The sequence below is a fragment of the Limnoglobus sp. genome (genome assembly GCF_059499385.1).
Window position 1 is genome coordinate 1 of the sequence record NZ_JCABYM010000037.1, and the last position, 57,671, is coordinate 57,671.

Sequence of the window (57,671 nt, forward strand, 5' to 3'; positions counted from 1 at the left end):
CGAACTCGCCATGGCCTTCATCACACTCAATAAGCTGTTATGAAACAGCCTCTACGCAAACCGTCTTTCTAGTCTGATTCTTCATTATCTTTGCAGCTCTGGGGACGTTTCGCCGCCCCTCCGGGGCGGTTGATGCGGCAACCTCGTTCCACGGGTTTCACCCGTGGCTACAGTCCGCGGCCCCATCCGGGGCCGAAAACCAAGACCGCCCCATCCGGGGCGAGGAACCACGTCCCCGCCGTGTCGTGAACGCCGTCCCGCCCGTTCGCGCGGCCCGTCTCCGCAGTCGCTTCCCGCACGCAACTCTTGGCCCCGGATGGGGCCGCGGGGTGCAGCCACGGGTGGAGCGGAGGCCGCGCAGCCGGCCGCAGCGCAACCCGTGGAACCCGTCGCCCCCACGCGACCGCCCCGGAGGGGCGGCGGAACGTCCCGCCCGCGGACGCCCTCAATCGAACACGTACCGCTCGTCGTACTCGACCTCGTGCTTCTTCAACAGCCACAACAACTCCGAGCGGAAGTCCTCCTTCTTGTGGTGCTCGTGCTGCCCGGCGATGTACGCCTTCACCGCCGCCTCCTGCGACTTGCTGACCGTGAACGCCGCGTACCCCTCCTGCCACGCGAACCGGCGGAGCCGCGGGAACGTCTCGTGGACCCACGCCGACGACCGCGATTTCACCACCCGCATCAGTCGTGTAGGGTGGGTCGAGGCTTTGCGAGGCCCACCGGGGCTTGTCCCCTCTGCCCCGGCTTTGCGGGGGAGAGGGGGATTTGGCGAACGGCACGGCGTAAGCGTGCCGGTGTGCGCCGCGCCCCGCACCGGCACGCTTACGCCGTGCCGTTCGCCTGGCGACGCCCTTCCTTAGCCGGGTCCTCTTCCCGCAAAGCCGGGTGAGAGGGAGGAGGATCGGTGGGCCTCGAAGACTCGACCCACCCTACGAAGACAATCCCGCCCCTTGAGTCTGGTCCCCGCGGCCGGGACGGTCGGCGGGCGGGACGCCCGCGGTCCCAGGACCGTCCGCTCTCCCCGTCGCCCGGTGACGGTGTAGAAAGTCGTCAACCGCCGCCGCCGTTCGCCCGCCCGCCGATTCCTCCGACGAGTCGCCGCTGAAACCCGAACCCCCCGCCCCCTGGTGGCTCGTCCCGAACCTCGTGGCCCTCGACGCGCCGCTCGTCGCCGTCGCGTGGCAGCGGTTCCTCCGCTGGCAGTTCGACCCGCCGCCGTCCGTCCTCGTGTCCGCCGTCCTCGCCCTCACCGTCTGGGGCGTCTACCTCGCCGACCGGTGGCTCGACGCCAAGCGCGGCCGCCTCGACGCCGACCGCCACCGGTTCGCCGCCCGCCACCCGCGGGCGGTGGCGATGGCGGCGGCCCTCGCGTTCGCGGCCGCGGCCGTCGGCGGGTGGTTCCTGCCGCGGGAGATTCCCGCCGCCGGCGTCCTCGTGGCGGCCGGCGTCGCCGCGTACCTCGCGCTCGTCCACGTTCTCGGCGCGGGCCGGGACGGGCTGAAGGAACTGCTCGTCGGCGTCGGGTTCGCGTCCGGCGTGGCCGTGCCGCTGATGGCCGCCCCGGTCCCGGCCGCGGCGTGGCTGCCGTCGGCCGTCGGGTTCGGGCTGCTCTGCTGGCTGAACTGCCGGCTCATCGACCGCTGGGAGTCCGCCACCCCCGTGGGCCCGTCGGACTACCTGCTCGCGGCGGCCGTCGCCGTCGTGGGCGTGTTGACGCCCGCCCGCGTCGCCGGGGCGCTGCTCGTGGCGGTCGCGCTGTTGCTCGCCGTCCACGTCGGGCTGGCCGCGCGGCCGCGGGTGGCCCGCGTGTTGGCGGACCTCGTGTTGCTGACGCCGCTGGCGTTCGGGGTGTGACGTGCCGCGGCCGCGCTTCGACCTGCTCGCCCCCGCCTACGTCTGGCTCGAACGGGCCAGCTACCGCGGCCTCCTCCAGTGGTGCCGCACGGCGCTGCTCGCCGAACTCACGACGGCGACCCGCGTGCTCGTCCTCGGCGACGGCGACGGCCGGTTCCTGGAAGCGTTCGCGGCGGCGAACCCGCACGCGGAGATCGACGCGCTCGACGTCAGCCCCGCGATGACGGAGCTGGCCCGTCGCCGGGTGGCGAACGTTCCGGAAGCCGCGGCCCGCGTGCGGTTCGAGGTCGCGGACGCCCTGTCGCGTTCGTTCCCGTCCGAACAGTACGACCTGATCGTGACGAACTTCTTTCTCGACTGCTTCACGCGGCCGCAACTGGAGGAACTGATCCCGCGGCTGGCCGCATCCCTCCGACCCGGCGGACGGTGGCTGGTCGGCGACTTCCGCCTGCCGCCACGCACGTTGCCGCGATTGGCCGCGCGGGTCGCGCTCGCGGGGATGTACCTGTTCTTCCGCGTCGTCACCCGCATCCCGGCCGGGGAACTGGTCGATCCCGACCCGTTGCTCGCCCGCCACGGCCTGACCCGCGGCCCGTCGCGCGAGCGGCTCGGCGGGTTCCTGACGGCGACGCTGTGGGTGAAGTGACTGCTCTGTCGGTCACGGCAACCGCCGTCGCCAGTAGCCGGGCTTGCGGCCGGTGTGGGCGACGGCGATGACCAGGACGCCGGCCGCGTCTTCCAGGTAGATGAGCAGGAACGGGAAGCGATTGAACCGGCAGAATCGGGTTCCATGAAGGTGGGGCGGCCACGCCTGCGGTGCGGCCCCGACGCGGGCGACGACGGCATCGAGTTCGGCCATGAACCGGCCGGCGAGGGCGGGACTGATCCGCGCGTAGTACCGGCGTTCCGCCCGCGCCTCGGCGAGGGCCCGCGGGTGGAAATCAACCGGCGGCATCGTCGTCCTCGGCGATCTGCCGCCGGGCCTCGTCCCACGGCACGGGCGTCACCCGGCCGGAGCGGACTTCGTCCAACCGCTCCCGGACTTCGTCCGCCCACGCCCGTTCGACATCCGACTCGCCGGCCGGGTCGAGACTTTCCAACAATCGGGCCGCCACAGCCCCGCGGTCCGCTTCCGACAGCTGCAGCGCCTGATCGAGGATGGTTCGCACGGATTCGCTCACGGTCAACCCTCCACTTCGATCATACCCGACACGACGGAGAAACTCACCCCCGCCGTCGTCCGCGGCCGCCCTTCGCCTTCTTCACCTGCGGACTCGCCACCTGCTCGCCCTTCAGCTTCGCGATCTGGTCCCGCAGGCTCGCCGCCCGCTCGAACTCCAGGTTCTCGGCCGCCGTCAGCATCTCCTTCTGCAACTCCTCCAGGAACTCGGCCGTCACGTAGTCGCCTTCCGTTTGCCCCGCCACCTCCTGCGCCAGCTTGTGCGCCTCGACCTCCTCCTCGATCACGCTCTTGATCGCCGACTGCACCGTCCGCGGGGTGATGTTGTGCTCCACGTTGTACGCCGTCTGCAACTCGCGGCGGCGGGCCGTCTCCTTCAGCGCGCGGTCCATCGAGTCGGTCACCGTGTCCGCGTACATGATGACCTCCGCGTTCACGTTCCGCGCCGCCCGGCCCATCGTCTGGATCAGCGACTTGTCGCTCCGCAGGAACCCCTCCTTGTCCGCGTCCAGGATCGCCACCAGCGACACCTCGGGCAGGTCCAAACCTTCCCGCAGCAAGTTCACGCCGACGAGCACGTCGAACGCGCCTTCCCGCAGCTCGCGGAGGATCGTCACCCGCTCGATCGCGTCGAGTTCGCTGTGCAGCCACTTGCACCGCAGCCCGGCGTCCTTGAAGTAGTTCGTCAGGTCCTCGGCCATCCGCTTCGTCATCACCGTGACGAGCGTGCGTTCCTTCTTCTCGGCCCGCAGGCGGATCTCCTTCTCCAGGTCCTTCACCTGCCCGCGGGCCGGGCGGACGTGCGCGATCGGGTCCACCAAGCCGGTCGGCCGGATCACCTGCTCGACGACCTCGCCGCCGCTGCGTTCGAGTTCATACGGCCCCGGCGTCGCGCTCAGGCAGAGGCACTGCTTCAGCCGCTTCTCGAACTCCTCGAACCGCAGCGGCCGGTTGTCCATCGCGCTCGGCAGCCGGAACCCGTGCTCCACCAGCGTCTGCTTCCGGGCGGCGTCGCCGTGGTACATCCCCCGCACCTGCGGCAGCGTGACGTGCGACTCGTCCACCACCAGCAGCATGTCGTCCGGGAAGAAGTCCAAGAGCGTGTACGGCGGCTCCCCCGGCTTGCGGCCGCTGAACCACCGGGCGTAGTTCTCGATCCCGGAGCAGTACCCGACCTCCCGGAGCATGTCGAGGTCGTACCGGCAGCGGGCCTTCAGCCGCTCCGCCTCCAGCAGCTTGCCCTCCTTCTTGAACTGTTCGAGCCGGTCGTTGAGTTCCGCCTCGATGCCCTTGATTGCCTCGCGGGTCCGCTCCTCCGGCGTGACGAAGTGCTTTGCGGGATAAATGTACAGTTCCGGCAGGTCCTTGATGACCTCGCCGGTGACGGGGTGAATCACGGACAGCGCATCGACCTCGTCGCCGAACAGCTCGATCCGGTAGCCGACTTCCTCGGACGCCGGCCAGACCTCGATCGTGTCGCCGCGGACGCGGAAGTGGCCGCGCTCGAACGCCACGTCGTTCCGCTTGTACTGAACGTCCACGAGCTTCAGCAGCAACTGGTCGCGGTCGATGACCTCGCCCTTTGGCAGGTAGACGACCATCCGCTTGTAATCACTCGGCGAGCCGAGGCCGTAGATGCAGGACACGGACGCGACGATAATCACGTCCTCCCGGCTGACGAGGGCGGCGGTCGCGGCGAGCCGGAGGCGGTCGATGTTCTCGTTGATGCTGGAGTCCTTCTCGATGTAGATGTCCCGCTGCGGGATGTACGCCTCCGGCTGGTAGTAGTCGTAGTAGCTGACGAAGTAGTTCACCGCGTTGTTCGGGAAGAACCCCTTGAACTCCTTGTAGAGCTGGGCGGCGAGCGTCTTGTTGTGGGCGAGCACGAGCGTCGGCTTGTTGACCGCCGCGATGACGTTGGACGCGGTGAACGTCTTGCCGGTCCCGGTCGCGCCGAGCAGCACCTGGAGCGGCTTGCCGCCGCGGAACCCGGCGACGAGTTCGGCGATGGCCTTCGGCTGGTCGCCGCCGGGGGCGTACTCGGAGACGAGGTCGAACTTCGCGGCCATGCTTTCCCTCCGTCGCGCCGGGCGCGGTCGGCTTTGATATACAAATTATCACAAATTGCGAACCCCGCCACCGGGGGATTTTATCCCGGAGCGTCCCCGACGAATGCGGGCGATTCCGGCAAATGCCGCCCCCGCGGCGGCGAACAGCCCTTCAAATCCGACACCCCGCCGACCCGAGGGTCACGTCATGGAATCCGTCTTCCTGTGGTGCGCCGGCCTCGGCGGCACGGTCATCGGTTGCCAGCTGCTCGCGTCGTTGGTCGGCCTCGGCTCCGACCACGACGCGGACGCCGGCGACGACGCGGACGCCGGCGGCCACGACGAGGCCGGGTGGTTCTTCGGGCTGCTCACCATCCGCACCGCCGCCGCCGGCCTCGCGTTCTTCGGCCTCGGCGGCCTGTCGGCGCTGAGCGCGGGGGTGGACGGCCCGCCGGCCGTCGCGTTCGCGGCCTTCTGCGGGTCCGGGGCCGTCATGCTCGTCGCGAAGATCATGGCGACGTTCAAGCGGCTCCAGCACGACGGCAGCGTGGACATCGAGGCCGCCGTCGGCGCGGTCGGCACGGCCTACCTCCGCGTCCCGGCGGCGAACGCCGGGCCGGGCAAGGTGACGCTGACGCTGCAAGGCCGGACCGTCGAGTGCGAGGCGTTCACGCCGGCCGCGGAGATCGCGACCGGTCAGCCGGTCCGCGTCGTCGCCGTGCTCGGACCCAATGCCGTCGAAGTCGAACCACTTTCCGGAGTCGCGTCATGACTACACCGTTGCTCGCCGACGCGGGGTTGGCCCTGTCGTCGAAGAACCTGACCGAGTTGCCGTGGCCGCTCATCACGGCCGCCGCCGCGGGCGTCGTGCTGTTCAGCTTCTTGATCCTCCTCGCGAGGCGGTACAAGCGGTGCCCGAGCAACCGGGTGCTGGTCATCTACGGGAAGACGGGCGGCGGCAACGCGGCCCGGTGCGTCCACGGCGGGGCGGCGTTCGTCGTGCCGCTCATCCAGGACTACGCGTACCTGAGCTTGGAGCCGATCCAGATCGAGATCCCGCTCAAGGGCGCGCTGTCGATGGAGAACATCCGGGTGAACGTGCCGAGCGTGTTCACCGTCGCCATCGGGACGGACGGCGAGACGATGCAGAACGCGGCCATCCGGCTCCTCGGCCTGACGAACCAGGAGGTCCGCCAGCAGGCCCAGGACATCATCTTCGGCCAGCTCCGGCAGGTCATCGCGTCGATGAAGATTGAGGACATCAACCGCGACCGGGACAAGTTCCTGGAGTGCGTGCAGAAGTCGCTGGAGCCGGAGCTGAAGAAGATCGGCCTCGTGCTCATCAACGTGAACATCACCGACATCACGGACGAGTCCGGGTACATCGAGGCGATCGGCCGGAAGGCCGCGTCGGCGGCGATCCAGCAGGCGAAGGTGGACGTGGCCGAGCAAGAGAAGCGCGGGCAGATCGGCGTCGTCGAGGCGGACCGCGAGAAGCTCATCAGCGTGGCGAACGCCACGAAGTTCACCGAAATCGGCACGCGGGAGGCGACCCGCGAGCAGGCCGTCCGCGTCGCGCAACTCGACAAGGAGCGGGCCGTCGGCGAGCAGACGGCGAAGCTGGAACAGGACGCCCTCGTCAAGGAGGCCCAGCGGTTGCAGGCGATCCGCATTGCGGAACTCGACCGCGACCAGAAGGTCGGCGAGGAGCGGGCGAAGTTCGAGAAGGAGTCGCTCGTCGCCGAGGCGGACCGCGAGAAGCGGATCCGGCTAGCCGACGCGAACGCGAAGGCCATGACCGGCGAGGCGACGGCCCAGGCGACCATCGCCGCGGCCCAGGCCGAGTTGAGCGTGAAGAAGGCCGAGGCGTACCAACTGTCCGAGACGAAGAAGCGGGAGGCGGAGGCGGCCGTGCTGGAGGCCGAGAACCGGGCGATGGCGAAGGCGGCCCTCGCCGAGGCCGAGAAGATCGAAGCGGAGAAGCGGGCGTCGCTGGAAGCCCCGGCGAAGGCGGAGAAGGCGAAAACCATCGTCGAGGCCGAGGCGGCGGCCGAGCGGCAGAAGATCGAGGCGGCGGCCGCGGCCGCGGCCATCTACGCGAAACTCGAGGCCGAGGCCCGCGGGCAGTACGAGATCCTCGCGAAGAAGGGCGAGGGGTTGCAAAAGATCATCGAGGCGTGCGGGTCGCCGCAGGCGGCGTTCCAGATGATGATGCTCGAGCACATGGACGCGATGACGGCGGCGTCCGCGAAGGCGATCTCGAACATCAAGTTCGACAAGGTCGTCGTCTGGGAGAACGGCGGGAACGGCAGCGGCCAGTCGAACACGGCCGCGTTCCTCCAGAGTATGGCCCGCACGCTGCCGCCGATGATGCAGGTGATGCGGGACGTGGGCGGCGTCGAAGTCCCGGAGTTCCTGGCGAAGCTCCAGGCCGAGCCGGCCAACGGCAAGGAGAAAACGGCCGCCCGGTGAGGCCGCCCGGACCGCACGCCCCTCCCCGCCAGCGGGGAGGGCGATTCCCCTCCCCCCCGCGACACGTCTTCTCGCGGCCATGCGGCCCGACCGGTTCGATTTCCCCGCGGCCCCTGGTCAGTTCGCCTTGACCTTCAAGGATAACCTGTGTCAAGCTGAAAAAACACCCGCACCCCGGCCCGTGGGAACACGACATGGTCACGGACTCGACGCCCGGCACGCCCCGCCGGTACTGGCAAATCCCCACGTTCCTCCTCGGCCTCGTCGCCGTCTACGGGGCATACAAGTTCGTCCCGAACCCGGCCCACGGCACGAGTTCCGCCGCCGGCGACCTCGCGGAACTCCGGTCGGCGCTCGAACGCAAGTCCGTGGACGCGGCGGCCGTCGAGCCGCTGCTCCGGAAGCTGGCGGACGCGACCGACACGCCGACGAGCTTCGCCGTCGGCAGCGGGTACGTCGCCCTCGCGGACCTGGCCCCCGGCGAGAACGCCGACTACTGGCAGGCCGCCGCGAAGGCGTTCGACCGGTGCGACGCCGCGAAGTTCGAGACCCCGGCCGACGTGCCGGCGTTCGCGTTCCGGGCCGCGCTGGCGAAGGCCGCCACGAACGTCGGCGACCCGGCCGAAATCCTCCGCGCCCTCGTCGCCCCGCCGCCGGGCGAGGCCCGGACCGAGACGCCCCGGCTGATCGCCGAGACGGCCCTGCGGGTCAACCCGCCGGACCGGGCGCGGGCGAAGGAGAACTTCGCCAAGTACCTCGGCGGGCAGAACCGCGCGACCCCGGCCGCGACCGCCCGGTACAAGCTCGAACTGGCGAAGCTCTACCTCGCCGACCGCGAGCCGGACAGGGCAAGGCCGTGGCTGAGGGACATCGGCGCGACCGCCCCGGCGGACGTGCAGGCGCTGGCGAAAATTCAGCTCGGCCAGCTCGCGATGGCCGACGGGAAGTGGGCCGACGCGGTGTCGCAATTCGAGGCGGCGATCCTCTCGCCGGGGCTGCCGCCGGAGGAGCGCGGGACGATCCGCTACCTGACCGGGTTGGCGCACCTCAAGTCCGGCAGCGATGCGGCGGCCGCGCCGTACCTCGTGCAGGCGGCGAAGGAGCCGGGCGGCGTCGGGGCCGCGGCCGCGATGAAGCTGGCCGAGGTCCGCGGCCGCGACCCGAAGTCGCGGACGGAGGCGGCCGAGTGGCTGGAGAAGGCCGTCACGCGGGTCGGCGCGACCGGCGACCACCTGAAGCCGGCCGAGCTGCGGGCCGTGTTCGAGGACGTGATCCGGGCGAGCAGCACGGACGGCGACTTCCCGACCGCGCACCGGGCGGCGACGGCCTACGCGAAGGTCGCCGAGAACGACGCCGACCGCCGCCTCCGGGCCGAGATCGGCGAGCAGTGGGCGAACGCGCTGTTGAAGACGAACCCGGCCGAGGCGCGGCCGAAGTTCCTGGACGCGGCCGGCGAGTACGCGGCCCTCGGCGAGCGGGCGGCCGACCCGGCCCAGAAGGCGGAACTGCTCCGCAAGGCCGCGTTCCAGTTCAAACAGGCGGGCGAAACGTCGAAGGCGGTGGCCCTCGTTTCCACCATCCTCGGCACGAAGAGCGTGCCGGACGAGCTGATGGGCCAGGCGTGGATGGACCGGGCCGATCTACTTCCCTCCGATCAAGCCGCGGAAATCGAGGAGGCGTTGAAGAAGGCCGTCGCGCTGCCCGGCCCGGCGGCGACCCCGGCCCGGTACAAGCTGGCCGTCGGGTACGTGAAGCGCGGCCAGGACGCGGCCGGCGACAAGCAACAGGCCGAGGCGATGGCGAAGCTCGGCCGCGACATGCTCGCGCAGATCGCGGACGCGGCGAGCGTGACGGACGCCGCGACGCACGAGCAGGCGCTGTTCGAGTTGGGCCGGCTGTCGATGCTCGACCGCCGCTACCCGGACGCGGAGGCCCGGCTGCGGAAGCAGCTCACGCTATACCCGGCCGGCGGGCAGGCGGACAAGGCCCGGCTGTGGGTGGCGAGCGCCCTGCTCGCCCGCGCCCAGACCGACGCCGCGGCCGCGCCGAAGGCGCGGACGGAGGCGCTCGTCTACCTGAAGGAACTGGCGAAGTCGTCGGACAAGTTCCTGCAGACGTGGGGCGAGATTTGGCAGGCGAACACGCTCCTCCAGATGGGCGACCCGGCCGCGACGATCGCGCTGTGCAAGGGCCTGACGGCGAAGCACAAGGACACGCTGGAGGAGCTGGTCCTCGGCAAGTTGCTGTTCCACGCCCACCTGAGCGGCGACCCCGGCGAGGCGCAGAAGGCGCTGACGCGAATGGAGGAGCTGTTCGCGAAGCTGCCGCGGGACGCGTACCGCGCCGACGCGGAGTACTCCTACGACCACTGGAAGGCCGAACTCCCGCGGCTGCGGGAGATGCTGGTGAAGAAGTGAAAATGTTCGCTGCCGGCCCGGAGGGTATACTGGTAGAAGCCCGGTAACTCGTTTCAGTGATCGTCGCCGAGGTTCGTTGCCGCGAGAGGTGAAGCCGTGACCGAATCCTCTGTCATCCGGAATGAAATCACCCAGCGCCCGGACTGGCACAAGTTGGTCGTCCGGGCCGACGAATGGGTTCGGCAATCCCTACGGCAATGGCAGTCGGGAAAGAACATCGAATGGCGTGTTCGGGAGACTCCGGGCAGCGAGCCACGATTCCTTTTCACCATTCGCGCGAACGGGAACCAAGTCGAAGGTGAATTCTCAGAAGTCGAAATCGCCGACCGGGACGCGGTCCGGCGGAAAGTCGTTCCCCTTTGGGGCGAACTCATCGACAAGGGCGTTCAGCAAACGTTCGAGAGCCTTCACCAACTCCTGGTCGATTGGAGGTCCGAAGCACGCGAGGAGGAGGTCGCGAGTGGCCACGCGAACTGAGGAACGACTTGCCGAGATCGATCAGCGGCTGACCCAACTGAAGACGCAATTAGACGAGCGGTCGAATCAGACGCGGGAGGCCACGGAAATCTTCCGCTCGGACATCAAGGACCTGCAACAGAAACTCAGTTCCGTCGAGTCGGAGGTGGCGGGGCTGAAACAAAAGGCCGCGGAATTGGACAAGCGGTCGGATCGGACGTGGTCCCTCACCCAGGCCGTCATTGTTGTCGCGATCACGGCCCTGGTATCCGCGCTAACACAACTCGCGCTCAAGCGTTCGTAATTCGCGGCCCGGCGGGATGTCGCCCGAACGCCGTCCCCTCACTCGCATGGAAACCTACGTCAGCACCGACATCGAGACCGACGGGCCGATCCCCGGCCCGAACTCGATGCTCAGCTTCGGCTCCGCCGCGTTCACCCCAGCCGGCGAACTCCTGTCCACGTTCGAGGCCAACCTGCACACGCTGCCCGGCGCAGCAGGCGACCCGAAGACGATGGCGTGGTGGGAGACGCAACCGGACGCGTGGGCCGCGTGCCGCCGTGACCTGCGCGACCCGGCCGAGGCGATGGCGGCCTACGTCGCGTGGGTGAACGGCCTGCCCGGCAAGCCGGTGTTCGTCGCGTACCCGGCCGGGTTCGACTTCCTGTTCGTGTACTGGTACATGGTTCGCTTCACCGGCGGGTCGCCGTTCTCGTTTTCGGCGCTCGACGTGAAGACGTTCGCGATTTGCCTGCTGGGGTGCGAGTACCGGGCGGCGACGAAGCGGAACATGCCGCGGGCGTGGTTCACGGACCGGCCGCACACGCACCAGGCACTCGACGACGCCCTCGGCCAGGGGGAGCTGTTCTGCAACATGCTCGCCGCGGCGCGGGCGAAGCGGGCGTGACCCGACTTCCGAAGTCCGGCCTCGACTTCGGAAGTGGATTTCGCGCGGGGGCGTCCGCAGTCCCGGCAACCGCCCCTCCGTCCGCTCGACTTCCGAAGTCGAAGCCGGACTTCGGAAGTCGGTGGCTCACTTCGACGGCCGCTTCGGCTCGTCCTTCACCGGCACGTCGAGCTTCTCGACCAGCTCCTTGATCATCTTCAGCGTCGCGTCGTCCGCGATCACGATCAGCGAGTTCGTCCGGTCGTCGACGGTGAGCTTCGTCCGGCCGCTCAGCCGCACGTTCCCGCCGAACGGGTTGCCGCCGAAGCCCCGGCCGTCGTCCGCCGCGAGCAGCGGCGCGAGCGTCGCGGACAGCGTGGACGCCTGCGTGTGCTTGATCGGGAAAACTTGCGTCGTGACGCCGTCCGCCTTCTTCTCCACCGCCGGCGCGGCCTCGTCGCCATCACCCCCGCGGCCGGCAGGGGCCGTGAGGACCCGCACCTTCTGCCGCTTGAACACCAACGCACCCTTCTCGCCGCTCGTCACGAGTTCCCAGCCCTCCTCGCCGAGTTTGTTCAACTCCTGCTCGGGCGTCAGCCCGACCAGCGGCACGGTCGTCACCTTGTACTCCCACTGCGGCGTCCGGACCGAGAGAAACGCGACCGACGGCCCGCCGGATCGCCCCCCGGCCGCGCGTGCATCGCGGCCGCCGCGGTCGGAACCTGGGGTCTGGCCGGTCGCGTCGCTAAAGACGGCCGTGCCGATGGTCGTCGTCATGGCCGTCGCGACGAGCAGCGCGGCCGCCAGCCACTTCGTTCGGGTACTCATTTCAAACGCTCCTTGGGCCAGTTGAAGGACGGTCGGGGAAAGTGATTCGAGCGACCGCGGCAGCGCGGCCGCGAGTTCCGCGAGGGCGGGCGGGGCGGCCGCCGTGCCGGTCGCGCTGCCGAGGGCGACGGCCCCGGCCGCCGTCCCGGCCGTGAGGCCGCGGCGGGCGAGCCGGTCGATCACCCGCTGGCGGGCGCGGGCGAGGCGGGCGGTCAGCGTGTTCACTTTGAGGCCGAGCTGGTCGGCCGCGTCCGCCTGCCGCACGCCTTCGAGGCAGCACAGCACGAACGCCGACCGCAACCCGTCCGGCAGCCGTTCGACTTCCTCGTGGACGGCCGCGAGCAGTTCGTTCCACGACGATTCCGAGACGGGCACGGCCGCCTCGGTGGTCGCGGCGGCCTGTTCCCGGTGGCGGCGGTTCGCGGCCGTGCGGCGGACCTTCATCGCCACGCGGACGGCGACGCCGTGCAGCCACGCGGCCAGCCGCTCGCCGTGCCGGACCCGTCGCCCGCCGCGGACGAGGGCGAGGAACGTCGCCTGGAAGGCGTCCTCGGCGTCCGCGTCGGCCGGCAGCAGGTTGCGGCAGACGTTCCAGACCATCGCCCCGTGCCGCCGGACGAGGGTGGCGAACGCCCGGTCGTCGCGTGTCGCGACGAACCGCGCGAGCAACTCCGCGTCCGCGGCGTGGTCGGCCGCCAGCGCCTCGGCGTGGCGGAGGATGGTTTGCAGGTGTGCCCGGCTCATGCGGCCCTCGGGTTCCTACTCAATAGTTCCCGCGCGGGGTCAATTATGACAGCGAAGAATTGATGAGAGGTTGTCCGTCGGAACGGAGTGGTCGGTTCTACAATGTCGCGAACCTCGCGGGCCGGCCGCGCGTCGGGTGTGGCATCATGAACGCGAAGCGCGTCGTCGCCGTCAGCAAGTACCTGTCGAAGCACCTCCGGCATGCGCCGGAGGAGATCGGCCTCGCCCTCGAACCCGGCGGGTGGGTCGCCGTGGACCAGCTGCTCGCCGCCGCGGCCGCCCACGGCTTCCCGGTCACGCGGGCCGAACTCGACGAGGCCGTCCGGACGAACGATAAGCGGCGGTTCACCCTCGACGAAGCCGGCACCAAGATCAAGGCGAATCAAGGCCATTCCGCCGAAGTCGAGCTGCACCTCACGCCCGCCGCCCCGCCCGCGACCCTCTACCACGGCACGGCCGACCGCAACCGCGACTCGATCCTCGCGCAAGGGTTGCACAAGGCCCGTCGGCATCACGTCCACCTGTCCCGCGACATCGACACGGCCCGCACGGTCGGGACGCGGCACGGCCGGCCGCTGGTGTTCGCCGTGGACGCGGCACGGATGGCCGCGGACGGGTACGGGTTCTGGGTTTCCGAGAATGGGGTTTGGCTCGCGGACGCGGTTCCGCCACAATACTTGAGAGTCCTTGCTGAGGAGTGATTGATGCCTGCCATTCAGCACGCGAACGAACCGGCCGCGAACGCCGACCGCGAGTCCGTCACGCGGACGGAGCCGAAGAGCCTGCGGACGTTCACGCCGACGCAGGCGGTCATCGCGAAGAGCGCCGGCGTCTTCCACTGGACGCCGGACGGCCGCCGGCTGTACGACTTCACGTCCGGCGTGCTCGTCTCGAACCTCGGCCACAACCCGACGCGGTGGACGGAGCGGTTCTTCCAGTACATGGGCTGGGGTTCCGAGGTCCGCGATCCGCGATCCGAGTACTTCCCGGCCGTGCCGATGACGGCGTACAACGCGATCACGCCGCTGGAGGGCGAGGCGAACCGCCGGCTGCTCGCGGCGCTGCAGAAGTGCCCCGGCGGGGAACGGATGGACGTGGTCCTGTGGGCCGCGTCCGGGTCCGAGGCGATCCAGAAGGCGCTGTGGGCGGCGATGGCCCGCGACAAGGCAAGGCCGATGGTCCTCGCCACGCGGTTCGGGTTCCACGGCAAGAAGGGGCTGTCGCACGCCGTCACCGGCAGCGAAGCGGACGCCGAGCGGGACCCGCGGGTGAAGTTCATCGGCTTCCCGATGGCCGAGTGCCGCGACGTGGCGATGCGGGCCGAACCGTTCGACCCAAAGCCGTACCGCCAGGAGCTGGACGCGCTGTGGCATCAGTTCGGGGCGAAGATCGGTTGCCTCATCACGGAGCCGTACCTCGGCGGCGGCGGGTCGTACCACCCGCCGAAGGCGTACCTGCAACTGCTCCAGGACTTCTGCCGCGAGAAGGACCTGGTGTTCATCCTCGACGAGGTGCAGGCGAACTTCGGCCGCACGGGGAAGCTGTTCGCGTTCGAGACCTACGGCCTCACGCCGGACGTGGTGGTGCTAGGCAAAGGGCTGGGCAACGGCGTGCCGGTGGCGGCGGCCGTCGGCCGGGCTGAGGTGTTTAGCCCGATGGACTACGGCGAAACGTCCGACACCTGGAGCGCGAACCCGCTGAGCGCCGCGGCCGTGCTCGCCACGCTCGACGAGTTCGAGGCCCGCGACGTGATCGGCGGGATGAAGGAACCGTCCCGGATCATCGAGGCCGGCCTGGTGCGGCTGAAGCGGCTGCCGTTCGTGGCGAACGTCCGCGGCGAGGCCGGCGGCATGGTCTGGGGCGTCGAGATGAAGGACCACGGCGGCAAGACGGCCGCGGAGTGGGCGGCGGCGGTCGTGCTGGCCGCGTACCGCGGCGACGGGACGGACGGCATCCACCTCCTCGGCCCGCTCGCGAAGAAAGTCATCCGCGTCTCGCCGCCCCTGACGATCACGGCCGCCGAGGCGAAGCACGCGATGGATATCCTCGACGCGGCGACCGCGAAGCTGGCCGGCGCGTGACCGACGCGCTGCGAGAACTGATCGCGACCGCCGCGGACGTGATGAATGCGGCGTTCGCCGGCGCGGACCCGGCCGCGGCGCGGCTGGAGTTCTACCACCAGTTCCGCAAGCTCTGGGACCGCGGCATCCCCGTCGGCATGGGGCTGGGGCATTTGCTGGTGAAGCCCGAGGGCGACGGCCTCGCGATCGAGCGGATCGCCGAGAAGGGCGTTGCGGGCGAGAAGTTGGCGGTCATTTCGTTCGGACATGCGACGGGCGACGTTCGCATTCATTTCGACGGCACGCGCTGGCGCGTCACCGGTTAGCGGGCGACCCGTCGGGTCGCCCGCTAACCGAGAATCCCCTTCACCACCTCGCCGTGGACGTTCGTGAGGCGGCGGTGAATCCCGTTGTGGTAGAACGTCAGCTTCTCGTGGTTCAGCCCCAGTAGGTGCAGTACCGTCGCGTGGAAGTCGTGCCACGCGACCGGGTTCTCGGCCGCCTTCCAGCCGATGTCGTCGGACGCCCCGTACACGCTCCCGGCCTTCAGCCCGGCCCCGGCCAGCCAGACGCTGAACGCGTACTTGTTGTGGTCGCGGCCCGTGCCCACTTGGTCCGGCCCCGACTGCGCGAACGGCGTGCGGCCGAACTCGGTCGTGAACAGCACGAGCGTGTCCTTCAACATCCCGCGCTGCTTCAGGTCGCGGAGGAGCGCGGCGACCGGCTTGTCGATCTTCTCCGCCTCCAGCGTGTGGTTCTCCTTCACGCTCTCGTGCGCGTCCCAGCTCGCCCGCGGGCTGCCGGCGATCGGGCCGCCGGAGAACAGTTGTACGAACCGCACGCCCTTCTCCAGCAGCCGCCGGGCGAGCAGGCAGTTGCGGCCGAACGCCGCCGTCTTCGGGTCGTCGAGGCCGTAGAGCGCCTGCGTGTTCTTCGTCTCCTTCGACACGTCCGCGACGGCCGGGACGGAGAGCTGCATCCGGGCCGCGAGTTCGTAGCTCCGCGTCCGGGCCGCGAGCAGGTCGCCCGCCCCGGACGTTTCGGCGTGGGCGTCGTTCAGCTTCTTCAGCAACTCGCGGCCCTCGGCGTCGTCCGCCCGCTTCGTCGCGGGGAACAGGTCGCGGACCGGCGACGCGCCGGACCCGAAGACGACGCCCTGGTGCTCGGCCGGGAGGAACCCGTTCGACCAGATCGACGCCCCGCCGTTCGGCAGCCCGCGGGGGTCCGGTAGGACGACGTAGGCGGGCAGTTCCTCCGACTCGCTGCCGAGGCCGAAGCTCGCCCAACTGCCGACGGACGGGAACCCGCTGAACGCGAACCCGTTGTTGCCGAGGTACAGCGCCGGCGTGTGGTTCGCCGAGTCGGCCGTCATCGACCGGATGACCGTCAACTCGTCCGCCAGTTCCGCGACGTGCGGGAACAGGTCGGACACCATGAGGCCCGACTTCCCGCGCGGCTTGAACTTCCAGTCCGGCTGCCGCAGCAACCCGACCTGGCCGAAGAAGATGTCCGGCTTCTCGGTCGTTTCGAGCTTCTTGCCGTGCAGCTTCGCGAGCTTTGGCTTGTGGTCGAACGAGTCGAGGTGGCTCAGCCCGCCGATGAGCGAGACGTGAACGACCCGCTTCGCCTTCGCCGCGAAGTGCGGCTTCGGGGCGGCCGCCGCGTCGCGGGCCAACAGGTCGAGCACCGCCGTGGCCGCAAGGCCGCCGACGGACCACGACGCGAACTGCCGACGGGAGGGGAGGGGGGTCATTCGATCACCCATAGTAGTAGGCACACTCCGTGTGCCGTTTCCTGTGCGCCGCGGGGAGTTCGTCCGGGTCGCCGCGACCGACAGCAGACGGCACACGGCGTGTGCCTACTACTTTGTCATTCGATCACCACGAACTCGTTGCAGTTGAACAGCACGCGGCCGAACGCCGGCAGCCCGTGCTTCGCTACGAACACCGCCGCCAGTTTCTGTTCCGCGTCCGTCGGCGACCGGCCGAGCGCCAGCCGGTACGCGCGGGCGACCTTCGCTGACACCGCGGTGTCACCCGCCTTCGCGCACTCCGCCTCGACGCGGTCCGCGAAGTGGCCGCTCATCCGCAGGACGAACCCGTTGTTCCACAGCGCGAGGGCCTGGAGCGGGGTCGTTGTCACCTGCCGCCGCGGGGTGAGCGACGACGGGTCCGGGCAGTCGAACGTTTCCAACAGCGCCGACCGCTCCCCGCGCGGCGAGAACCGGTACACCGTGCGGCGGTTGAACGCGGCCCCGACCGGGTCGATCGGCTCGTAGTACTTCGTGCCGTTGTTGCCGTAGGTCCGCACGTCGTGGAACGGCGGCCCGCCGACGGCCGGGTTCAACTGCCCGGCGACGCTCAGGATCGCGTCGCGGACCGCCTCCGCCTCCAACCGCGTCGGCGACCTCCGCCACAAGAGGCGGTTGTCCGCATCGACCGGGAGCGCCTTCGGCTCCTTCGCCGACGCCTGCCGGTAGGTCGCGCTCGTGACGATGAGCTTGTGCATCATCTTCAGCGACCAGCCGCGGCGGACGAACTCGGCGGCGAGCCAGTCGAGCAACTGCGGGTGCGACGGGCGGCCGCCGTTGAACCCGAAGTCGCTCGGCGTGTCCACGAGGCCGACGCCGAAGTGGTGGTGCCACAACCGGTTGACCATCACGCGGGCGAACAGCGGGTTCTCCTTGCGAGCGATCCATTCCGCGAGCATCGCCCGGCGGCGGCCCTCCGGCGCGTCGGCCGGCAGCCCGAAGTCGGCAACCCCCGGCACACCCGCGACGCCGCCGGCCGTCACCTCGGCCTTCGGCTTCTGCACGCTGCCACGGGCCAGTACGTGCGTCCTCGGCACGGGCTTCGAGTTCGCGGCGAACACCGGAACCGGGGCGGGAAGGGCCGCGAGTTCGGCCCGCGACTCTTTCAGATCGGCGAGGATTACGTTGCGAGCCTTCCGTTCCTGAGGGGTCAGTTCCGCCAGCGCATCGTCGAGCGAAATGCCGACCGCGCCCGGCCCGGCCTTCGCGGACGCGGCCACTTCCGCCGGCGTCAGCGCTCGGTCGTAGAGTCTCGCCTCCTCGACCTCGCCCGTCAGGTACGGCTTGCCGCCGCCGGTGTGCCGCAGGCCGAACAGGACGTGCGACTCGCCCGCCTTGAACGTCGGCAGGTCGCCGGGACGATAGCCGTCGCCGTAAGGTTGTCCGTCGCGATACACCGTGATGTGCCCGTTCGCCTGGTACGTGATTGCGACGTGGATCGGGCCGTTCGTTCGCGTCTCCGGCCCGGCCGTCAGGTCGCGGGTGCGGGTGAAGCCGTTGCTCCCGGCCACCCACTTCTTCGGCTGCCGCTCGGCGAAGACGATGGCGTCGAACACGCCGCCGGTCCGCGTTTCGAGCGTGACGACCCCGCCGCCGCCCTGATCGAGCGTCGGCAGGATCACCCAGGCTTCGAGCGTCTTCTCACGAAGATCCCGGCCGAGCGGCGTGGTGACGGCGTGGGCCGTGCGGCCGTCGAGCTTCAACCGGCCGTCCGCGACGGTCGCCCCGCCCTTCAACGTGCCGTGCAGCTTGCCGACGCCGTCGGTCGCGTCCTTCTCGAACGTCCACCGGCTGATCGGCGACACCGCCAACAGCGGCTTCGCGGCCGGGTCGCGCTTCTCGACGGCGCGCCGCCGGCCCGTCGCTTCCAGGCTTTCCAACTGCTTGCCGGTCGTGAGCAGGGCTTGTTGAAGTTCGTGCCGCTTCCGTTCGACCTCCGGCGACGTGAGGAGCCGGTCGCCGTGGTGAACGCCGCCGAGGGCGGCCGTGAGGCGGTAGTAGTCGGCCTGCGTGATCGGGTCGAACTTGTGGTCGTGGCAGCGGGCGCACTGCACCGTCAGCCCGAGGAACGTCTGCCCGACGGCCGCGAGCACGTCTTCGAGTTCGTCCTGCCGCGTCGTGGCGCGGGCGACCTCGTCCACGCCGAGGACGGTGTTGTGAATCCCGGCCACGAGGAACCCGGTCGCCTTCAGCGCGGCCGGGTCGTTCGGCTCCAACACGTCGCCGGCCAGTTGCAACTTCGCGAACCGGTCGTAGGGCACGTCGGCGTTGAGCGCCTGAATCACCCAATCGCGGTAGTGCCAGGCGTGCGGCCGCGGCTCGTTGCGCTCGAAGCTGTCGCTCTCGCCGTACCGCACGAGGTCGAGCCAGTGGCGGCCCCACCGCTCGCCGTAGTGCGTCGACGCGAGCAGTTGATCGACGACCTTCGCGTAGGCCGCGTCGGTCGGGTTCTTCGCGAACGCCTCGACCTCTTCCGGCGACGGCGGCAAGCCGATGAGGTCGAAGTACAGGCGGCGGAGTTGCGTCCGCGGGTCGGCGGGCGGCGACGGGTTCAACTGCTTCTTCGCGAGTTCCGTTCGGATGAAGTCGTCGATGGAGTACCGAGTACCGAGTACCGAGTACCGGAGCGGTTGCAGCGCCCACCAGTCGCGGCCGGCGCGGTGGTCGGTCGTCGCGGCGAACGGGTCGATCGGGTCGCGGCCCCACGCCGCCCCGGCGTCGAGCCACCTCCTCAGCAGCGCCTTCTCGTCCGCGGTCAGCGGCTTCTTCGGCGGCATCTCGTCGGCCGCGACCCGCTTCCACAGCTCGCCTTCGACCGCGGCCGCGGCGGTCTTCTTCTGAGAGAGGTCGAGGTCGCCCTTCGCCTCGGCCCCGGAGTGGCAGTCGAGGCAGCGGCGGGCGAGCAGCGGCGCGATTTGCTTGTCGAAGTCCGGCGGGGCGGCGGCGAGCGGGAGCGCGAGGAGGGCGGTTGCGAGCGCGAGCGGCCAACGCATGGGGCACACCACCGGGAGGAGCGGCACGAGGCGGGTGGTGTGATGATACCGCGACGAGCCGGTCGGCCGCAACCGGTTAGCGGAAGAGGTCTGAGAAGCGGATTTGAACCTCAGGGACCGCAAGTGGCGCTACGCTCTCAGTGGGACCGAGCGCCCGGTGCGTTCGGTAGGCAGTTGTACCGAAGCCGGCCGGGTTCAGAACGGGATCGCGGTAGACGAAGAACTGGCGGGTTTCTCGGTCGATGATCCAGTATTCGGGAACGCCCGCCACGGGTACAACTCGGCCTTGATCGTTGTGTCGGGTAGTGGCCCTATAGCAGGGATGCGTTGTGTTGGCAGATGATGTCCCCGAGCGCGCCCACGTGGTTCCACCAGCACTTGGAGAACGACAACGTCTTCCGCCCGAACCGCCCGACCCGCTGCCGGACCGTACACCAGAACCGCTCCACGTGGTTCGTCAGCCCGGCGTCCTTCCCGGCCGCCGCGTACCGCTCGTCCGGGAGGACGGCCCGGTACGCCGGCAGGAAGTCGGGGCAGAACACCGCCCCCCGTACGCGTCCGGCAGGGCGTCCCACAGGCACTGGGCGGTGAACGCATCCCGCCCCCCGCACACCATCGCCACCACCTGCCGGGTGGCGGCGTCGACCGCCACCCACACCCACCACCGGTCCCGCTTGGTCCCGACGAAACTCCACAGCTCGTCCGCCTCCAGGATCAGGTCGCCCGACTTTTTTTCGCGGCCCGGGGTCGTGCGGCGGCTCGTCCCGGTACAGGGCGTTGACGAAGTTCTAGAACCACGACCGGGACACCCGGTGGCGCGGGCGATGCCCCGCAGGCTCATCCACTCCCGTAGTAGCCGGCGGACCAGGTCCTTGCGGCGGTCGGGCACCGGCCCGCCCCTCTTCGGGTCGGCCACGAACCGCCGCCCGCACCCCCGGCCGAGCAGTTGCGGCGAACCCGAGCGGAGGCGGCCGTTGCGGACCACGTGGGCGGACGAGCATCGGGGGCACGGCGGAATCGGGGTGGCGTCCTGCATCCCGTCAAACGACCATCCCCGTGGATGAGCCACTACCGGAACGCGCACATCTCCCCGCCCTGGTCGTTCGCCTTCCCGCGGTGACGTAGTAAGTGCCGTCCCGCGGCAACTTCCGCACGTTCACCGGATCCCCGGACCCCAGCCACGTGTGGCCCAGGCAGCCACCGGCATCGACAACGCGGTCCACGTGTGAAGTGGCTGCTCCGAAACGCCGGGCCCTGACGACGGACGGGCAGGCCGTTGCCGCCCTCGATGGGTCGCGGCCCATGAGATAACGCCCCGTCCCGTCGGCGGGGAAACGATTACTTCCGGCGGTCGCGCTCACCCGACGAACACGCCGCCGGCGAAGCCGGGGAACGCATCGAGTGCGAACGCTTCCGGCGGTGTCCCGGCCGGGACGAGGTCCTTGCCGAGGTAGCCCGTCACCCGCGACCCCGTCCCGGTTCCCGCCCCGACCACCAGGTCCGCTTTCGCGTCCCCGTCCAGGTCCTTGACCGCCAGCCGGATGCCGCCCCGGCTGTTCGGGTCGCCGCCGAAGAAGTTCGCGAGCGGGACGTACTGGTTCGACAGCAAACTCTTCCCGTCGAACGCCAACACCCGCGGCCCGCCCCGCGGCCCGCCGCCGGCGACCAGGTCCGCGAACCCGTCCCCGTTCACGTCCCCGACGGCGACGAAGATGCCGTTCCGCAAGGTTTGCTCGAACGCGAAGAAGTCGCCGAACAGCTTCCGACGTGGGCCGGCCAGCGTCGTGCCGTCGAACCCGGCGACGCGGGGGCCGCCGCGGAACCCGGCGGCGACGATCAGGTCGCCGACGCCGTCGCCGTTCAGGTCGCCGATGCTCGCCCGCGCCCCGCCGCGGAAGTTCGGGTCGTCGATGCCGAAGAAGCTGGCCACCTTCGCGAAGCCGGCCCCGCCGCTGAACACGTCCACCCGCGGGCCGCCCCCCTCGTCCGGGGTGACGGCCAGGTCCGGGACGCCGTCCCCGGTCACGTCCCCGGCCGCGACGTACACGCCGCCGGTGAACGTGGCTTCAAACGGCTGGACGCCGAACAGCACCTTCTGCGTCACGCCGTCGAGGACTTGAACGCCGGTGACGCCGCCGGGGCCGGTCCCGACGACTACGTCCGCGACGCCATCCCGGTTGAAATCGGCCGCGGCCGTGCGGACCCCGCCGGCGAAGCCGGGGAACGGGGTGGCGGTGAACCGCGCGGCCCGGTCCGGGTCGAAGAACGTGACGGCCCCGCCGCCGCGGTCGCTACCGGCCGCGAACTGTGGGAACCCGACGAGCAGTAACCGCGGCCCGACCGCGACGGGGTCGAACGTCAGCCCGAGCGCCCCGGCCGTGCTGGGGTTCCCGGCGGCGTCGGAAGCCGCGGCGTCCCGGACGGTCACCCCGACCGGCCCGGCCGCGGCCGGGGTGACGACGAGCATGAACTGCGTGGCGGACACGGCCGTCAGACCGGCCGCCGTTCCGTTCACGACGATCACGTCGTCGAGCGTCAGGCCGCCGACCGGCTCGCCGAACGTCAGGGTGAACGGGATCGGCGCGTTACCCGTCGGGTCGCCCGCCGGGGACGTGACCGCGACGGCCGGCCGGGTCCGATCGAACGTGACGTTGAACCCGCCGGGGGCGGACTCGTTCCCGACGGCGTCAACCCCCGCCCCGGTCGGCACGGTGACGGTGACGAGACCGTCGGCCGTCGGGGTGACGGTCGCGCGGAACGTCGTGGCGGACACGGCAACGAAATTGGCGAGCGCCCCGCCGTTCACGGCCACGTCGGCCGCGTCGAACCCGGTCACGGCCTCGTCGAAGTTGAAGAACACGTCGATCGCGGCGGCGTTCGTGGTCCCGGCGACGGCGGACGTGATCTGGAGGACCGGCGGGAGCGAATCGACGGTGACGGCCGGGGACGGGAGCGAGTCGCGGTTCGGCAGCTGGTCGGCGTTCGTGACGCCGCTGTTCGGGACCGCGACCGTCACCGTGCCGGCCCCGGCGAGGCCGGTCAGCTGGAGTTGGAACTGCGTCGCGAATCCGTTCTTGTCCGGGCTGACGGGCGAGACCGCGACGGCCGGCGTCCCGAGGCCGGCGGCGGTCACCCGCACGTCGGCGGCGTCGAACCCGCTGACCGGCTGCGAGAACGTGACGACGTAGTTCAGCGGCCCGCCGCCGGCGGTCGCGCCCTGCCCGGCCGCCAGCGCGACGGTCGCCACCGGCAGCGCGATCGTCGTGAGGGTGATGTCGGTGTTGTCGGTCGTATTGTTGTACCGGATGCGGAACCCGTGGGTGACGCCCACGTCCGTGAAGGTCGCGTCCTGGGCCAGCCCGGCGAACCTGCCGCCGACCGGGGCGAACGACCCGGCCGAGTCCACGATGGCGATCGCCTTACCCGGCGTGAGCGTCGTCCCGGCCGGGACCTCGATCATCAGCGTGCCGTCCACGCTCGCCGACTCGTCGATGGCGAGCTGGTCGAACTGGTTGGCGGCCGTGCCCTGGATTTGGAGCCGCACCATCGCCCCCGGCCCGACGCTCAGCGTGTCGAACCGCATCCGGTCCACGCTATCCCCGTCCGGGTCGCCGGGGTCGAGGACGCCGCCGGTCGCGGCCAGCCGGAGGTCGTTCGACCCGAACGGGTCGCCGGCCCCGCCGAGCGTCCCGCCGGTCAGCATGACGGACGGCACGTCGGAACTGAACCCGGACGGCGTCACGCCGCCGTACAGTAGCAGCGTCCCGCCGACGACCGTGACGGCCGGGCCGTTGGCGTTCAGGTCTACTTCGCCGAGCGTCTGTACACTCGCGCCCTGGACTGTGAGCTGGCCGTCGCCGGATACCTCGGTGAACTTCGACCCGATCTTGTTCTTCGCCTTGCCGTCGATGATGACGTCCGAGTTCCCGCTGATGGTGATCCCTGCGCTGGTGATCCCGGCGACCGTCGCACTTCCGAAGTCCCAGCGGGCGTCGCTACTGGACGCCCCGACGACGAGGTCCGGCGGGAACGAAGCGCCGGAGAAACCCAGGAAACTCCCGGACACGACATCGAAGTTCGGCGGGGGCATGCCGGCCGGCGGCGCGACGGCCCCGGTGAACCGTACCGACGGGGAGGCGGAGGCGAAGTCGCCGACGGTCACAAAGGCGTTGGAGCCGCCGAGCTGGAGTTCCCCGGTGAAGTCCACGTCCACCGGGCCTTCAAACCGGAGGGACCCGACCCCCGTGACGGTCCCGCCGACGTTCGACGACGGCACGTTGGTGCTATCGATCCCGACGGTCAGCGAGCCGCCGCCTATGGCGACCGTCGCCTCCCCGGTGTACGCGGCGACGGTGACGGAATTGCTCATCAAGTCGAACGTACTCGTCGCGTTCGGCATTGACACGTTCGTGCTGAACACGACCCCCGCCGGCGACGTGACGCGGATGAAGTCCGTCACTTGCGTGGTCAGGAAGGTGTTAGAGTTGTCGTTATCCTGGTTGATGTCCGACACCCTGTACCCGTCCATCACCGTGACCGAGACGAACTTGGTCAGCCCGCCTTCGGCGGCGAAATCGTTCACGACGGTCAGCCCGAGGTTGTTCGCCGCCAGTTGGTCCTCCGGCGGGAACACGAGCGCGTCCGTGCCGTCGAACTTCGGCTTCACGTCGCCGACCCAGTTCTTGGCGTCTGAAAAGAGGCGGGTTCCGGCCCCGCCGTCCCAGGTGAACACGGCCGGGGCGAGGCGAGCGTCGAGCGATTCCAACACGGGGCGGACGCGACGGCGATGGCGACTCATGGGGGACTCTCGTAGGGGGTGCAAGAAATCCGACGACTCAAACCGACTCACTTCCCGACGGCCGCGAGCTTCTTCAGCCACGGCGCGGCCTTCTCGGGTTGGCCCTTCTTTTTCCAGAATGCGGCGACCATGTCGATGGTGTCCTTCACGGCCCGCTTGACGCCGGCGGGAACGTCCTCGCCACAGCGGCCGAGGCACTCACAGCCGGTGCCGATGTACGGTTCCGCGGCGGCGAAGTCGCCGATGGAAATGAGGTACTGGGCCAGCCGCAACTCGTCGGCCGCTTGCGACCAGGAGCCGGGTTCGATCTTGCGGGTGATCTCCACCGCCCGGCGGTACCACTCGTCGGCCTGCCGCGGCTTCCAGTAGTAGTACAGGTCGGCGAGCGCCCGCACCGTCGTGACGGTGTCCGGGTGGTTGAGGGACAGCGTTTTTTCGCGGAGCTGGTACGCCTCCAAGAGGTGCGTCTCGGCCGCGGCGTAAGCGGAGTGGTCGTAGTGATAGACGCCGAGGTTCTGGAGACTCTTCGCGACTTCCTCGTCCAGCGGCTTCGTGTCCCGGCCGCTCGCGGCCGCCTCCCGGACGAGCTGCCGGCGGCCGGCGAGGGACTTCTGCCATGCGTCGAGCGCGTCCGCCGTGCGTTTGAAGCTGTAGTACGCGCGGGCGAGGGTGTTGAGGCACTTGTACTTCTCGACGCCGTGCGGCCGGAACGCGTCGCACGCCTGCAACGCCCGCTCCAGCGTCGGCACGGCCCGCGGGTCGTTGAGCAGCCGGTAGCAATCCCCCAGGGCGACCAGGGCCGTCACCCGGTCCGGGTCGTCCGCCGGCCGCGTCGCGTCCTGGAGTTCGACGACGCGCTCGAACTGGCCGGCCGCTTCCCGGTATTGCTTCATCTCGTGGTAGAGCCGGCCGACGTTGGAGCGGACGTCGATCTCGACCTCCGGCTGGTCGGCGAACCGGTCCCCGATATCGTTGACCGCGAAATCAAGGGCTTCCTTGATCGTCAGCTTCGGGTTCACGTCGCCGTGCCGGGCCTGGCCGGACGCGCTCGCCTGTGAGAAGGCGCGGAGGAAGAACTGGAGCGTGCCCAGCTTCCGCTGACCGGCGAGGGCTTCGGCCGCCCGCGCTCGTTGCGTCAGCACGAGTTGGTAGACCGCGACGCCCAGCCCGAGCATCAGCGCTAAGAACACGGCCGCCCACTCGCGGTTGCGGCGGATCAGCTTCCACCCGCGCTCCAGGACGTTCGCCCGGCGGGCACGGATCGGTTCGCCCTTTGCCCACCGCTGCAAGTCGTCGGCCAGCTCCGCGGCCGTGGCGTACCGCGCCGCCGGGTCCTTCGCCAGGCACTTCAGACAGATCGTCTCCAGGTCGCGGGGCGTGGCCGGTTGCAGTTGCCGGACCGGGAGCGGGTCGTCGTGGACCACCCGCCGCAGGGTCTCGTCGCGGGACGGGGACTGGAACGGCGGGCGGCCGGTCAGCGTCGCGTAGAAGATCGCGCCCAGCGAGTACACGTCGGCCGTCGCCGCCAGCGGCTCGCCGCGGGCCTGCTCCGGCGGCATGTAGCTCGGCGTCCCCAGCACCGCCCCCGTGTACGTCAGCCCGTCCGCGGAGTCGAGCCGCTTCGCCAGGCCGAAGTCCGCCACCTTCGGCACGATCCGCGGCTTGACCCGGACGTTCTGCGAGGTCTTGCCGGTGGTGGTCATCACCGTCGTCTTCCCGGTCGCCGTGCCGCGGCCGTCCGGGAGTTGCAGAAGGACGTTGCCCGGCTTCAGGTCGCGGTGCAGGATGCCGACGGCGTGGCACGCCGCGACGCCGCGGGCGACCTGCTCGACCACCTCCGCCGCCTCCCGCGGCGGGAGCGGGCCGTCCCGCAGCAGCTGCGCCAGGCTGCCGTCCGGCAGGTACTCGAGCGCGAGGAACGGCTTCCCGGCGTGCCGCCCGGCGTGGTGGACCTGCACGACGTTCTCGTGCCGGACGGCGGCGACCGCCTTCACCTCGTTCTCGAACCGGATGATTTCGTCGTCGGACGCGTACTCGCCGGAGAGGATCATCTTGAGCGCGACCTCGCGGCCGAGGTCGGTCTGCACGGCCCGGTAGACGACGCCCATGCCGCCGCGGCCGAGCTTGTCCACGAACCGGTAGCCGGGCGGCGGGTCCGGCTCGCCGGGGGCCAGCCGGTCGAGGAACCGGGCGGCCGCCGTCGGGCTTTGGGGCAGCGTGCCGTCCTGGCCCGGCGGGGCCGGGTTGTCGTAAACGGCTGATTCGGGAACGCCGTCCGCCATCAGGCTCCTCCGGGCGCGGGCCTCGTTCGACCGGTCGATTGTAATGCCCGGCGGCCGGGAACGCCGCACAAATGTGCCCGTCGCTATCATGCCGGGAGTGCCGGCCGTCCCGCGGGCCGGCCCGCACCTCGAAGGGTCACGCCCATGGGCTACAGCCCGGACGCGCCGCACCTGCCCCGGCTGGCGGGCGTCCCGGTCGAGCCGGTGTTCATCGCCGGCCCGCACCGCAGCGGGACGACGCTCCTGTACGCCCTCCTCCAGGAGACCGGCCGGTTCAACGCGATGACCGCGTACCACGTCCTGCGGTTCCGCCGCCTGCTCGCGGACCACCTGGCCGGCGAAACGGAGCGAGCGAAGGCCGACCTCGCGGACCGGTTCCAGGCCGCCGGCGTCTTCGACCGGGCCATCGATGGCGTGCGGGTGACGCCGGACACGCCGGAGGAGTACGGGTTCGTGATCGCCGACCCCGGCCCGCCGCGGCTGCGGCCCGCGAACCTCCGCCGGTTCGCCGCCCTGTGCCGAAAGGTGCAGCTCACCGGCGACCCGAGCCGGCGGTTGCTCCTCAAGAACCCGTGGGACCTGGGGCGGGCACAATTCGCCCGGCGGCACTTCCCGAGGTCGAAGTTCCTGTTCTTGCACCGCGACCCGGCGCGGACGCTGCACTCGCAGGTGAACGCCGCCCGCACGATGCTGGCCGGGCCGAACCCGTACCTCGCGATGCTCGTCCCGCGGTACGGGCTGCTGTTCCGCCGGCCGCTGGTGCTGCACCCGCTCCGCCGGCTGGTCCGCCACGGGCTGGCCGCACGGCTGATGGCCTACCAACTGACGACGGGGATCGCCGCCGCGGACCGCGACCGGGCGGGGCTGCCGCCCGCGGACTGTCACGACGTTCGGTACGAGGACCTGTGCGCCCGGCCGAACGAGGTGGTGGCCGGCATCCTCGGCTGGCTCGGCCTCGCCGCCGGCGGCGTCCCGGACCTGTCGGCGCGGATCGCCCCGCGGGCCGGCCCGCTGCTTCCGGAGGTCGAGCGGCTGCGGCCGGCCCTCGCCGCTCGGCTACCAGACTACTACCGCCGGCACGGGTACGCGGCCGGCGGGTGACCCGGCGCTGGCGTAAGGTCATAAACCATACCGGCGACGAGGCGTTGAAGCGCATCCCGGTGAGGTGACGCCCATGATCGCGGCGCGGGAGTGGGTCGGCCGGCTCGACGTACTGTTCGTCACGCTCGACACGCTCCGGTACGACGTGGCGGCGGGGCTGGCGGCGGCCGGCCGCACGCCCCGCCTCGCGGCCGTGCTCCCCGGCGGCGCGTGGGAGCGGCGGCACACGCCCGGCAGCTTCACCTTCTCGGCGCACGCCGCGTTCTTCGCCGGGTTCCTGCCGACGCCCGCCGCCCCCGGCCGCCACCCGCGGCCGTTCGCCCTCCGCTTCCCCGGCAGCGAAACCACCACGGACGCCACCGCCGTGTTCGACGCGCCGGACATCGTCACCGGGTTGCGCGGCGTCGGCTACCACGCGATCTGCGTCGGCGGGGTCGGGTTCTTCAACAAGCGGTCGCCGCTCGGGTGCGTCTTCCCGAGCCTGTTCGACGAGAGCCACTGGGCCGAGGAACTCGGCGTGACCGACCCGCGGTCCACGGAACGTCAAGTCGATCTGGCGCTCGCCCGCGTCGCGGCCGTGCCGCGGGACCGGCGGGCGTTCCTGTTCGTGAACGTGTCGGCGATTCACCAGCCGAACCGGTTCTACCTGCCCGGCGCGACGGACGACACGCTCGAATCGCACGCCGCGGCGCTGGAATATGTGGACGACCACCTCGGGCGGCTGTTCGCCGGGCTGCGGCGGCGGGGGCCGTGGCTGACGGTCCTCTGCTCGGACCACGGCACGGCCTACGGCGAGGACGGGTTCACCGGCCACCGGCTGGCGCACCCGGTCGTGTGGGACGTGCCCTACGCGGAGTTCATCCTGCCCGCGGGGGAACCATGACCGCGACACACCCGGTCCTCAACGGGTCGCCGTACCGCGGGTACGTGTACGCCTACCCGCACAAGACGGCGTACCGGCCGCTGCTCCCGCGGCCGCTCCGCGACGTGTGGGACGACGAGCCGCGCGGGAGCCTGTTCCTGTACGCCCACGTCCCGTTCTGCGGGATGCGGTGCGGGTTCTGCAACCTGTTCACGACCGCGAACCCGGCAGCCGGCCTCGTCCCGCTCTACCTCGACGCCCTCCGCCGGCAGGCCGACGCCGTGCGGGAAGTGATCCCGGACGCGCGGTTCGTGCGGTTCGCCGTCGGCGGCGGCACGCCGACGTACCTGAGCGAACCGGAACTCGAAACGCTCTTCGCGATCTTCGAGCCGTTCACCGGCCCGTCGCTCGCTGCCGTCCCGACCGGCGTGGAGGCGTCGCCGGACACGCTTACCCGCGGCAAGGTCGAGCTGCTCGTCGCGCGGGGGGTGGACCGGGTGAGCCTCGGCGTGCAGTCGTTTTTCGAGAACGAGACCGGCCGCGCCGGGCGGCCGCAGTCCCGCAAGGAAGTCGAAGCCGCAATCAACCTCCTGGTAGGACGGTTCCCGACCGTGAACGTCGATCTCATCTACGGCCTGCCGGGGCAGACGGTGGCCAGCTGGCTCGCGTCGGTCCGCACGGCCGTCGCGTTCGGGCCGGAGGAACTGTACCTCTACCCGCTCTACGTCCGGCCGCTCACCGGGCTAGGCAAGTCGGCGAAGACGTGGGACGACTGGCGGCTCGACTGCTACCGCGAGGCCCGCGCGCTCTTGCTCTCCGCGGGCTACTCCCAGGTGTCGATGCGGATGTTTCGTAAGGGTTCGCCGGAGCAAGCGGGGCCGGCGTACTGCTGCCAGGAGGACGGCATGGTCGGCCTCGGCAGCGGGGCGCGGTCGTACACGCGGGGGCTGCACTACTCGTTCGAGTACGCCGTCGCCGCGGGTGGCGTGAAGGGGATCATTGCCGACTACCTGTCCCGCGACGCGGACCGGCTGGCCGCCGCCGACTACGGGTTCGCCCTGAACGCCGACGAGCAACGCCGACGGTATCTGTTGCAATCGCTACTGACTGTGGACGGGCTGGACGCGGCACGGTATGCTTCAAGGTTCCAAACCGACCCGGCCGACGACTTCCCGGACCTGCGGGCGTTCGCCGACCTCGGGCTGGTAGTGAAAGAGGACGGCCGGTGGCGGCCGACGGCCCTCGGGCTGGAACGGTCGGACGCGCTCGGCCCGTGGTTCTTCTCGGCCCGCGTGCGGGCCTTGACGGCGGAGTACGAGCCGCGATGACCCTGACCGTGCTGTACCGCGGGCCGCTGTCCAGCTGCAACTACGCGTGCGGCTACTGCCCGTTCGCGAAGCGGACGGAGACCGCCGCGGAACTGGCCGCCGACCGCGCCGCGCTCGACCGGTTCGTCCGGTGGGCCGGCGGGCGGGGTCCGCTCGCCGTGCTGTTCACCCCCTGGGGCGAGGCGCTCGTGCGGCCGTGGTACCAGGACGCGCTCGCGAAGCTGACGGCGATGCCGCACGTCTCGAAGGCCGCGATCCAGACGAACCTGTCGTGCAAGCTCGACTGGGTCGAGGCGTGCGACAAATCGAAGCTCGCGCTCTGGTGTACGTACCACCCGCCGGAGACGACGCGGGCGAAGTTCCTCGCGAAGTGCCGCGAACTCGTCTCCCGAGGCGTGCGGTTCAGCGTCGGCGTCGTCGGGCTGAAGGAGCACGTCGCGGAGATCGCCGCGCTGCGGGCCGAACTGCCGGCCGGCGTCTACCTCTGGGTGAACGCCTACAAGCGCGAGCCGGACTACTACCCGCCGGAAATCGCGGACGAGCTGACGCGGATCGACCCGCTGTTCCCGGTGAATAACCAACGCCACCCGAGCCGCGGCCGGGCGTGCCGGACCGGGCACACGGTCGTCGCCGTGGCCGGCGACGGGACGGCCCGCCGCTGCCACTTCGTCCCGGAGCCGATCGGCAACATCTACGACCCCGATTTCGACGCCAGGCTGTTTCCGCGGCCGTGCCCGAACGATTCCTGCGGCTGCCACATCGGGTACGTCCACCTCGAACCGCTCGGCCTCGCCCGGCGGTTCGGCGACGGCGTCCTCGAGCGCGTGCCGGTCGAATACCAACAACCCCTTTCCCCCCGGTGACCCGATGCGGACGTTCCAGTTCAGCGACGCGAAGAGCCACAAGTTCTGGACCATCGACGTGAGCGGGTCGTCGTTCACCGTCACCTACGGCAAGGTCGGCACGGCCGGGCAGGCGCAGACGAAGTCGTTCCCGTCCGCGGAAAAGGCCCAGGCCGAGGCGGAGAAGCTGGTCCGCGAGAAGACGGGGAAGGGCTACCGCGAGACGACGCCGACGGCCACGACCTCCGACGCCGAGGCGTTCGAGAACGGGTTGGTCGAGCACCGGGACGAGGTGGTGCGGTGGAGCGCGTACTCGGACTATTTGGCCGAGCAGGGCGACGCCCGCGGCGAGTTCATGCGGGTGCAGCTGGCGCTCGAAGACGAGAACCTGTCGGCCGCGGAGCGGAAGGCCCTCGCCGCGCAGGAGAAGAAGCTGCTGAAGGCGCACGAGAAGGAGTGGCTCGGGCCGTTGGCGGCGTTCACGGTGGACGCCGAAGTCGCCCAACGGCGGACGCGGATGCAAGAGGCGAAGCGCACGCCCGTGGTCCACCGGTTCGAGCGGGGCTGGCTGGCCGCCCTCAACTTCTTCAACCTCACGGTCGATCAAGCGCGGGCTTACGCCGCCGCGCCGGGCGCCCGCTTGGTCCGCGAGGTGACGATCGAGGAGATCGAACCGGAGGCCCCGCAGGGGGTGACCCAACAGTACATCGACTCCTACTACGCCCCCGGCCCGGACGTGCCGGCCGACATCGACCCCTACGACCGCCCCGCCCTGCACGCCCTCACCCGCTGCCCGCACCTGAAGGCCGTCCGCGTGTTCCGGCTGGGCGAGGCCCCGACGCCGGAGCGGAACGGGGAGGAGTACTCGAACTGCACCACGTCCGGCGAGCTGGCCCACCACTTCGTCAAGCAGATGCCGTTCGTCGAGGAGGTCGAACTGTACGCCCACCACGTGGACGCGAACAAGCTGTTCGCCCTGCCGATGCCGCGGCTGAGGTCGCTCACCCTGTACCACAGCGACTCGTACCCGCTCGACAAGCTCGCGGCCAACAAGACGCTGACGGAACTGACGACGATCCGCTGCCACCCGCACGCCCTGGATTTCGACAAGGAGGAGCCGGGGGCGTACATCCGGCTGCGCCACCTCAAGGCGATCTGCCGGGCGGCGCACCTCACGAAGCTCACCCACCTCTGCCTGCGGCTGACCGACTTCGGCGACGACGGGATCGAGGAAATCGTAGCGTCCGGCCTGTTGAAGCGGCTGCGGGTGTTGGACCTCCGGGGCGGGTGCGTCAGCGACGACGGGGCGAAGGTACTGGCCGCGTCCCCGGACCTGAAGAACCTCCAGTTCCTGAACCTGCGGTCGAACGCGCTCACGGCCGCCGGCGTCGCGGCGATCAAGGCCACGAAGGTGAACGCCGATGTCACGCACCAGCACACCGCCACGTCGGCCGACGACGAGGACGGCGAGATGCCGGAGTACCTGTTCGACGGCGACATGGAATAGCCGGTGTCGCCGCCGCGCTACGTCCTGATCGCGAACCCCGGCACGAAGCGGTGCGAGGCGTACCGACGGGCCGTGGCCGAGGTCTGGGGCGGCCGCGCGGACCTAACGGTCGTGCCGTGGGCGGACGTAATCCGCGGCGGCGGGCGGCTCGCCGGCCTCGCCGCGTTCGACCGCCCGGCCGTCGTGCGGCTCGAATCGCCGGGGAAGGACGCGGCGGTCACGCGGCTGCTGTGCGGCGTGCCGCCCGAGACGCCGCTGCCGAAGGGCGTCCTCTTCCGGCCGGGGGCGTGGTACGCCGGGTTCCGCCGCGTGCTCGTCGGGTTGAAGGCCGCGTTCGACGAGAGGCCGCACCTGACGCCGACCGCGTGCCCGCTCGCGGTGGCGGCGATGTTCGACAAGAACGCCACGCTCGCCACGCTCGCGGCGGCCGGCGTCCCCGTCCCGGACTGGCTCCCGCCGGACCGACTGCCCCCTTCACCCGATGCACTGTACGACCGCCTCCGCGCGCTCGGCTGGCGGACCGCGTACATGAAGCTCAACACCGGGGCGTCCGCGGTCGGCATCGTCGTCCTCCGGTTCGACGCGGCCGGCGCGCCGCACGGCCTCACCACGCTCGTCCGCCACGGCGGGCACTTCTTCAACACCCGCCGGTTGCGGACCGTCGCCGGGGACGCCCTCCGGGCCTGCGTCGCGTTCCTGCTCGCCGAGGGGGCGACGGTGCAGCGGGCCGTGCCGCACGCACAGCTCGACGGGCAGAACGCAGACCTGCGGGTGGTGTGCGTCCGCGGCCGGCCGGTGGCGACGATCTTCCGCCTCAGCCCGCACCCGGTCACGAACCTGCACCTCGGCGGCCGCCGCGGCGACTGGGCCGCGTGCCGGGCGGCGATCCCGCCCCGGCACTGGCTGGACGCGCTGGACGGCTGCGCCGCGGCGGCCGGGTGCTTCGCGTCCGCCGTCGCCGGCGTGGACGTGGTGTTCGAGCCGGGGTTCGCCCGGCACGCGGTGTTGGAGGTGAATGCGTTCGGCGACTTCTTCCCCGGCGTGACCGACCCGCTCGGGCGGTCGCCCCACGCCGTCGAGATCGCGGAAACGGCCGCCCGGCTAGTCGGGCCGGGGGCGCGGCCCACTTCGCCCGTCGCCGCCGGCCGCCGGGTCGTATAATCTCGTCTTTCCCCCGAGACGCGACCCCACCGATGGCCACGCTGATCCAGATCGCCCAGGCGACCAAGCACTACGCCGACCAGGTCCTGCTCGACAAGGCCGACGCGACCATCCCGGACAACGTGAAGATCGGGTTCGTCGGCCGCAACGGGGCCGGGAAGAGCACGCTTTTGCGCGTCATCCTCGGCGAGGAGGAACTCGATTCCGGCGAGGTCGTCCGCCACCCGAACCTGCGGCTCGGCTACCTCCGCCAGCACGACCCGTTCCTGCCCGGCGAGACGACGCTCGACTTCCTCATGCGGGACAGCGGCCGGCCGGCGTGGCGGTGCGGCGAGGTCGCCGGCCGGTTCGAGATCAAGGGGGCGTACCTCGACGGCCCGATCCACCAGCTCTCCGGCGGGTGGCAGACGCGGGCCAAGCTCGCCGCGCTCCTGCTCCACGAGCCGAACCTGCTGCTCCTCGACGAGCCGACGAACTTCCTCGACCTGCGGACGCAAATCCTGCTCGAACACTTCCTGGCCGGGTACGACGGCGGCTGCCTGATCGTCTCCCACGACCGGGCGTTCCTCGCCGCCACCTGCGACCATACGCTCGGCCTGTCCCGCGGCAAGCTGACAACGTTCCCCGGCAAGGTGGACGCGTACCTGCAGTTCCTTCAGGACCGCCGCGAACACGACGAGCGGTCGAACGAGGCCGTCCTCGCGAAGAAGCGGCACCTGGAGGAGTTCATCGCCCGGAACAAGGCCCGCGCCGCGACGGCGAAGCTGGCGCAGTCCAAGAGCAAGGCGCTGGAGAAGCTCGAACTCACGGAAGTCACCGGCGACGAGCCGACGGCCCGCATCCGCGCCCCGCGGATCGAGCCGCGGAAGGGGATCGCCCTGCGGTGCATCGACCTCGCCATCGGCTACCCGGACCGGCGGATCGCGGCGGACGTGCGGTTGGAGCTGGACCACGGCGTCCGGGCGGCCGTCGTCGGGGACAACGGGCAGGGGAAGACGACGTTCCTGCGGACCATCGTGAGTTCGCTGAAGCCGCTGGCCGGCGAGGTCCGGTGGGGCCACGGGTGCTCGGTCGGCGTGTACGCGCAGCACGTCTACACGGCCCTGCCGGAAGCGCAGACGGTGTTCGACTACCTCCGCAAGGGCGCGCCGCTCGGGACGAAGGACCAGGAGGTGCTCGACGTGGCCGGGTCGTTCCTGTTCAAGGGGTCGCACGTCGAGAAGTCGATCGGCGTGCTGTCCGGCGGGGAGCGGGCGCGGCTCTGCCTGGCCGCGCTGCTGCTGAGCAAGCACAACGTCCTGATCCTCGACGAGCCGGGCAACCACCTGGACGTGGACACGGTGGACGCGCTGATCGACGCGCTGCGGGAGTACCAGGGGACGGTGATCTTCACCAGCCACGACCGGCACTTCACCGGCCGGGTGGCGACGTGCGTGGTCGAGGTGCGGGACGGCCGGGTGACGAACTACAACGGCAAGTACGACGCGTACCTGGCGAAGGTGAACGAGGAGATCGAGGCCGGCGAGCGGGAACTCGCCACGGCGCGGGCGAAGGCCCCGCCGGCGACGGCCGCGGCGCGGGACGCGGCCGCCGTCCGCCGGGAGCTGGCGGACGTGGAGCAGCTCGTCGCCCGGTTGACGGAGCGGAAGGAAACGCTGGACGCGGCCTACGTGGCGGCCCAAAGCCCGCGGGAGCTGGACCGGCTGTACGAGGAGCTGACGGCCGCCGCCGGGGAACTGGGCGACGCGGAGGACCGGTGGGCGGCGTTGCAGCAGGAACTCGACGGCCGGGCGTAGCGGTGTCCTTGGCGAACGGCACGGCGTAAGCGTGCCGGTGTGGGGCTGTCTCCACCGGCACGCTTACGCCGTGCCGTTCGCCTCCCTCGACCCTGGCCAAAGGAGGACCGACGTGGGCAAGGTGTTCGCGGAACTGGACGAAGGCGTGCGGGCGTTCATCGCCGATCAGCACATGTTCTTCGTGGCGACCGCGCCGCTGGCGGCCGACGGGCACGTCAACCTGTCGCCGAAGGGGCTGGACTCGTTCCGCATCCTGGGCCCGACGCGGGTGGCGTACCTCGACCTCACCGGCAGCGGCGTGGAGACGATCGCCCACCTGCGGGAGAACGGCCGGCTGACGGTCCTGTTCTGCGCGTTCGCCGGCCCGCCCCGCATCCTGCGGCTGTACGGCCGCGGCCGGGCGGTCGAACCCGGTGACGTGGAGTGGCCGGGGCTGTCGGCCCACTTCCCGCCGCTGCCGGGGGCGCGGGCGGTCATCGTGTTAGAGGTCGAGCGCATCGCCGACTCGTGCGGGTACGCCGTGCCGCGGTACGAGTTCACCGGCGACCGGCCGCAGCTGGCCGCGTGGGCCGAGAAGAAGGGGGCCGACGGCGTGCGAGCCTACCAGGGGCAAAAGAACCGCCGGAGCATCGACGGCCTGCCGGGGCTTCCGTCCGCGGGCGAATGACCGGCCGGTTGTCCGCAGTCACAAAATCTGTTACCTTCGGCGAATCGCCCGCCGTTTTCAGGGCACATCTTTTCGACAGGACGTCCGCCGGAGTTGCCATGCCGCGAACCCGCCTCACGCCCCGCGCCGCCGTCGGGGCGGCCGCCGAGGGCCTGCCCGACGCCGACCTCGTGGCCCGGTTCGTCGCCGCCCGCGACCCGGCCGCGTTCGAGGCGCTCGTGTGGCGGCACGGACCGGCCGTCCGCGCCGTCTGCCGGTCGATCCTCGGGAACGCGGCCGACGCCGACGACGCCTTCCAGGCCGTGTTCATCGTCCTCGCGCGGAAGGCCGGGTCGGTCCGCCGGCCGGCCGCGGTCGGCGGGTGGCTGTACGGCGTGGCCGTCCGCGTCGCCCGCAAGCTGAAGCGGCGGCTCGCCCGGCGGTCCGCGTCCGCCGAGGGTCTGACGATGGCCGCCGCCCCCGCCCCGCCGCCGTTCACCGCCGACCTGTGGCCGATCCTCGACGAGGAGATCGGCCGGCTGCCGGAGAAGCACGCGGCCGTCGTCCGCCTGTGCTACGTGGCCGGCCTGACCACGACGGAAGCCGCGGCCCGGCTGGGCGTCCCGAAGGGGACCGTCCTCTCCCGGCTGGCGGCGGCGCGGGGCCGGCTCCAGGCCCGGTTGACACGGCGGGGCGTCTCGACCGGCGTCGCCGTCCTCGCGACGGCCGCGGCCACGGCGTCCGCGACCGTGATTCCCCCGGACCTGGTCCGGGCGACCATGCGGGCCGCGCTCGAACTCGATCCCGCGATCCCGGCGGTCGTCCCGCCGGGGGCCGACACCCCCCTTTCGCTGTCCCAGGGAGTCATCACCGAAATGGCACTGAGCAAACTGAGAATCGTCGTCGGCACGCTGGCCCTCGGCGTGGTCGCGGCCGCCGGCGTCGGCGGGTGGGCGGTCGCCGGCGGCGAGGGCGGCAAGACCCCGGTCGTCGAGAAGAAGGCCGACGGCCCGCCCCCGCCGCTCGCGGCCGATCCGCCGGTCCTACCACCTACGCCGGCGGCCGCGGCGACGCCGCCTGTGGACCGGATTCAGGAAATTCTCGACCGGCTGCAAAAGCAGGAGCAGGTGAACAAGGAACTCCGGGCCGAGTTGGACCGGTTGAAGGCCACGCCGAAGATCGAGCCGGTCCTGCCGGTCGTTAACTTACCGTCGCCCGTCCCCGGCGTGGGAGAAGGTCTACCAACCGCCATCCCGCCGATCACACCCACGACCGCGGCCCCGCTCCTCCCGACGCCGACCGACCCGCCGCCCTCAAACTTCAACCCCATTTCCCTCCCGACCCCCGCGGTCACCCCCACGCTCGACCCGCCCATGCCGAGGCCGACGCCGGCCGAGAAGTACGGGACGATGACCGTGCCGAAGCCCGGCGGGACGTGGTACCGGGCGACGGCCGACGGGACGTACACGCTGACGTTCGCCGCCGACCGGCTGACGATCACCGCCGAGCTGGCCGGGGCGGGCGGGAAGCGAACGACGGTGACGGTCGAGGCCGACTACAGCGTGTCGCGGGACGGCGTCGTGTTCGGGTACATCACCGGCGTGGACGCGGCGGACGCCGCCCGGGCGGCGGACCTCCAGACTTACGAGGAACAACCGTTCTCGTTCCGCTACCGGGCGGGCGAGCAAGTGCTGACGGTCAAGGACGTGAAGCTCCGCCGCCCCGCCCCGTCCGGACCGATGCCGGCGGACGCGGTCGGGATCGAGAAAATCTTGGGGGCCGGGCGGTACGTGGACAAGAAGCCGGTCCCGGTCCTGCCGGCGGGACGGACGGATAAGGTCGAAACCCCACCGGCCCGCCCCGGCCGCCCGTGAGAACGCTGTGGCGCTCCCGGCCCCGGCTCCGTGCCGGGGCCGGGAAGGGAACGCCCTCGCGGCCGTTACTCCGACCGGATAAACACTTCTAACTCCTCCGATCGCTACGACCGGCCCCCGCCGACCCGCCCTCACGTCTCGCCGGATTGTCGCCCTAGGTGCGCTTGTACACCGGCATCTGGCATTTCCCGACGCACCGCCAACGGGTAGAAGTGGTGGGTCGAGTTTACCCAAAAGCCCAGGGCGGGGTCGGTGTCGCCTCGCCCGCGGGGTCGCTCGATGGGTTTCCACCCCCCCAAGGAGCCGACTATGGCGTTCGCGCTGCTCATCATCGAGTCACCCGAGGACCGTCAGACCCGGACCGTGGACGAGGGCCGCCCCCTCTACGAGCGGATGATGCGGTTCGCCGAATCCCTCCAGGCCCGCGGCGTCTTGAAGGCCGTCGAGTCCCTCAAGTCGCAGGCGGACGCGGTCCGGATCGAGGTCCGCGGCGGGAAGCAGCTGGCCGTCGATGGGCCGTTCGCGGAAGCGAAGGAGATGGTCGGCGGCTTCTTCCTGCTGGACGTGGCGACGAAGGACGAGGCGGTCCGGATCGCGCGCGAGTGCCCGGCCGTGGGGTGGGCGACGGTCGAGGTGCGGGAGACCGGCCCGTGCCACGGCGGCTGACCGCCCGGTCCCCGGATGAAATTCCTCTCACGAACGGCGGCCGGGGCTTTCGTGTCGGCGGGCGGGGTGGTAAGGTGGGCAAAATCTTCCTTCCAGTCCGAGGCCGACCTCATGACCCACCCCCGGTTCGGGTTCGTACCCGCTTTTGCCGTCGCCCTGGCCCTGACGCCGCCCGTCCCCGCCGCCGACCCGCCGAAGGTGACGGGAGCGAACTACCCGCTCGCCCAGAAGTTCACCCGCGAGTTCGTCGCCCGGAACGTCCAGGAGGCGTCCGTTTCGCCGCAGTGGATCGGCAAGACGGACCAGTTCTGGTATCAGGTGCGGACCCCAGCCGGCCTGGCGTACTGGCGGGTCGATCCGGCCCGCCCGAATAAGGAACCGCTGTTCGACCCGGCGCGGGTGGCCGCGGCCTTGTCCGAGGTGACGAAGAAGCCGCTCGACGCCGCGACCCTGGCCCTCGGCCGGGTGAGCGTGACCGACGACGGTAAAAAGTTGAAGTTCGTCTTCGACGAATACCAGTACGAGTACGACCTGGCCGCCGGCACGCTGACGAAGGGGGCGAAGGCCCCGCGGACCGGGTTCCAGCCCAGCCCGGAGATGCTCGCCCGGATGACCGAGGAGCAACGGCGGCAGCTCGAAGAGTTCCGCGAACGCGAGCAGCGGCGGGAGGATCAGCAGGACCAACAACAGCAGCAACAGCAACAACAGGAGCAACAACAGCAGCAGGGGAACCAGACCCCGCCGCCGGCGGCGAACCCGCTGAGCTACAAGGCCGTCTCCCCGGACAAGAAGAAATACGTCTACGCCTTCAAGCACAACCTCTACCTCGCCGACGAGGGGGCCGAGGACAAGGCGGTGCAGCTGACGAAGGACGGCGTCGAGGATTACTCGTTCGGCCCGCAGCGCGGGACCTTCGGCCGCGGCCGGACCGGCGGGTCGGAGGCGCAGGCCGAAGGCCGTACCCCGGCCGAGGACCGCAAGACTCGGCCGAACGTCACCTGGTCGCCGGACTCGAAGGCGTTCTACGTCTCCCGCACCGACAGCCGCGGCGTGCAGGACCTGTTCCTGGTGGACTCGATCGCCGCCCCGCGGCCGCGGCTGGAGCAGTACAAGTACCCGATGCCCGGCGAGGAGAAGGTCCGCAAGCAGGAACTCTTCTACTGCGACGCGGCCAAGAAGACGCTCACGGCCGTGAAGCCGAAGTGGAAGGACGAGCGGTACACCGGCGTCGTCTGGGGCAAGGCGGCTAACGAACTGCGGTTCATCCGCCGCGACCGGCTCCAGCGGAACCTCGCGGTCTGCACCATCGACGTGGCGAGCGGGGCGGAGAAGTGCCTGCTGGCCGAGTCGTTCGACTCCGCGTTCCTGGACGCCCAGCCGGTGCGGTACGTCGAGGAGACGGACGAACTCGTCTGGTGGTCCGAGCGGACCGGGTGGGGCCACTTCTACCTGTACGGCCGGGACGGCACGTTCCGGAACGCGATCACGGCCGGCGCGTGGCGGGCGAGTCGGATCGTCGAGGTGGACGGGAAGAACAAGCAACTCTACTTCGTCGGCAACGCCCGCGAGCCGGGCGAGAACCTGTACCACACCCACCTGTACCGGGTGCGGTTCGACGGGACCGGGCTGACGCTCTTGGACCCGAGCGTCGCGCCGGCCGGCGGCCGGTACGCGCCGGTCGTCGGCGGGTTGAACCACCAGTCGTACCTGTCGCCGACGAAGAAGTACGTCGTGACGACGGCCAGCGCCACCGACCACGCCCCGGTCGCCCTGGTGTACGACGAACTCGGCAAGCCGGTCCTCACGCTCGAAACCACCGACCTGACGCGGCTGCGGGAGACCGGGTGGAGGATGCCGGAGCGGTTCGTGGTGAAGGCGGCCGACGGCGTGACGGACCTGTACGGGAACGTGTGGAAGCCGTTCGACTTCGACCCGAGTAAGTCGTACCCGGTCGTCGCCAACGTCTACCCCGGCCCGCAGACGGAGGGCGTGACGCACCGGTTCGCGGCGTACAGCTCGACGATGCAGCTGGCGCAGCTCGGGTTCGTCGTGATCCAGGTCGGCCACCGCGGCGGCAGCCCGGAGCGGTCGAAGGCGTACCACAGCTTCGGGTACTTCAACCTCCGCGACTACGGGCTGGTGGACAAGAAGGCGGCGATCGAGCAACTGGCGGCCCGCCACCGGTACATCGACCTGGGCCGGGTCGGCATCTACGGGCACTCCGGCGGCGGGTTCATGTCCGCCGCGGCCGTCCTCCAACCGCCGTACAACGACTTCTTCAAGGCGGCCGTCGCGAGCGCCGGGAACCACGACAACAACATCTACAACGACAACTGGTCCGAGCGGTACCACGGGATGAAGGAGGTCGCGGTCGCGGACGAGAAGAAGGACGCCGCGACCGCGACCGCCGGCACGGGCGCGACCGGGACACGCACCGGCGGCGGGAACGGCGGTGGTCGGCGGCGGCCGCCGGAGGTGGAAGCGGTCGAGGACGAGATCGAGGCCCTGCTGACCGGGTTCGACCCGGACGACCGGGAGTCGGTCGAGGAGGTCGAGAAGAAGCTGGCCGAGCTGCAAAAGAAGTTGGCGGACGCCAAGCAGGCGGCCGCCGAGGCGGCGAAGAAGGAGGCCGAAAAGAACGACGCGAAGAAAGTGGACGCGGCGAAGACGACCGACGCCGCGAAGGGCGCGACGCAGGAGAAGAAGGCCGAGGAGAAGGCCCCGCCGAAGACGAAGTTCGAGATCAAGGTCCCGACGAACGCGGAGCTGGCCGGCAACCTGAAGGGCCACCTGATGCTCGTCCACGGGGAGATCGACAACAACGTCCACCCGGCGAACACGATGCGGCTGGCCGACGCGCTCATCAAGGCGAACAAGCGGTTCGACCTGCTCATCATCCCCGGCGCGCGGCACGGGTTCGGCCCGGCGCAGCCGTACTTCACCCAGCGGATGTGGGACTTCTTCGCCGAGCACCTGCTCGCCGACCGGCAGACGAAGGCCGACATCCACGAGAGGGACGTGAAGCGGCGGTAGTCCGACCCGCGCCATCATTTCTTGGGCAAGAATGCCTTCCGGCCGAGCCGGAAGGCGTTCCGCTTCCGCCCGATTCCCAGCCCCCGGCTCGTTTCGCGTAAGCCCCCTGCGTTTCCTCCGGTGGCACGTCAGGCACGCCCCTTGACGGCCCGCGTCCCTCCCATGACTCACGGACCCGGCCGACCGCGGCCGGCTTCCTCCACGTACACCGGGGCCACTCATGTTCTGGCGTAACCCCTTCCTCCGCTACCCCTCCCCCCGTCACAACCGGAAGGCCCGCCGGGCGGCCGCGCGGATGAAGGTCGAGCAGCTGGAGGCCCGCGACCTGTTCGCGGCCAACCTCGTCAGCGTCGGGACGTGGACGCCGCAGGGGCCGGGGCCGATCCAGTTCGCCGCGGTCGAAGGGCTGACCGCCCAGAATAACCCGATGGCCGGGACGGTCGAGGCGGTCGCCGTCGGGCCGGACGGGAAGACGGCGTTCGTCGCCACGGCCGGCGGCGGCGTCTGGCGGACGGCCGACGTGACGGCCGCCAACCCGACCTGGTCCCCGAAGACGGACGACCTGCCGAGCCTGTCGATCTCGGACATCGCCGTCAACCCGATCGACCCGGCCGTGATCGTGGCCGGCACGGGCAGCATCAACAGCGAGAACCCGACCGGAGCGGTCGGCGTCTACCGCTCGACCGACGGCGGCGAGACCTGGGCCGTCACCGGCGGGAAGGAACTCGGCGGGTTCCCGGTCGTCTCCCTGGCGCTCACGGACGAGTCGGTCCGCGGCAAGGCCCCGCAGGAGTTCATGGCCGTCGCCGCCGGCACGAAGGACCTGCCCGGCACGGCGAACGACCGCCCCGGCGGGCTGTTCGAGTCGCTCGACGGCGGGCTGACGTGGAGCCGCACCCAGGACACGACCGGCGTGCTGCCGGCGGCCGTGTCCCCGTCGGACCTCGTCGTCGTGTCGTCGTTCCTGGACACGGCCCCGGCCCCGGACAAGTTCTTCCCGCGGACGTTCTTCGCCGCGTTCCCCGGCGTCGGCGTCTTCTCGTCCGCCGACTTCGCGACGTGGACGCCGATCCCGAACGTCGGCCTGGACCTGACGGACAACACGCGCATCCGGCTGGAAGCGGTGACTAGCAAGTCCACGAACCTGGTCAACGCCACGCACCTGTTCGCCGGGCTGGTCAACTCGAAGGGCGACCTGACGGGCATCCACCTGAACCGGCTGGACGGCACGAACTGGGGCGGCGACCGCGCGCCGAAGACGCACGAGGACTTCATCGACACCGAGCCGAACGTCCCCGGCCAGGACGGCGTGGCCGACACGTTCGCCGGCGTCATCAGCTTCGGCCGCGGGCTGACCAGCCTCTCGCTCATGGCCGACCCGCGGAACCCGAGCATCCTGTACGTCGGCGGCGACACGCACCCGGAACTCGACTCGATCCCGCTCCGGACGGTCGCCGGGAACGGCGAGTTCTCCGGTCGGCTGTTCCGGAACGGCGACCTCATCGTCGGGTCCGACGCCGGCGGCACGTTCCCGCACGCGGACTCCCGCGACCTGCTGTTCGTGAGCGTGCCGAACGGCGAAGACTACATCCTGGAGGCCAACGAGGGCGGGCTGTACCGGCTGACCGACCCCGGCCTCGGTTCGGACCCGTCCGGGGCGGAGTGGTCCTCGGCCAACGGCAACTTGCAGATCGCGAACCTCACGTCCGTGGCGTTCGACCGGGTGAACAAGCGGTACACGGCCGCCACCCGGAGCGACGGCGTCATCGACCAGCTCGCCACCGGCGGGGCGGCGTGGGAGGCGGCCGTCACCGGCACGTTCAACAACGACCCGTTCGACGCCGACCGGCTCAACGTCGGGTTCGGCGGGGCCGTCCTCGCGACCGCCGAGCCGGTCACCGGCCGGGCCGTGCGGCTGTCCGTCGGCATCGACCTGGAGGACGGCGTCCGCCGCGACTTCAATAACGCGAACCAGCAGATCGACATCGACCCGACCGTGCTGACGATCACGGACGGCATCGCCGACACGCTGTTCCGGTCCGGGCTGGCCGGCAAGGACGTGAACGACCCGGACGTGTTCGCCCGGCCGCTGGCGCTGAACGCCGCGGACGGCACGCGGGTCGCCGTGGCCGGGTACAACCTGTACGAATCGACGAACCTCGGCCGCACGCTGCGGCGGATCGAGGACCCGTCGAACACGCTGACCGGCGACGCCTTCACCGCGCTGGCGGCCGGCGCGGCGGGCCAGCCGCAGGTGCTGTACGCGGCGATGGGGAACCTCGTCGGCGTCCGCGACGCCGGGCCGAGCGCCCCCGGCGCGCCGCTCGACCGGGTGTTCCGCATCGACGGCGAGACGGACATCCTGGACATCGTCATCGACCCGCAGACCGCGAAGACGGCGTACCTGCTGACCGCCCGGAACGTGTACAAGGTGCTCGACGGCGGGACCGGGACGGCCGGCCCGCGGTTCGCCGCGATCACCGGCAACCTCCCCCAGCTGAGCGGCGACTTCCGCACCATCGACATCGTCGTCACCGGGGCTGGGCCGATGGTCCTCGTCGGGGGGGCGGGCGGCGTGTTCCTGACCGCCGGCGCCAACGACGCGAACCCGAAGTGGGAGGAGATCGGCCTCGGGCTGCCGAACGCCGTCGTCACCGACCTGCACTTCGACCCCGTCGCGAACCTGCTCTACGCCGCGACCGACGGCCGCGGCGTGTGGCAGATCGCGAACCCGGACTTCGTGACCAACCGCGGCATCCTGAGCGTCACCGGCACGGCCGGGAACGACACCGCCACGATCAGCCTGACGAAGGACGGCACGCGGGTCCGCGTCGTCCAGTCGGACGGCACGAACAAGCTGTTCCCGCTCGCCAACGTCGCGGAAATCCGCTTCGCCCTCGGCAACGGGAACGACACGATCACCATCGACGGCGCGAACGGCCTCCCCGGGCGGCAGAGCCGGTCGGCCGCGCCGTTCGTGTCGATCGCGGACGCCGGCGGCACGGCCGACGCGCTGGCGTTCGTCAACGTCGGCCCGGACGTGGCCATCGAAAAGACCGGGACGAACTACCGCGCCCTTGCGGCCGACGGCACGACGACGGCGATCACCACGGCGGGCGTCGAAACGCTCCCGCTCGCGGTGGCGAACCCGCTCGCCGTCCTCGGCCACGGGATCGAGCAGTTCCTCCGCGAGGCGGCGGCCCTCCGCGTCACGCCGCACGTTTCCGCGGAACTCTCCGGCCTCGGGCTGCTCGCGGCGCTCGACGGCGGGTCGAGCCTGATCCGCCGCGTGTTCGAGGACTCCGGGCTGCGGTTCGACGAACTCGGCACGACCATCGCGGACGCCGACGCGCTGGAGGCGCGGCTGCAAGGGGCGACGACGCTCGGCCCGGCGTTCGCGTCCGTCACCCAGGACGCGAACGGGCTGACGGTCAACTTCAAAACGCAAAAAGCCTTGTCCGGCCGCGGCGTGCTGAAAGCCGGGCAGGACCAGGGGTTCGCCGGCGTCGATCTCGTCGCCGACCTGAAGGCGACGGTGCAGCTCGACCTCCAGTTCGGCGTGGACCCGCAGGGCCGGTTCTTCGTCGGCACGAACAAGGCGAACGGCGCGGAGGTCGTCATCAGCAACCTGTCCGGGACCGTCACCGGCGACGCCCGGCTCGGGTTCCTCGGCGTGACGGTCACGAACGGCGTCCTCACGACCGACCCGACGGCCAACTTCGAGATCAACCTCTTCGACCCCGGCACGGTCGCGAACGACAACAAGCTGCTGCTCCACGAGGAGTACGACAAGTGGTCGTCGGCGAACGTCAACGCCGTGCTGCTGCCGGGCACGATGCCGGCCGTGCCGAACCTGAAGATCGACGCGACGATCGACGTGGCGGCGTTCAAGTTCCCGCTGTTCGACGACGCGAAGGTCAGCTTCGCGTGGAACGACTTCAACACCCCGGCCGGGTTCACCGTCACGCCGACGCTCGGGGCGAACACGACGGCCCAGCAGCTGATCGACTTCATCACCGTGAACGCCGGGCAGGTGGTGGCGGCCGTGCAGGGCCTCGCCACGAGCCTGGAGGCGGCGACCGGCACGCAGGTGCTGGACACGGAAATCCCGGTCCTCGGCAAGACGGTCGGCGAACTGCTGAGTTCCGTCGCGAAGCCCTTCGACCTGCCGCCGGAGGCGGTCGCGGCCACGACGATCGACGCCGCGGCCGGCACGTTCCGGGTGGCCGTGCAGGGCCTCGACCTCGGCACGGCCGGCGTCGCCGTCGGGCAGGCGATCATTTTCGTTGTCGGCGGCCAGGACAAACAAGGGACCATCGAAGCCGTCGAAGGGTCGTCGTTCACCGTGCGGCCGGCCGAGGGCGGCGTCTTCCCCGCCACCACCTCCACGACGTACCGCGTGCTCCGGCCCGGCGGCATCGCCGAGCAGTTCGACCGGTTCTTCGGCAACCTCGACTTCACCGTCCCGACGCTGCAAGACCTGATCCGCGACCTCGGGGCGAAACTCGGCATCGACCTCTTGTCGAAGGTCACGGTCGAGGGGACCGGCGTGGACCGGTTCATCAAGGTCCCGCTCGACTTCGCCCCGACGCCGCTGACGTTCGCGGAAACGCTCGACTTCAAGGGGGCGATCCCGTTCCTGGACCTGCAGACGAACACGGCGTTCGACGTGACGGTGACGCCGACGTTCCACGCCGCCCTCGGCATCAGCCTGGCCGCGAACAAGGCCGTCGGCGAGCGGTTCTTCCTGGTCAAGGACGACGCGAACGAGGTGCAACTCAGCGTCCGGGCGACCGCGACGCCGACCGCGACCGGCCGGGTCGGGTTCCTGGACGTGACGCTCGGGCCGGACGCCGGGCGGACCGGCCTGGTGGACGTGCGGGGCACGTTCGGCGTCAACGTCGTCGATCCGAACTCACCGACGGACACCCGCGTGACGCTGGTGGAACTCGCGACGAACGGGCTGAACCCGTTCTCGGCGGTCGCCTCCGGCAGCCTGAGCATCGACGGCCTGGCCGTGAAGGCCGGCATCTCGAACACCGGCGACCTCGGGCAGGTCACGCTGTCCCTCGACGGCACGAAGGCGGACCAGGGGCTGATCGCGGGCATCGACGACCTCACCGCCCTGCCCTCGCGGCTGTTGGCGAACACGACGGGGGCGGACACCTTCGCCAAGTTCGAGAACATCACCGGCCTCGACATCGCCGCCGCGCTCGTCGAACTGATCGACGAACTCGCGTCCCTCTCGAAGGCCCCCGCGCTGACCACGCCGCTGCCGCTGGTGAACAAGAGTCCGAGCGAACTGCTGACGCTCGCCGAGAGCCTCGTCACGAGCCTGAACACGCCGCCGGCCGACCTCAACACGGCCGACACGGCGGCCACGTTCTCGTCCGCGGACAAGGTGCGGGCGTTCCTAGAATCGAAGCTCGGTACGGCGGTCGGCCTCGCGGTCGATTCGCAGGCCGTGCGGTTCACGTTCGACTTCGGGGCGGCGAAGAGCAAATCGCTGCCGTTCGGGTTCGACCTGGGCACGACCGGCTCGTTCGCGAACGTGTCGGCCGCCGGCGACTTGACCGCGACGGCGACGGCCGGCATGAAGCTGACCCTCGGCGTGAGCACGACCTCGAAGGACGCGGCCGGCAAGCTGATCGCCCTCCCCGACCGCGTCTTCCTGGACGTAGCCGGCGACGACGCCACGACGTTCAACGTGGGCGTGACGCTCAACTCCGGGTACACCGTGGACGGCGTCACCGGCAAGGTGCTGACGTTCAACGCCGCCGCCGGGCCGATCGAACTCGGCGTCGTCAACGGCCGCGCCCTCGTCCGCGGCGGGTTCGGCGGGAAGTTGAACGACCTGCCCGGCTCCGGCGACGGCAAGCTGACGCTCGGCGAGATCGCGAAGGCCGCCACGACCGGCCAGCTCAACGCCCTGTTCGGCGCGGCGTTCGCCGGCGACGTGCAGGCCGTCCTCCCGCTCGACGGCAACGGCGACGGCGTCGCCGATACGCCCGGCGGCCCCGACGCGCTCGTCCGGATCGCCGGCAAGCTCCAGAACTTCGTCAACCCGCTCGACTTCACCACCCCGATCACCCCGGCCGCGTCCGCCGACATCCCGATCGCGAACGACAAGCTGAACGCGACCAGCGTGCTCGTCAACGTCGCGAACCTGGACGGGCTGATCGCGAACGGCCTGCTGAGCTTCTCGAACCTCGTCGAGGGGTTCGAGGACCTGCTCGAGTGGGGCCAGAAGCTGCTCGGCGTGGACGTGCTGGATCGCAAGCTCCCGATCATCGGCAAGAGCATCCGGGACGGGCTGAACTTCTTCGAGGGGCAACCCGGCAGCGTGTCGGCCGTGCTGACGCGGCTGCGGAACACGCTCAACTCGTCCACAACCCCGACGACGAACGCGGCCGTCGCCGCGCTCGCCGGCGTGGTCGCGGACGCGCTGCGGACCCTGCCGAACGTCACCGTCGTCGGGGACGCGGCCGGCAACGGCCTCGCCGTCGTCACGAAGGAGGACTTCTTCCGCGTCAACACCGACGGGAGCAAGGTCACCGGCGTCACGTTCTTCCTCCGCTACCAGCCGACGATCGCGGTCAACGCCCCGTTCGACCTCGGCCTCGACTTCCTGCCGCTGTCCGCGACCGGGGCCGTCGCCGCCAGCGCGAAGCTCGACGCGTTCCTCGGGTTCGGCGTGGACTTCGCCGACGGGTTCTTCGTGAAGACCGACTTCAGCGACGTGCCGCTGACCCCGTGGACGGCCACGACGCCGGAGGTCACCGCCACCGTCACGGTCGCCGCCAACCAGGACCTGACGCTCACCATCGGCGGGCTGAGCTTCACCGCGGACTTCAACCCGAACGTCGGGACCGTCACCGGCGTCGTCGGCATCGACCTGATCGGCGGCGCGGACAAGCGGATCACCGGGTCGGACTTCATCCAGGCGATCCAGAACCCGAAACAGTTCGTCGGCCTGAGCTTCAAGGTCGGGGCGCACGTGGACGTGCCGCTGAAGCTCGCCGCCGGCAGCGAGCTGCCGTCCGTCGAGGGGCGGCTGTTCTTCGACATCGGCAACGGCGGGCTGGTGGACATCTCCGCCGGGCAGCCGCTGTCGCCGACGGTGGCGATCAACGACGTGAAGCTGAACGCCGGGTCGTTCGTGGACCGGATCGCGAAGCCGGTGCTGGACAAGCTCGAGCTGTTCAGCCCGTTCGCGAAGGTCGTGGACACGTTCACCGAGCCGCTCCCGCTGCTCGACCAGAGCATCTACGACATCCTCCGCGGGCAGTTGGAGAAGGCCGGCAACACCGGGTCGGTCCGGGTGCTCGACTTCCTGGTGAAGATCGGCAACTTCATCGACTCCGCAGCCGACATGGCGAGCCAGAGCGCCGGGCTGTTCATCGACTTCGGCGACATCCCGCTCGTCGGCGGGACGAGCGCCGGCGGGACCGGCGGCACGGCCCAGCCCGGCGCGGGGACGCCCAGCTCCGTGGCCGGCGGGGCCGTCGCGATGGCGGCCGTCTCCAACCCGGACGCGACCGGCACCGCCCCCGGCGGGACGACGGACACGGCCAACATCCCCGGCTCCGGGCTGCCGCTCATCGGCTCGTTCCTCAAGGACCTCGGCGACCTCGGCATCGTCTTCCCCGTCCTGAAGGTCGGCAACCTGGTGAAGCTGCTCACCGGCCAGACGACCGACATCGTGTTCGTGAACCTACCGGAACTGAACCTCGACGTGGGGTTCGAGTCGCCGAACATCCCGCTGTTCAACTTCGGCATCCCCTACGTGGCCGACGTGAACGTCGCGGCCGGCTTCACCGTCGATTTCGGGCTGACGGTCAACATCTCCGCCGGGCTGGACACCCGCGGGCTGAACGCGCCGGACCGGAAGTTCCTGAATGGCTTCTACATCGGCGACTTCGACCCCGGAGAGAACCTGCAGATCGACCCAACGGACAAGGAGCGGAAGGAGGTCGTGCTGACGGCCGGCGTCGGCGTGACGGTGGACGCGGCCGTGCGGCTGCTCGGGTTCGAGGCCGGGTCGATCGCCGGCCACGGGAAGCTGTTCGGCACGCTCGGCGTGGACCTGAACGACGACAACGAGAACAACTACCCGGAGAACAAGAACGACCACGCCGTCCCGGCGCTCGACACGCGGTCCGCGCAGGACCGCAAGGACGGGAAGCTCTACCTGGACGAGATCGGCATCATCCGCGAGAGCCGCGGCGGGAAGGTGATCGCGCTGTTCGACTTCGAGGGGAAAATCCTGGCCGAACTCGGCGTCACCCTCCGCGCCCTCGGCGGGCTGTTCGAGAAGAGCTACGCCTTCGACTTCACGATCTACGAGTTCGAGAACGTGCTGCGGCCGGAGTTGCCGCCGTCCGGCACGCCGGACCTGGCGTTCGTCGCCCCGCGGGTCGTCGGCGGGGCGAGCAAGCAAACGCTCGTCCTCACCCGGTCGGCGGGTTCGACGACGGGCGACCGGGCGAACTTCGCCGCGTCCAACAGCGACGGCGGGGACAACGTCCAGGTCCTGCTCATCGACAAGAACGGCAACCCGGACGACGGGTACGACATCGCCACCCTGCCGGGGAACGGGTACACCGTCGCCACGGCCAGCCAGACGATCATCACGCCGATCCCCGGCACGAACCCGATCCAGGTGCAGTCGCGAACGGTCCACCGGCACACGGTCACGCGGGCCGGGACGGATTTCGAGGCCCAGGGGGTGAAGGTCGGGCAGCGGGTGAAGTTCTTCTCGACGCTGCCGACGCTCGCCGGGGAGACGGCGCGGTTCGCCACGATCACGGCCGTGAGCGGGAACACCATCACGTTCGAGCCGGGCATTCCCTCATTCCAGTTCGACGCGACGAAGCCGGTCAGCGTGGTCAGCGGCCGGGAGACGATCCGGGTGAAGAAGGGGACGACCATCGAGGACTTCGGGCCGGGCGAGGCGGGCTTCAACGAGGTGCTCGACATCAACACGATCCAGGCGATCATCGTGGACGGCGGGAACGGGGCTATCGGGTCGTTCGGCAACGGCGACGACGAGCTGCTCATCGACCCGTTCTTCCGCGGCACGGCCGTCATCCTGGGTGGGGCCGGGAACGACAACCTGGTCGGCGGCAGCGGCAACGACACGCTCGACGGCGGGGACGGGGACGACACGCTCGTCGGCGGCCTCGGCAACGACAGCCTGATCGGCGGCCGCGGCGACGACGAGATCGCCGGCGGCGACGGCAACGACGCCCTGATCGGCGACCGCAAGGCGACCCCCGGCGCGACGAGCCTCGCGGCCGACGGCGAGGGTCGGGACGTGATCGACGGCGGGGCCGGGAACGACGCCATCTTCGGCGACAACTCCGTCCGCACGACCGGCGCGGCGGCCGGGGCGAACGCCGCCGACCTCCTCGCCGGCGGCCTCGGGAGCGACACCGTCGCCGGCGGCGAGGGGGACGACACCGTCTTCGGCAACGAGGGGCACGACTCGCTCGTCGGCGGCGACGGCCAGGACAAGCTGTTCGGCAACGACGGGAACGACACCGTCTACGGCGGGGCCGGCAACGACGACATCCGCGGCGGTCTCGGCAACGACATGCTCTTCACCGGCGACACGACGTTCGCCGACCGCAACGGCGGCATCGACCGCGTCCGCGGCAACGACGAGACCGGCATCTTCCAGCTGAACTTCAACCCGTCTACCGGGATCGACGACGATCTCGTCAACGGCCTGGACTCGGAGTTCTTCTACTACTATGGCGGTGACGGCCGGGACACCGTCCTCGGCAGCGCGAAGTCGGACCTGATCTTCGGCGCGGCCGGCGGCAGCGACATCATCGGCGGCGGCGGGTTCGACCGCATCACCGGGTCCGGCAAGAACGACCGCATCGTCGGCGACATCGGCCGGATCGACAACCTCTTCCTCCCGGACGACTACCTCGCGTCCCTGCCGCCGGTCGGCACCGGCGGCGACCTCATCAGCGGGCTGGGCGGCGGCGACGCGATCCAGACGTTCAGCGGCGACATCGTCGGCACCACCGTCGTCGGCGCGAACACGAACACGAACACCCCCGGCACGCTCGACTTCGGCGGGGCGTCGGCCGGGCTGAACTTCAACTTCGACCTGACGACCCCGCAGGTGATCGACTTCGACAACGTCCGCGGCTCCGTCGTCACCGGCGGCGTGGACAACGTCATCGGCAGCGCGCTGGCGGACGCCTTCACGCTCCAGGTGTCCACCCGGCCGCGGGGCGTGGACGCGGGCGCGCAGCCGGTCGGGCTGCGGGACGCGGCCACGATCGACGCCCTCGGCGCGAACGTCACGATCCGGTCGAACAAGGTCCAGGCGGACGGGTTCCAGCCCGTCACGCTCGACAACGTCGAGACGTTCCGCCTGGTGAACACCGGCGGCACCGTCACCGTCGTCGGGACCGGCGGGGCGGACACGCTCCGGCTGTTCGCGGCCGGCGGCGGGTTCCGGTACGAACTCAACGGCGTGGAGGTGGACCTCGGCCCGGTCGCGAAGTTCGCGTTCGACGCCGCCGGCGGGAACGACCGGCTCATCCTCGACTTCGCCGGCGGCAACCCGATCCCGGCCGGCGGCATCACGTTCACCGGCACGGGCCGGGGCGACCCGGCGGACGTGCTCGAACTCCGCGGCACGAACGTCGAAGTCGCCGGGCAGACGGTCGGCAGCTCACCGACGGCCGGCACGGTCACCGTCGGCGGCCGGGCGGTCGGCTACTCGACCGTCGGCAACGTCCTCGTGTCCGGGTTCGCGAAGCACACGCTCGCGCTCGAAACCGACTTCGGCCCGGTCCGCGTCGGCTCGACGACGAACCGCCTCGGCGTGCCGGAAACGACGGTCGCCAGCGAGACGCTCGTCTCCGGCCGGGCCGTGACCGTCACGCACGTCACGCTGTCGAAGGTGGCCGCGGCGGTCCTGGAGGTCGGGACGAACCTGGTCCGCGGGTTCGACAACCTGAGCGCCGCCGACGTGCGGGTCGGCCCGAACGGCGTGCCCGCCGGGCTGTCGCTGACGCTGCTCACCGGCGGCGGGAACGACACGCTGACGGTCGAGCCGGCGGCCGGCACGTTCACCTGGGACGGCGGGACCGGGACGGACACGTTCGTCGGGACCGGGGACGTGAACTTCACCCTCCGCGACGACCGGGTGACGGTCGGTCCGGCGGCGGTCGTGCTCCTCGCCGGCGGCGGCGTCGAGACCTTCCGGCTGACCGGCGGGGCGGGGGCGAACGGCTTCACGCTCACCGCCTTCGGCGGCGACGCGACGCTCGACGGCGGGGCCGGCACGGATTCCGTTTCGCTCAACCTGACCGGCGGCCGCGTCGTCGCCGTCGATCCGCTCACGCTCTCCGCGAACGTGGTGACGAACGCCGCCGCGACGGGTGCGCGGATCGAAGGGAACTACGTCGTCCCGGCCGCCCGGACGATCGCCGTGGCCGACGGCCCGGCGGCGGACGACTTGATCTTGAACGCGGCGCTCACCGGGGCGGGCGGGCTGACGCACGCCGGGGCCGGCAGCCGCGTCTTGAGCGGCACGCCGGCGAACGCCGGGGCGACGACGGTTTCCGCCGGCACCGTGACGCTCGACGCGGCGCTCGGCTCGGCGATCAGCCAAACCGGCGGCGTGCTCGCCGGCGGCGGGTCGGCCAACGGCCTCGCCAGCACCGGCGGCACGATCCAGCCCGGAACCGCGACCACGGCCGGGGGGCTGGCGCTGACCGGCCCGCTGTCGGCGACGGCCGCCACGACGTTCGCGTTCGGCCTGCACGGCACATCGCCGGGCCGGACGCACGACGCCGTCGCCGTCCGCGGCGGCGTGACCCTCGGCGGGGCGGCGCTCGAGGCGTCCCTGTCCGGGTTCACCAGCGCCGTCGGCAACCAGTACGAGGTCATCGACAACGACGGCACGGACGCGGTCGTGGGCACGTTCGCCGGCCTGCCGGAGGGCGCGCCGCTGACCGTCGGCCGGAACACGTTCCGCGTCAGCTACCGCGGCGGGACCGGGAACGACGTGGTCCTCACGCACGTCAACACCGCGTCCGCGTTCGCCCAGCGGCGGGTAACCGGCGCGGCGGCCGGCGAGCTGGTCGAGCTGCACGGCGTCCCGGTGGACGCGGACGAGCTGGACGACTTCCGGCTGACCGTGAACTGGGGCGACGGCACGGCTCCGGAGACGTTCGTGTTCGCCCCGCAGACGCCGGAGGTGACGCTGGCGCACCGGTACGCCCGGCCGGGCAAGTTCAACGTCGCGCTCCAGTGGACCGACCAGCACGGCGGGGGGAAGGCGGACACGCTAGTCGCGACCGTGACGCGGCCGCTGACCGGCCCGCAGGCGGCGACGTTCGCGAACCCGCTGACGCCGGGGAACGCCAAGATCGTGGTCCGCGAGCGGGACGGCACGGAGCGGTTCCGGGCGGCGGCGTTCGACCCGACGTTCGCCGGGCTGGTCGCCGTCGCGACCGGGGACGTGACCGGCGACGGCATCGACGACGTGATCGCCGCGGCCGGCAACAAGGGCGGCCCGCGGGTCCGCGTCACCGACGGCGCGACCCGGCAGACGGTGGCCGACTTCTTCGCCTACGAACCGACGTTCCGCGGCGGCGTGTTCGTCGGCCTGGGGAACCTCGACGCCGACCCGGAACTGGAACTCGTCACCGGCACGGGCGTCGGCGGCGGCCCACGGGTACGGGCGTTCGACCTGGCCGGCGGCGCGGTCACGCCGGTCGCCGACTTCTTCGCCTACGACCCGTCGTTCCGCGGCGGCGTGTACGTGGCGGTCGCGGACGCCGACGGCGACGGCCGCGGCGAGATCGTCACCGGGACCGGCAAGGGCGGCGGGCCGCACGTCCGCGCCTTCGACGCGGCCGGGACCGTGGTAACCGAGTTCCTCGCGTTCGACCCGGCGTTCCGCGGGGGGGTGACAGTCGGGGCGTTCGACGACGTGCTCGCGGTCGGGGCCGGCCCCGGCGGCGGCCCGCTGGTGAAGCTCTACCGGGGGCCGGCGCTGGCCGAGCTGCGGACGCTGGTGGTGGACGACCCGGCCGACCGGGCCGGCCTCCGCGTCGCCGTGGCGGACGTGGCCGCCGACGCGGCCCCCGACTTGATCGTCACCCTGCCGACCGGCGAGACGACCGTGTTCTCCCTCGACGGCGAGGAGATCGGCTGAGTCGTCGTAAATAAATCCGACTCGACGAGCGGCCTCGGAAGCCGCTCCTGAAAGAAAGAGGTGTGGTAGCAGATCGACGCAACTGGACGTTCGACTGAAATGCCCGGCGTTTCCAGTGAAGCCGGTGGGGATCGAACCCACGACCCGCAGATTAAAAGTCTGCTGCTCTACCAGCTGAGCTACGGCTCCGACCATCTCGTTTTACGGACACCCATACCCCTGCCAAGTGTTCGCGCCGCCGCCACGGATTCGCGCGCGAACCTCCTGGGCGAAGGCCGTGTCCGTGCGGAACGAAGCCGCGGCGCGTCCGCCGGCCGCGGCTCGAATCATCGGTCGGCGGGTTCCCCCATACCGATCTGCACCTCTTGCCTGTCAGGGCCGCCGCATGATCGTTATCGCGCTTCCGGGTTTCACAAGAGGCCCGCCCCCGGACGACTGACATGGAACCACAACCGCCCGCGCACCCGCGCGGGCGGTTTCGTTTTCGGCGAACCCGGCCCCCGCCGGCCGCGTCCTTGTACCCGATTGCTCCGGGTAGCTCAGCGGTAGAGCGGCAACGACGGTTGGCACACCCTTGCCTCCCCGGCCGAAGCTCAACTGTTCTCGATTTCACTCGGCAGGTCGCGGGTTCGAGTCCCGCCCCGGAGCCTGCTCTCGTGGCGCAAGGGTAGCGCACTGGAAAAGGCGGTTCACACCCACCTTGCCCCTCGGGGCCGGCCGTGAATTGTTCTCGGAATCCAGGCATCCCGGTTCGAGTCCGGGCGGGAGCACTGCGGGCCGGAGGCCCAGGGTTACCGCGAAAAGTGCCCTGCGCCGTCAACTCGCCCGCTGTTTTCGAGTGACCGCTTTCGTGGTGTCAGTGGCAGCACGCTGGCTAACGATCCGTGTCGGATTTGCCCTCACGGGCCGGAACGGGATTGTTCTCGCTAGGGGGGCCAGAAGGACCGGTTCGATTCCGGACGAGAGCGCTGCGGGCCGTAGGCGCAAGGTTATCGTTATTCCAACGTCGAACCTTGAGCCGTCAACTTGCCTGCATTTCAAACGGGGTGTGACCCTCGCCACCACCTTGCCAACCCGGCCGACGGACGAGGGTTATCGCGGTTCCCGCGGGTTCGAATCCCGCCACCCCGACTGCTTGTCTGAAGGAGGACACGCCCATGAAGCTGGTGAAGCACGTCTCGCCGAAGGTCACGCCGCAGAGCGCCCCGGTTCTGGGCAAGCCGACGGTCCCGAACTCGGCCGGCGGGTACGCGTTCGCCGTGGACGACTGGACGCGGCTCGACCGGTTCCTCGTCCTCGGCAGCGAGGGCGGCAGCTACTACGCCACGGAGCGCGAGCTGACCGTCGAGAACGCCGCGGCCGTGGTCGCGTGCGCGAAGGCGGACGCGGCCGAGGCCGTGCGGCGGGTCGTCGCCGTGTCGGACGGCGGCCGGGCGGCGAAGAACGACTACGCCGTGTTCGCGCTCGCGCTCGTCGCGGCGAACGCCGACGCGGCCGGGAAGAAGGCCGCCTACGCCGCCGTGCCGGCGGTCTGCCGGACGGGCACGCACCTGTTCCAGTTCGCGGCCGCGTCGGACGCGCTGCGGGGCTGGGGCCGCGGGCTGCGGCAGGCCGTCGCCGACTGGTACGGGAACAAGCCGGTCCGCGACCTCGCGTACCAGGTGACCAAGTACCAACAGCGGGACGGCTGGAGCCACCGCGACCTGCTCCGGCTGGCGCACCCGAAGACGGCCGAGGAGGACCGCAACGCCGTGTTCGCGTGGGCCGTCGGCAAGAAGGAGACGGTCGATGAGGTGACGCCGACGGCCGCCCTCGCGCCGATCTACGCGCTGGAGGCGGCGAAGCGGGCGACGACGGAGGACGAGGTCGTCTGGTTGATCCGCGACTTCCGACTGGTCCGCGAGGCGATCCCGACGCAATTCTTAACCTCGCCGAAGGTGTGGGAGGCGCTGCTCGCGGAGATGCCGCTGACGGCGATGCTGCGGAACCTGGCGACGATGACCCGCGTGGGCCTGCTGACGCACGGGTCGGCCGCCGCGGAGAAGGTGATCGCCGAGCTGACGGACGAGGCCCGGCTGAAGAAGGCCCGTGTCCACCCGTTGAACGTCCTCGTCGCGCTCAAGACCTACGAGGCCGGCCAGTCGGCCCGCGGCAGCGGGACGTGGACGCCGGAGAAGTCGGTCGTGGACGCGCTCGACCGGGCGTTCTACTTGGCGTTCCGGGCCGTCGAGCCGACGAACAAGCGGTGGCTGCTCGCGCTGGACGTGTCCGGCTCGATGGGCTGCGGCACGGTCTGTGGCGCGCCGGGCGTCACGCCCCGCGTGGCAGCGGCGGCGATGGCGCTCGTCACCGCCGCGACGGAGGCGGACGCGACGTTCCTCGGGTTCAGCCATCAGTTGGTGGACGTGCCGATCCGCGCTAGGATGCGGCTGGACGCGGCGGTGCGCGCGACCGAGGCGATCTCGATGGGCGGCACGGACTGCGCCCTGCCGATGCTGTACGCGAAGGAGCGGAAGCTGCCGGTGGACGTGTTCGCGGTCTACACCGATTCGGAAACGTGGTTCGGGGCCGTCCACCCGTTCCAGGCGCTGAAGCAGTACCGCGACGCGACCGGCATCCCGGCGAAGCTGATCGTGGTCGGCATGGTGGCGAACCAGTTCAGCATCGCCGACCCGTCGGACGCGGGGATGCTGGACGTGATCGGAATGGACACCACCGTTCCGCAGTTGATGACGGACTTCGCGCGAAGTTAACTCCTGGGACCGCGGGCGTCCCGCCCGCCCACCTTCCCGGTCGCGGGGACCCGTCTTCGGCGGCTGGAGCCGTGGCGG

At 70.7% G+C, this 57,671-nt stretch carries 35 protein-coding genes and 2 tRNA genes; 25 read left to right on the plus strand and 12 right to left on the minus strand.

The window, feature by feature from the left end; genetic code table 11:
• Positions 1–445: 445 nt before the first annotated feature.
• Positions 446–823, minus strand: coding sequence for a transposase (locus AC5JJ2_RS05910; protein WP_495857041.1), 378 nt, complete (start codon positions 821–823; stop codon positions 446–448).
• Between the two features lie 326 nt (positions 824–1,149).
• On the opposite strand from AC5JJ2_RS05910, the gene AC5JJ2_RS05915 reads away from it, so the two are divergent.
• Positions 1,150–1,857 carry a hypothetical protein gene (locus tag AC5JJ2_RS05915; RefSeq protein ID WP_495857042.1) on the plus strand — a complete coding sequence of 236 codons (708 nt, stop codon included), beginning with the start codon at positions 1,150–1,152 and terminating at the stop codon, positions 1,855–1,857.
• Between the two features lies 1 nt (position 1,858).
• The gene (locus AC5JJ2_RS05920) at positions 1,859–2,503 is read left to right on the plus strand and encodes a class I SAM-dependent methyltransferase (RefSeq protein WP_495857043.1); all 645 of its coding nucleotides are present in this window, start codon (positions 1,859–1,861) and stop codon (positions 2,501–2,503) included.
• A gap of 12 nt (positions 2,504–2,515) precedes the next feature.
• On the opposite strand, the gene AC5JJ2_RS05925 is transcribed toward AC5JJ2_RS05920, so the two are convergent.
• The 3 genes from AC5JJ2_RS05925 to uvrB are packed head-to-tail and all read right to left on the minus strand — an operon-like array spanning position 2,516 to position 5,106.
• Positions 2,516–2,812, minus strand: a complete 297-nt coding sequence (locus tag AC5JJ2_RS05925) for a type II toxin-antitoxin system RelE/ParE family toxin (protein ID WP_495857044.1) — start codon at positions 2,810–2,812, stop codon at positions 2,516–2,518.
• On the minus strand, positions 2,799–3,038 hold the full coding sequence (locus AC5JJ2_RS05930) for an addiction module protein (protein ID WP_495857045.1): 240 nt from the start codon (positions 3,036–3,038) through the stop codon (positions 2,799–2,801). Before AC5JJ2_RS05930 ends, AC5JJ2_RS05925 begins: the two co-directional genes overlap by 14 nt.
• A gap of 43 nt (positions 3,039–3,081) precedes the next feature.
• Positions 3,082–5,106, minus strand: coding sequence for an excinuclease ABC subunit UvrB (uvrB, locus tag AC5JJ2_RS05935; RefSeq protein ID WP_495857046.1), 2,025 nt, complete (start codon positions 5,104–5,106; stop codon positions 3,082–3,084).
• A 187-nt stretch (positions 5,107–5,293) separates the two neighbouring features.
• Here uvrB and AC5JJ2_RS05940 point away from each other — a divergent pair, with 187 nt between their 5' ends.
• The 6 genes from AC5JJ2_RS05940 to AC5JJ2_RS05965 all read left to right on the plus strand — a co-directional run bounded on the left by AC5JJ2_RS05940 (position 5,294) and on the right by AC5JJ2_RS05965 (position 11,338).
• A complete protein-coding gene (locus tag AC5JJ2_RS05940) occupies positions 5,294–5,857 on the plus strand; it encodes a hypothetical protein (RefSeq protein ID WP_495857047.1) in 564 nt (187 codons plus the stop codon).
• Positions 5,854–7,557, plus strand: a complete 1,704-nt coding sequence (locus tag AC5JJ2_RS05945) for a flotillin family protein (RefSeq protein WP_495857048.1) — start codon at positions 5,854–5,856, stop codon at positions 7,555–7,557. The genes AC5JJ2_RS05940 and AC5JJ2_RS05945 overlap by 4 nt, the downstream gene beginning before the upstream one ends.
• A gap of 194 nt (positions 7,558–7,751) precedes the next feature.
• A complete protein-coding gene (locus AC5JJ2_RS05950) occupies positions 7,752–9,974 on the plus strand; it encodes a tetratricopeptide repeat protein (protein ID WP_495857049.1) in 2,223 nt (740 codons plus the stop codon).
• A 96-nt stretch (positions 9,975–10,070) separates the two neighbouring features.
• Positions 10,071–10,451: a hypothetical protein gene (locus AC5JJ2_RS05955; protein WP_495857050.1), complete on the plus strand. Its 381-nt coding sequence runs from the start codon at positions 10,071–10,073 to the stop codon at positions 10,449–10,451.
• A complete protein-coding gene (locus AC5JJ2_RS05960) occupies positions 10,435–10,734 on the plus strand; it encodes a hypothetical protein (protein ID WP_495857051.1) in 300 nt (99 codons plus the stop codon). The genes AC5JJ2_RS05955 and AC5JJ2_RS05960 overlap by 17 nt, the downstream gene beginning before the upstream one ends.
• A gap of 46 nt (positions 10,735–10,780) precedes the next feature.
• Complete coding sequence (locus AC5JJ2_RS05965) at positions 10,781–11,338, plus strand: 3'-5' exoribonuclease domain-containing protein (RefSeq protein WP_495857052.1); 558 nt, start codon at positions 10,781–10,783, stop codon at positions 11,336–11,338.
• 126 nt (positions 11,339–11,464) lie between these two features.
• Here AC5JJ2_RS05965 and AC5JJ2_RS05970 read toward each other — a convergent pair whose 3' ends face one another.
• Positions 11,465–12,889, minus strand: coding sequence for a sigma-70 family RNA polymerase sigma factor (locus AC5JJ2_RS05970; protein WP_495857053.1), 1,425 nt, complete (start codon positions 12,887–12,889; stop codon positions 11,465–11,467).
• Between the two features lie 146 nt (positions 12,890–13,035).
• On the opposite strand from AC5JJ2_RS05970, the gene AC5JJ2_RS05975 reads away from it, so the two are divergent.
• The 3 genes from AC5JJ2_RS05975 to AC5JJ2_RS05985 are packed head-to-tail and all read left to right on the plus strand — an operon-like array spanning position 13,036 to position 15,275.
• On the plus strand, positions 13,036–13,590 hold the full coding sequence (locus tag AC5JJ2_RS05975) for an RNA 2'-phosphotransferase (RefSeq protein ID WP_495857054.1): 555 nt from the start codon (positions 13,036–13,038) through the stop codon (positions 13,588–13,590).
• A gap of 3 nt (positions 13,591–13,593) precedes the next feature.
• Positions 13,594–14,970, plus strand: a complete 1,377-nt coding sequence (locus tag AC5JJ2_RS05980) for an aminotransferase class III-fold pyridoxal phosphate-dependent enzyme (protein ID WP_495857055.1) — start codon at positions 13,594–13,596, stop codon at positions 14,968–14,970.
• On the plus strand, positions 14,967–15,275 hold the full coding sequence (locus AC5JJ2_RS05985; RefSeq protein WP_495857056.1) for a hypothetical protein: 309 nt from the start codon (positions 14,967–14,969) through the stop codon (positions 15,273–15,275). Before AC5JJ2_RS05980 ends, AC5JJ2_RS05985 begins: the two co-directional genes overlap by 4 nt.
• 23 nt (positions 15,276–15,298) lie before the next feature.
• Here AC5JJ2_RS05985 and AC5JJ2_RS05990 read toward each other — a convergent pair whose 3' ends face one another.
• From AC5JJ2_RS05990 to AC5JJ2_RS06015, 6 genes are all read right to left on the minus strand, one after another.
• Complete coding sequence (locus tag AC5JJ2_RS05990) at positions 15,299–16,702, minus strand: DUF1501 domain-containing protein (protein WP_495857057.1); 1,404 nt, start codon at positions 16,700–16,702, stop codon at positions 15,299–15,301.
• A gap of 116 nt (positions 16,703–16,818) precedes the next feature.
• Positions 16,819–19,752, minus strand: a complete 2,934-nt coding sequence (locus AC5JJ2_RS05995; RefSeq protein WP_495857058.1) for a DUF1553 domain-containing protein — start codon at positions 19,750–19,752, stop codon at positions 16,819–16,821.
• A 311-nt stretch (positions 19,753–20,063) separates the two neighbouring features.
• Positions 20,064–20,294, minus strand: a complete 231-nt coding sequence (locus AC5JJ2_RS06000; RefSeq protein WP_495857115.1) for an IS1 family transposase — start codon at positions 20,292–20,294, stop codon at positions 20,064–20,066.
• A complete protein-coding gene (locus tag AC5JJ2_RS06005) occupies positions 20,210–20,788 on the minus strand; it encodes an IS1 family transposase (protein ID WP_495857059.1) in 579 nt (192 codons plus the stop codon). The genes AC5JJ2_RS06000 and AC5JJ2_RS06005 overlap by 85 nt, the downstream gene beginning before the upstream one ends.
• Positions 20,789–21,109: 321 nt before the next feature.
• Complete coding sequence (locus AC5JJ2_RS06010; RefSeq protein ID WP_495857060.1) at positions 21,110–24,550, minus strand: Ig-like domain-containing protein; 3,441 nt, start codon at positions 24,548–24,550, stop codon at positions 21,110–21,112.
• A gap of 47 nt (positions 24,551–24,597) precedes the next feature.
• Complete coding sequence (locus AC5JJ2_RS06015) at positions 24,598–26,832, minus strand: protein kinase domain-containing protein (protein ID WP_495857061.1); 2,235 nt, start codon at positions 26,830–26,832, stop codon at positions 24,598–24,600.
• Between the two features lie 144 nt (positions 26,833–26,976).
• Between AC5JJ2_RS06015 and AC5JJ2_RS06020 the strand changes: the two genes are divergently transcribed.
• The 12 genes from AC5JJ2_RS06020 (at position 26,977) to AC5JJ2_RS06075 (ending at position 54,840) form a co-directional block, all read left to right on the plus strand.
• The gene (locus AC5JJ2_RS06020) at positions 26,977–27,933 is read left to right on the plus strand and encodes a sulfotransferase family protein (protein WP_495857062.1); all 957 of its coding nucleotides are present in this window, start codon (positions 26,977–26,979) and stop codon (positions 27,931–27,933) included.
• Positions 27,934–28,006: 73 nt separating this feature from the next.
• Entirely contained in the window at positions 28,007–28,816 is an 810-nt protein-coding gene (locus AC5JJ2_RS06025) for an STM4013/SEN3800 family hydrolase (protein ID WP_495857063.1), read from the plus strand.
• Positions 28,813–30,123, plus strand: coding sequence for an STM4012 family radical SAM protein (locus tag AC5JJ2_RS06030; protein WP_495857064.1), 1,311 nt, complete (start codon positions 28,813–28,815; stop codon positions 30,121–30,123). Before AC5JJ2_RS06025 ends, AC5JJ2_RS06030 begins: the two co-directional genes overlap by 4 nt.
• Complete coding sequence (locus tag AC5JJ2_RS06035) at positions 30,120–30,986, plus strand: STM4011 family radical SAM protein (protein WP_495857065.1); 867 nt, start codon at positions 30,120–30,122, stop codon at positions 30,984–30,986. The genes AC5JJ2_RS06030 and AC5JJ2_RS06035 overlap by 4 nt, the downstream gene beginning before the upstream one ends.
• A 4-nt stretch (positions 30,987–30,990) precedes the next feature.
• Positions 30,991–32,472 (plus strand): WGR domain-containing protein, encoded by a 1,482-nt coding sequence (locus tag AC5JJ2_RS06040; protein WP_495857066.1) that lies wholly within the window; start codon positions 30,991–30,993, stop codon positions 32,470–32,472.
• Between the two features lie 3 nt (positions 32,473–32,475).
• Positions 32,476–33,633 carry an STM4014 family protein gene (locus AC5JJ2_RS06045; RefSeq protein WP_495857067.1) on the plus strand — a complete coding sequence of 386 codons (1,158 nt, stop codon included), beginning with the start codon at positions 32,476–32,478 and terminating at the stop codon, positions 33,631–33,633.
• Between the two features lie 32 nt (positions 33,634–33,665).
• Positions 33,666–35,429: an ABC-F family ATP-binding cassette domain-containing protein gene (locus tag AC5JJ2_RS06050; RefSeq protein WP_495857068.1), complete on the plus strand. Its 1,764-nt coding sequence runs from the start codon at positions 33,666–33,668 to the stop codon at positions 35,427–35,429.
• A 112-nt stretch (positions 35,430–35,541) separates the two neighbouring features.
• The gene (locus AC5JJ2_RS06055; RefSeq protein WP_495857069.1) at positions 35,542–36,096 is read left to right on the plus strand and encodes a pyridoxamine 5'-phosphate oxidase family protein; all 555 of its coding nucleotides are present in this window, start codon (positions 35,542–35,544) and stop codon (positions 36,094–36,096) included.
• Between the two features lie 98 nt (positions 36,097–36,194).
• A complete protein-coding gene (locus AC5JJ2_RS06060) occupies positions 36,195–37,949 on the plus strand; it encodes an RNA polymerase sigma factor (protein ID WP_495857070.1) in 1,755 nt (584 codons plus the stop codon).
• 309 nt (positions 37,950–38,258) lie between these two features.
• The gene (locus AC5JJ2_RS06065) at positions 38,259–38,615 is read left to right on the plus strand and encodes a YciI family protein (protein ID WP_495857071.1); all 357 of its coding nucleotides are present in this window, start codon (positions 38,259–38,261) and stop codon (positions 38,613–38,615) included.
• A gap of 111 nt (positions 38,616–38,726) precedes the next feature.
• Entirely contained in the window at positions 38,727–41,648 is a 2,922-nt protein-coding gene (locus AC5JJ2_RS06070) for a S9 family peptidase (protein ID WP_495857072.1), read from the plus strand.
• A gap of 220 nt (positions 41,649–41,868) precedes the next feature.
• Positions 41,869–54,840 carry a hypothetical protein gene (locus AC5JJ2_RS06075; RefSeq protein ID WP_495857073.1) on the plus strand — a complete coding sequence of 4,324 codons (12,972 nt, stop codon included), beginning with the start codon at positions 41,869–41,871 and terminating at the stop codon, positions 54,838–54,840.
• A gap of 116 nt (positions 54,841–54,956) precedes the next feature.
• Here the strand turns inward: AC5JJ2_RS06075 and AC5JJ2_RS06080 are convergent.
• Positions 54,957–55,029 (minus strand) — tRNA-Lys (locus AC5JJ2_RS06080).
• 338 nt (positions 55,030–55,367) lie between these two features.
• Between AC5JJ2_RS06080 and AC5JJ2_RS06085 the strand changes: the two genes are divergently transcribed.
• Positions 55,368–55,489, plus strand: a tRNA-OTHER gene (locus AC5JJ2_RS06085).
• A gap of 508 nt (positions 55,490–55,997) precedes the next feature.
• Positions 55,998–57,593 (plus strand): TROVE domain-containing protein, encoded by a 1,596-nt coding sequence (locus tag AC5JJ2_RS06090; protein ID WP_495857074.1) that lies wholly within the window; start codon positions 55,998–56,000, stop codon positions 57,591–57,593.
• Positions 57,594–57,671: the final 78 nt, after the last annotated feature.

Coding starts and splice junctions, on each gene's coding strand:
- AC5JJ2_RS05925 (WP_495857044.1), bottom strand. CDS start 2,812: ATGCCGCCGGTTGATTTCCACCCGCGGGCCCTCGCCGAGGCGCGGGCG.
- uvrB (WP_495857046.1), bottom strand. CDS start 5,106: ATGGCCGCGAAGTTCGACCTCGTCTCCGAGTACGCCCCCGGCGGCGAC.
- AC5JJ2_RS05940 (WP_495857047.1), top strand. CDS start 5,294: ATGGAATCCGTCTTCCTGTGGTGCGCCGGCCTCGGCGGCACGGTCATC.
- AC5JJ2_RS05945 (WP_495857048.1), top strand. CDS start 5,854: ATGACTACACCGTTGCTCGCCGACGCGGGGTTGGCCCTGTCGTCGAAG.
- AC5JJ2_RS05950 (WP_495857049.1), top strand. CDS start 7,752: ATGGTCACGGACTCGACGCCCGGCACGCCCCGCCGGTACTGGCAAATC.
- AC5JJ2_RS05965 (WP_495857052.1), top strand. CDS start 10,781: ATGGAAACCTACGTCAGCACCGACATCGAGACCGACGGGCCGATCCCC.
- AC5JJ2_RS05970 (WP_495857053.1), bottom strand. CDS start 12,889: ATGAGCCGGGCACACCTGCAAACCATCCTCCGCCACGCCGAGGCGCTG.
- AC5JJ2_RS05975 (WP_495857054.1), top strand. CDS start 13,036: ATGAACGCGAAGCGCGTCGTCGCCGTCAGCAAGTACCTGTCGAAGCAC.
- AC5JJ2_RS05980 (WP_495857055.1), top strand. CDS start 13,594: ATGCCTGCCATTCAGCACGCGAACGAACCGGCCGCGAACGCCGACCGC.
- AC5JJ2_RS05990 (WP_495857057.1), bottom strand. CDS start 16,702: ATGACCCCCCTCCCCTCCCGTCGGCAGTTCGCGTCGTGGTCCGTCGGC.
- AC5JJ2_RS05995 (WP_495857058.1), bottom strand. CDS start 19,752: ATGCGTTGGCCGCTCGCGCTCGCAACCGCCCTCCTCGCGCTCCCGCTC.
- AC5JJ2_RS06005 (WP_495857059.1), bottom strand. CDS start 20,788: ATGCAGGACGCCACCCCGATTCCGCCGTGCCCCCGATGCTCGTCCGCC.
- AC5JJ2_RS06010 (WP_495857060.1), bottom strand. CDS start 24,550: ATGAGTCGCCATCGCCGTCGCGTCCGCCCCGTGTTGGAATCGCTCGAC.
- AC5JJ2_RS06015 (WP_495857061.1), bottom strand. CDS start 26,832: ATGGCGGACGGCGTTCCCGAATCAGCCGTTTACGACAACCCGGCCCCG.
- AC5JJ2_RS06020 (WP_495857062.1), top strand. CDS start 26,977: ATGGGCTACAGCCCGGACGCGCCGCACCTGCCCCGGCTGGCGGGCGTC.
- AC5JJ2_RS06025 (WP_495857063.1), top strand. CDS start 28,007: ATGATCGCGGCGCGGGAGTGGGTCGGCCGGCTCGACGTACTGTTCGTC.
- AC5JJ2_RS06030 (WP_495857064.1), top strand. CDS start 28,813: ATGACCGCGACACACCCGGTCCTCAACGGGTCGCCGTACCGCGGGTAC.
- AC5JJ2_RS06035 (WP_495857065.1), top strand. CDS start 30,120: ATGACCCTGACCGTGCTGTACCGCGGGCCGCTGTCCAGCTGCAACTAC.
- AC5JJ2_RS06040 (WP_495857066.1), top strand. CDS start 30,991: ATGCGGACGTTCCAGTTCAGCGACGCGAAGAGCCACAAGTTCTGGACC.
- AC5JJ2_RS06050 (WP_495857068.1), top strand. CDS start 33,666: ATGGCCACGCTGATCCAGATCGCCCAGGCGACCAAGCACTACGCCGAC.
- AC5JJ2_RS06060 (WP_495857070.1), top strand. CDS start 36,195: ATGCCGCGAACCCGCCTCACGCCCCGCGCCGCCGTCGGGGCGGCCGCC.
- AC5JJ2_RS06065 (WP_495857071.1), top strand. CDS start 38,259: ATGGCGTTCGCGCTGCTCATCATCGAGTCACCCGAGGACCGTCAGACC.
- AC5JJ2_RS06070 (WP_495857072.1), top strand. CDS start 38,727: ATGACCCACCCCCGGTTCGGGTTCGTACCCGCTTTTGCCGTCGCCCTG.
- AC5JJ2_RS06075 (WP_495857073.1), top strand. CDS start 41,869: ATGTTCTGGCGTAACCCCTTCCTCCGCTACCCCTCCCCCCGTCACAAC.
- AC5JJ2_RS06090 (WP_495857074.1), top strand. CDS start 55,998: ATGAAGCTGGTGAAGCACGTCTCGCCGAAGGTCACGCCGCAGAGCGCC.